General features: G+C 36.8%; 56 protein-coding genes (1 of these 56 running past the window's edge). 21 read left to right on the forward strand and 35 right to left on the reverse strand.

The genetic code is table 11. The annotated features are described in order from the left end of the window. Positions 1-834: 834 nt before the first annotated feature. From ACTJJG_RS10250 to ACTJJG_RS10275, 6 genes are all read left to right on the forward strand, one after another. Positions 835-1,125, forward strand: a complete 291-nt coding sequence (locus tag ACTJJG_RS10250) for a hypothetical protein (protein WP_032057606.1) — start codon at positions 835-837, stop codon at positions 1,123-1,125. A gap of 479 nt (positions 1,126-1,604) precedes the next feature. Then, a complete protein-coding gene (locus ACTJJG_RS10255) occupies positions 1,605-2,138 on the forward strand; it encodes a fimbrial protein (RefSeq protein ID WP_002113678.1) in 534 nt (177 codons plus the stop codon). Positions 2,139-2,225: 87 nt separating this feature from the next. Continuing rightward, the gene (locus ACTJJG_RS10260) at positions 2,226-2,960 is read left to right on the forward strand and encodes a fimbrial biogenesis chaperone (RefSeq protein WP_032070685.1); all 735 of its coding nucleotides are present in this window, start codon (positions 2,226-2,228) and stop codon (positions 2,958-2,960) included. A gap of 55 nt (positions 2,961-3,015) precedes the next feature. Next, positions 3,016-5,577, forward strand: coding sequence for a fimbria/pilus outer membrane usher protein (locus tag ACTJJG_RS10265; protein WP_032070684.1), 2,562 nt, complete (start codon positions 3,016-3,018; stop codon positions 5,575-5,577). Continuing rightward, positions 5,574-6,596 carry a fimbrial protein gene (locus ACTJJG_RS10270; RefSeq protein ID WP_440608937.1) on the forward strand — a complete coding sequence of 341 codons (1,023 nt, stop codon included), beginning with the start codon at positions 5,574-5,576 and terminating at the stop codon, positions 6,594-6,596. Before ACTJJG_RS10265 ends, ACTJJG_RS10270 begins: the two co-directional genes overlap by 4 nt. Positions 6,597-6,700: 104 nt before the next feature. After that, on the forward strand, positions 6,701-7,672 hold the full coding sequence (locus ACTJJG_RS10275; RefSeq protein ID WP_440608938.1) for a DUF4882 family protein: 972 nt from the start codon (positions 6,701-6,703) through the stop codon (positions 7,670-7,672). A gap of 57 nt (positions 7,673-7,729) precedes the next feature. Here ACTJJG_RS10275 and ACTJJG_RS10280 read toward each other — a convergent pair whose 3' ends face one another. Beyond that, positions 7,730-8,839, reverse strand: coding sequence for an S-(hydroxymethyl)glutathione dehydrogenase/class III alcohol dehydrogenase (locus ACTJJG_RS10280; protein WP_002113559.1), 1,110 nt, complete (start codon positions 8,837-8,839; stop codon positions 7,730-7,732). Positions 8,840-9,065: 226 nt separating this feature from the next. Continuing rightward, a complete protein-coding gene (locus ACTJJG_RS10285) occupies positions 9,066-10,937 on the reverse strand; it encodes a non-contractile tail sheath protein (protein ID WP_032057600.1) in 1,872 nt (623 codons plus the stop codon). Between the two features lie 183 nt (positions 10,938-11,120). On the opposite strand from ACTJJG_RS10285, the gene ACTJJG_RS10290 reads away from it, so the two are divergent. Then, positions 11,121-12,278, forward strand: a complete 1,158-nt coding sequence (locus tag ACTJJG_RS10290) for a catalase family protein (protein ID WP_069119743.1) — start codon at positions 11,121-11,123, stop codon at positions 12,276-12,278. Between the two features lie 65 nt (positions 12,279-12,343). On the opposite strand, the gene ACTJJG_RS10295 is transcribed toward ACTJJG_RS10290, so the two are convergent. The 3 genes from ACTJJG_RS10295 to ACTJJG_RS10305 form a co-directional block, all read right to left on the reverse strand. Continuing rightward, complete coding sequence (locus ACTJJG_RS10295; protein WP_069119741.1) at positions 12,344-12,649, reverse strand: hypothetical protein; 306 nt, start codon at positions 12,647-12,649, stop codon at positions 12,344-12,346. Positions 12,650-13,482: 833 nt separating this feature from the next. Further along, positions 13,483-13,938 (reverse strand): hypothetical protein, encoded by a 456-nt coding sequence (locus tag ACTJJG_RS10300; protein ID WP_069119739.1) that lies wholly within the window; start codon positions 13,936-13,938, stop codon positions 13,483-13,485. A 188-nt stretch (positions 13,939-14,126) separates the two neighbouring features. Then, complete coding sequence (locus ACTJJG_RS10305; RefSeq protein WP_080631095.1) at positions 14,127-14,561, reverse strand: GFA family protein; 435 nt, start codon at positions 14,559-14,561, stop codon at positions 14,127-14,129. Between the two features lie 188 nt (positions 14,562-14,749). Between ACTJJG_RS10305 and ACTJJG_RS10310 the strand changes: the two genes are divergently transcribed. Next, positions 14,750-16,339: a phospholipase D family protein gene (locus ACTJJG_RS10310; protein WP_233752335.1), complete on the forward strand. Its 1,590-nt coding sequence runs from the start codon at positions 14,750-14,752 to the stop codon at positions 16,337-16,339. 17 nt (positions 16,340-16,356) lie between these two features. Here the strand turns inward: ACTJJG_RS10310 and ACTJJG_RS10315 are convergent, their stop codons facing one another. The 3 genes from ACTJJG_RS10315 to adeR form a co-directional block, all read right to left on the reverse strand. Next, the gene (locus ACTJJG_RS10315; protein WP_032062255.1) at positions 16,357-16,944 is read right to left on the reverse strand and encodes a uracil-DNA glycosylase family protein; all 588 of its coding nucleotides are present in this window, start codon (positions 16,942-16,944) and stop codon (positions 16,357-16,359) included. Between the two features lie 119 nt (positions 16,945-17,063). After that, the gene (gene adeS / locus ACTJJG_RS10320; protein ID WP_032052128.1) at positions 17,064-18,128 is read right to left on the reverse strand and encodes a two-component sensor histidine kinase AdeS; all 1,065 of its coding nucleotides are present in this window, start codon (positions 18,126-18,128) and stop codon (positions 17,064-17,066) included. Further along, a complete protein-coding gene (adeR, locus tag ACTJJG_RS10325; RefSeq protein ID WP_002113657.1) occupies positions 18,118-18,849 on the reverse strand; it encodes an efflux system response regulator transcription factor AdeR in 732 nt (243 codons plus the stop codon). The genes adeS and adeR overlap by 11 nt, the downstream gene beginning before the upstream one ends. A gap of 143 nt (positions 18,850-18,992) precedes the next feature. Here adeR and ACTJJG_RS10330 point away from each other — a divergent pair, with 143 nt between their 5' ends. Both ACTJJG_RS10330 and ACTJJG_RS10335 read left to right on the forward strand, forming a co-directional pair. Then, the gene (locus ACTJJG_RS10330; RefSeq protein ID WP_032057592.1) at positions 18,993-20,159 is read left to right on the forward strand and encodes an efflux RND transporter periplasmic adaptor subunit; all 1,167 of its coding nucleotides are present in this window, start codon (positions 18,993-18,995) and stop codon (positions 20,157-20,159) included. After that, on the forward strand, positions 20,156-23,263 hold the full coding sequence (locus ACTJJG_RS10335; protein ID WP_372552509.1) for an AdeB/AdeJ family multidrug efflux RND transporter permease subunit: 3,108 nt from the start codon (positions 20,156-20,158) through the stop codon (positions 23,261-23,263). Before ACTJJG_RS10330 ends, ACTJJG_RS10335 begins: the two co-directional genes overlap by 4 nt. Positions 23,264-23,343: 80 nt before the next feature. On the opposite strand, the gene ACTJJG_RS10340 is transcribed toward ACTJJG_RS10335, so the two are convergent. The 8 genes from ACTJJG_RS10340 to pqqA form a co-directional block, all read right to left on the reverse strand. Then, on the reverse strand, positions 23,344-23,580 hold the full coding sequence (locus ACTJJG_RS10340) for a hypothetical protein (RefSeq protein ID WP_016806236.1): 237 nt from the start codon (positions 23,578-23,580) through the stop codon (positions 23,344-23,346). A gap of 252 nt (positions 23,581-23,832) precedes the next feature. Beyond that, positions 23,833-24,009, reverse strand: coding sequence for a hypothetical protein (locus ACTJJG_RS10345; protein WP_002113575.1), 177 nt, complete (start codon positions 24,007-24,009; stop codon positions 23,833-23,835). Between the two features lie 576 nt (positions 24,010-24,585). Beyond that, on the reverse strand, positions 24,586-25,638 hold the full coding sequence (locus ACTJJG_RS10350) for a dipeptidase (RefSeq protein WP_032057589.1): 1,053 nt from the start codon (positions 25,636-25,638) through the stop codon (positions 24,586-24,588). 15 nt (positions 25,639-25,653) lie between these two features. Further along, a complete protein-coding gene (pqqE, locus tag ACTJJG_RS10355; RefSeq protein ID WP_032057588.1) occupies positions 25,654-26,808 on the reverse strand; it encodes a pyrroloquinoline quinone biosynthesis protein PqqE in 1,155 nt (384 codons plus the stop codon). Then, complete coding sequence (pqqD, locus tag ACTJJG_RS10360) at positions 26,805-27,089, reverse strand: pyrroloquinoline quinone biosynthesis peptide chaperone PqqD (RefSeq protein ID WP_005069244.1); 285 nt, start codon at positions 27,087-27,089, stop codon at positions 26,805-26,807. Before pqqD ends, pqqE begins: the two co-directional genes overlap by 4 nt. Next, complete coding sequence (gene pqqC / locus ACTJJG_RS10365; RefSeq protein ID WP_032057587.1) at positions 27,086-27,844, reverse strand: pyrroloquinoline-quinone synthase PqqC; 759 nt, start codon at positions 27,842-27,844, stop codon at positions 27,086-27,088. Before pqqC ends, pqqD begins: the two co-directional genes overlap by 4 nt. An 8-nt stretch (positions 27,845-27,852) precedes the next feature. Beyond that, on the reverse strand, positions 27,853-28,764 hold the full coding sequence (gene pqqB, locus ACTJJG_RS10370; RefSeq protein WP_032057585.1) for a pyrroloquinoline quinone biosynthesis protein PqqB: 912 nt from the start codon (positions 28,762-28,764) through the stop codon (positions 27,853-27,855). 74 nt (positions 28,765-28,838) lie between these two features. Then, complete coding sequence (gene pqqA, locus ACTJJG_RS10375) at positions 28,839-28,913, reverse strand: pyrroloquinoline quinone precursor peptide PqqA (RefSeq protein WP_001982218.1); 75 nt, start codon at positions 28,911-28,913, stop codon at positions 28,839-28,841. A 249-nt stretch (positions 28,914-29,162) separates the two neighbouring features. Between pqqA and ACTJJG_RS10380 the strand changes: the two genes are divergently transcribed. Beyond that, the gene (locus ACTJJG_RS10380; protein ID WP_440608939.1) at positions 29,163-30,953 is read left to right on the forward strand and encodes a bifunctional metallophosphatase/5'-nucleotidase; all 1,791 of its coding nucleotides are present in this window, start codon (positions 29,163-29,165) and stop codon (positions 30,951-30,953) included. 68 nt (positions 30,954-31,021) lie between these two features. Here ACTJJG_RS10380 and ACTJJG_RS10385 read toward each other — a convergent pair whose 3' ends face one another. The 7 genes from ACTJJG_RS10385 to ACTJJG_RS10415 form a co-directional block, all read right to left on the reverse strand. Continuing rightward, positions 31,022-31,423: a transcriptional repressor gene (locus ACTJJG_RS10385; protein ID WP_005069251.1), complete on the reverse strand. Its 402-nt coding sequence runs from the start codon at positions 31,421-31,423 to the stop codon at positions 31,022-31,024. A gap of 471 nt (positions 31,424-31,894) precedes the next feature. Continuing rightward, positions 31,895-32,557, reverse strand: coding sequence for an isochorismatase family protein (locus ACTJJG_RS10390; RefSeq protein ID WP_032003629.1), 663 nt, complete (start codon positions 32,555-32,557; stop codon positions 31,895-31,897). A 68-nt stretch (positions 32,558-32,625) separates the two neighbouring features. After that, on the reverse strand, positions 32,626-33,396 hold the full coding sequence (locus tag ACTJJG_RS10395; RefSeq protein ID WP_002113769.1) for an SDR family oxidoreductase: 771 nt from the start codon (positions 33,394-33,396) through the stop codon (positions 32,626-32,628). A 359-nt stretch (positions 33,397-33,755) separates the two neighbouring features. Further along, entirely contained in the window at positions 33,756-34,376 is a 621-nt protein-coding gene (locus ACTJJG_RS10400; RefSeq protein ID WP_032057581.1) for an ATP-binding cassette domain-containing protein, read from the reverse strand. 4 nt (positions 34,377-34,380) lie between these two features. Next, positions 34,381-35,073, reverse strand: coding sequence for a molybdate ABC transporter permease subunit (modB, locus tag ACTJJG_RS10405; protein WP_032057579.1), 693 nt, complete (start codon positions 35,071-35,073; stop codon positions 34,381-34,383). Next, on the reverse strand, positions 35,070-35,855 hold the full coding sequence (modA, locus tag ACTJJG_RS10410) for a molybdate ABC transporter substrate-binding protein (protein ID WP_032057578.1): 786 nt from the start codon (positions 35,853-35,855) through the stop codon (positions 35,070-35,072). Before modA ends, modB begins: the two co-directional genes overlap by 4 nt. A gap of 187 nt (positions 35,856-36,042) precedes the next feature. Further along, positions 36,043-36,393, reverse strand: a complete 351-nt coding sequence (locus ACTJJG_RS10415; RefSeq protein ID WP_032057577.1) for a winged helix-turn-helix domain-containing protein — start codon at positions 36,391-36,393, stop codon at positions 36,043-36,045. 218 nt (positions 36,394-36,611) lie between these two features. Between ACTJJG_RS10415 and antA the strand changes: the two genes are divergently transcribed. From antA to ACTJJG_RS10435, 4 genes are all read left to right on the forward strand, one after another. Further along, positions 36,612-38,027 carry an anthranilate 1,2-dioxygenase large subunit gene (gene antA / locus ACTJJG_RS10420; RefSeq protein ID WP_019459119.1) on the forward strand — a complete coding sequence of 472 codons (1,416 nt, stop codon included), beginning with the start codon at positions 36,612-36,614 and terminating at the stop codon, positions 38,025-38,027. A 2-nt stretch (positions 38,028-38,029) separates the two neighbouring features. Continuing rightward, complete coding sequence (antB, locus tag ACTJJG_RS10425) at positions 38,030-38,521, forward strand: anthranilate 1,2-dioxygenase small subunit (RefSeq protein WP_032057575.1); 492 nt, start codon at positions 38,030-38,032, stop codon at positions 38,519-38,521. Between the two features lie 12 nt (positions 38,522-38,533). Beyond that, complete coding sequence (gene antC / locus ACTJJG_RS10430; RefSeq protein WP_032057574.1) at positions 38,534-39,562, forward strand: anthranilate 1,2-dioxygenase electron transfer component AntC; 1,029 nt, start codon at positions 38,534-38,536, stop codon at positions 39,560-39,562. A 447-nt stretch (positions 39,563-40,009) separates the two neighbouring features. After that, positions 40,010-41,062, forward strand: coding sequence for an AraC family transcriptional regulator (locus tag ACTJJG_RS10435; protein WP_032057573.1), 1,053 nt, complete (start codon positions 40,010-40,012; stop codon positions 41,060-41,062). A gap of 55 nt (positions 41,063-41,117) precedes the next feature. Here ACTJJG_RS10435 and ACTJJG_RS10440 read toward each other — a convergent pair whose 3' ends face one another. Genes ACTJJG_RS10440 through ACTJJG_RS10460 form a run of 5 tightly spaced genes read right to left on the reverse strand, consistent with a single transcriptional unit; the run spans position 41,118 to position 46,006 of the window. Next, entirely contained in the window at positions 41,118-42,065 is a 948-nt protein-coding gene (locus ACTJJG_RS10440) for a SphA family protein (RefSeq protein ID WP_032057571.1), read from the reverse strand. 52 nt (positions 42,066-42,117) lie between these two features. Next, positions 42,118-42,648: a flavin reductase family protein gene (locus ACTJJG_RS10445; protein WP_032003622.1), complete on the reverse strand. Its 531-nt coding sequence runs from the start codon at positions 42,646-42,648 to the stop codon at positions 42,118-42,120. A gap of 28 nt (positions 42,649-42,676) precedes the next feature. Then, positions 42,677-43,915, reverse strand: coding sequence for a styrene monooxygenase/indole monooxygenase family protein (locus ACTJJG_RS10450; RefSeq protein WP_032057570.1), 1,239 nt, complete (start codon positions 43,913-43,915; stop codon positions 42,677-42,679). Between the two features lie 43 nt (positions 43,916-43,958). Next, positions 43,959-44,744, reverse strand: coding sequence for an SDR family oxidoreductase (locus tag ACTJJG_RS10455; RefSeq protein WP_032057568.1), 786 nt, complete (start codon positions 44,742-44,744; stop codon positions 43,959-43,961). Positions 44,745-44,755: 11 nt separating this feature from the next. Continuing rightward, positions 44,756-46,006 carry a dienelactone hydrolase family protein gene (locus ACTJJG_RS10460; protein ID WP_032070682.1) on the reverse strand — a complete coding sequence of 417 codons (1,251 nt, stop codon included), beginning with the start codon at positions 46,004-46,006 and terminating at the stop codon, positions 44,756-44,758. A gap of 369 nt (positions 46,007-46,375) precedes the next feature. Here ACTJJG_RS10460 and ACTJJG_RS10465 point away from each other — a divergent pair, with 369 nt between their 5' ends. Together ACTJJG_RS10465 and ACTJJG_RS10470 are read left to right on the forward strand one after the other, a co-directional pair. Then, complete coding sequence (locus tag ACTJJG_RS10465; RefSeq protein ID WP_370510456.1) at positions 46,376-47,587, forward strand: OprD family outer membrane porin; 1,212 nt, start codon at positions 46,376-46,378, stop codon at positions 47,585-47,587. A gap of 16 nt (positions 47,588-47,603) precedes the next feature. Continuing rightward, positions 47,604-48,947, forward strand: coding sequence for an MFS transporter (locus ACTJJG_RS10470; protein ID WP_032057563.1), 1,344 nt, complete (start codon positions 47,604-47,606; stop codon positions 48,945-48,947). 69 nt (positions 48,948-49,016) lie between these two features. Here the strand turns inward: ACTJJG_RS10470 and ACTJJG_RS10475 are convergent, their stop codons facing one another. From ACTJJG_RS10475 to ACTJJG_RS10490, 4 genes are all read right to left on the reverse strand, one after another. Next, the gene (locus ACTJJG_RS10475; RefSeq protein WP_005069281.1) at positions 49,017-50,003 is read right to left on the reverse strand and encodes an AraC family transcriptional regulator; all 987 of its coding nucleotides are present in this window, start codon (positions 50,001-50,003) and stop codon (positions 49,017-49,019) included. A gap of 327 nt (positions 50,004-50,330) precedes the next feature. Next, complete coding sequence (locus ACTJJG_RS10480; RefSeq protein WP_032057560.1) at positions 50,331-51,116, reverse strand: 3-hydroxybutyrate dehydrogenase; 786 nt, start codon at positions 51,114-51,116, stop codon at positions 50,331-50,333. A gap of 33 nt (positions 51,117-51,149) precedes the next feature. After that, a complete protein-coding gene (locus ACTJJG_RS10485; protein ID WP_032057558.1) occupies positions 51,150-52,571 on the reverse strand; it encodes a GntP family permease in 1,422 nt (473 codons plus the stop codon). 397 nt (positions 52,572-52,968) lie between these two features. Further along, a complete protein-coding gene (locus tag ACTJJG_RS10490; RefSeq protein ID WP_002113882.1) occupies positions 52,969-53,100 on the reverse strand; it encodes a hypothetical protein in 132 nt (43 codons plus the stop codon). An 81-nt stretch (positions 53,101-53,181) separates the two neighbouring features. Here ACTJJG_RS10490 and ACTJJG_RS10495 point away from each other — a divergent pair, with 81 nt between their 5' ends. Beyond that, positions 53,182-53,610, forward strand: coding sequence for a hypothetical protein (locus tag ACTJJG_RS10495; RefSeq protein WP_032057455.1), 429 nt, complete (start codon positions 53,182-53,184; stop codon positions 53,608-53,610). A 268-nt stretch (positions 53,611-53,878) separates the two neighbouring features. On the opposite strand, the gene ACTJJG_RS10500 is transcribed toward ACTJJG_RS10495, so the two are convergent. The 3 genes from ACTJJG_RS10500 to ACTJJG_RS10510 all read right to left on the reverse strand — a co-directional run bounded on the left by ACTJJG_RS10500 (position 53,879) and on the right by ACTJJG_RS10510 (position 54,901). Continuing rightward, positions 53,879-54,280, reverse strand: coding sequence for a J517_1871 family lipoprotein (locus ACTJJG_RS10500; RefSeq protein ID WP_005069291.1), 402 nt, complete (start codon positions 54,278-54,280; stop codon positions 53,879-53,881). A gap of 56 nt (positions 54,281-54,336) precedes the next feature. Next, positions 54,337-54,450, reverse strand: coding sequence for a hypothetical protein (locus tag ACTJJG_RS10505; RefSeq protein ID WP_128839948.1), 114 nt, complete (start codon positions 54,448-54,450; stop codon positions 54,337-54,339). Positions 54,451-54,547: 97 nt separating this feature from the next. Continuing rightward, positions 54,548-54,901 (reverse strand): hypothetical protein, encoded by a 354-nt coding sequence (locus ACTJJG_RS10510; RefSeq protein ID WP_078225433.1) that lies wholly within the window; start codon positions 54,899-54,901, stop codon positions 54,548-54,550. Between the two features lie 489 nt (positions 54,902-55,390). On the opposite strand from ACTJJG_RS10510, the gene ACTJJG_RS10515 reads away from it, so the two are divergent. The 3 genes from ACTJJG_RS10515 to ACTJJG_RS10525 form a co-directional block, all read left to right on the forward strand. After that, a complete protein-coding gene (locus tag ACTJJG_RS10515) occupies positions 55,391-55,780 on the forward strand; it encodes a hypothetical protein (RefSeq protein WP_025465552.1) in 390 nt (129 codons plus the stop codon). 114 nt (positions 55,781-55,894) lie between these two features. Beyond that, positions 55,895-56,776 (forward strand): LysR family transcriptional regulator, encoded by an 882-nt coding sequence (locus tag ACTJJG_RS10520; protein ID WP_002113536.1) that lies wholly within the window; start codon positions 55,895-55,897, stop codon positions 56,774-56,776. A gap of 245 nt (positions 56,777-57,021) precedes the next feature. Next, a protein-coding gene (locus tag ACTJJG_RS10525; RefSeq protein WP_032057457.1) for a CoA transferase subunit A crosses the window boundary here: on the forward strand, positions 57,022-57,671 show its 5' portion. 55 nt of this gene lie beyond the right edge of the window; only the first 650 of its 705 coding nucleotides appear in the window; the start codon lies at positions 57,022-57,024; its stop codon lies beyond the right edge, outside the window.

The following is a 57,671-nucleotide window of genomic DNA, read 5'->3' on the forward strand; positions in this document are numbered from 1 at the left end:
AGACTGCGTAATCTTCTCACTGGGGCTTAGTAACATAATCTGTGCATCACATTATACGAACAGTTGTATAATTCAATATTGTCCCATAGCTTGGTAGCTATCTTTCATTTGTTTGTAGTGCTTATTTCTTTCTAGCTATTGCGGTACTTTTAGCTATGTGGAATGAATTTTTATTCTAATTAAATTCAGCACTAGCATCTTCTGACGTTGCTATTGATGGATAATAAATAGGATTCATAAAATCTAATTAAATAGAAATTATGATTAGGTTTGGCTAATAATCGCTTGTTTGATTTTTATTGAGCTTTTCTCTACCTAGAGCTCCTAGAAATTAAAACTATATTTCGCCAGACCATTTTCCTAAAATCTTTAAAGTCTATGCTAAATTCTAATTTATTAGCTCTGATATGCTCAAATCCGCAATATAAAGCAAATTACAGATTAGTTTAATAATGTATATTTAGTCACATTTTTATTAAAATCTATATTTTATTTCTCAGTAATAATTTTGAAATATAAATTCTAAATTAAAAAATGAATTATATTTTTATTAAATATTTTAATGTATATCATGCTGTTTTAATTTGCAGTCTGTTTTTTTATTAATCATTATTTTTTAAATTTTTAAAAATAACAATAACTTAATATTGTTTTGGTGGTTTTATTATTAATAAATTTTTAGAAATTATAACTATTGCATTATTTAAAGTATTTAATGTGATTTATATCACGTATAAATTAATAATTTTTTATTATTTAAAGATTAATGATTGTTTTTAAATTAAAAATAAGGTATCAAATATATATAAACTATTTTATAAATAGGTATATAAAATGAAAAATAATATATTTAAACTTCTTGTTTTGATAGTGCTTTCCTCTTACACACTATTTTGTTATGCAAGTAACACAATAATGATAAGAGGAAATATTGTTGAAGATACATGTTCAAGAGAACATAGCGAGATAGAATGTGTTGAGGTAAATAATTTAAATATTAAACTTGATAGTGAATATTTAAATAAAGATAGTCTTTTTAAATTAGCTCAACATACTGAGAAAATGGACACAAGCATTGAGAGCATAAGTTCTAACCACAAAGTCGTGCTTATTAATTACCATTAATATCCAAACTTATTTCTGCAGTAAGTTTGATGAAAGAGTGATTTGTCTAATTCGTCGCATGTTTTGATGAATTGATTGATGAGTCACTCTTTTTTTATAAAAAATGACTATTTGTATATTTTTTCTGTATACATATGCATAATTTATTCTATATAATTGTATTCTATGAATTTAAGCTTATTTTTCACATAATTTGTTTAATTCTTTTTTATTTACATCGTGTTCTTATGTAACTTGCTTCTCTTCATAGCTTTTCTTTTTTATAAAACAAAAAAATGTTCATAAACAATGGTATAGGCTATTGATAGCGGCTATACATCTCAAATAATAAATGTGATTGAATTAAAATTATGAAAAAATAATGTGATCTAGTTTGCATTTTGTTTAATAAGTGTTAAGATCGCCGCATTACTTTTCAAGATGTCAAACACTGGAAAAGTAAGGAAATAAACTTTTATCCAGACTTTTGAGAAAACACTATGAAAAAACTTGCTTTGATCGCTGCTCTTTCGGTTGTAGGGATTGCTAATGCTCAAGCTGCTGATGGTACAATTACAATTAATGGTTTAGTTACAGACAAAACTTGTGACATCGTTACCCCTGCTGGTAAAGACTTCACAGTTACTCTTCCAACTGTTTCTAAACAAACTTTAGCTGTTGCTGGGGATGTTGCTGGTCGTACTCCTTTCCAAATCAACCTAGCTAACTGTTCACAAGGTAAAGTAGCTACTTACTTCGAACCAGGTGCAACTGTTGACTTTAATACTGGTCGTTTACTTAACCAAGACGCTACTGGTGCTAAAAACGTTAACGTTCAACTTTTAGGTAGCAACAACAACTTCATCCCAGTACTTGCTGCGGGTGCAAACGGTGCTCAAGCTAACTCTCAATGGGTTGACGTAGCTGATGGCGCAGGTGCTGACCTTAACTACTACGCTGAATACTATGCAACTGGCGCTTCTACTGCTGGTAAAGTAACTACTTCTGTTCAATACACAATTATCTATCAATAATTAATTGGTAGCGGGGTTTCTATGTCCGCATGGAAACCCTGTTTTGTGTAACGCTTTCCTGAATCTTTCTTGGTTGAGAACTCGAAAATGAAATTGAACAGTTATAATTTTTTGTTAGGTTTAGCATTTGCTTCAGCAGTTATTGCACCTGCTACTCAAGCAGAAATTGTAATTCATGGCACTCGTGTAATTTACCCGTCAGATGCTAGAGAAGTTACGCTACAAGTTAGCAATAACGGTTCAAAGCCAGCACTTGTCCAAGCTTGGATTGATGAAGGTGACCCAAAAAGTACACCGGACCAATCAAAAGTTCCTTTTATGATTGCTCCTCCTATTTCTCGTGTTGAAGCAACGAAAAGTCAGACTCTTCGTATTACAGCTTTACCAAATGCTTCTCAGTTAAATCAGAAGCAAGAAACAGTTCTGTGGTTGAATATTTTAGATATTCCACCAAGACCTACTTCAAAAAGTGAAGATACGACACCTGATAACTTCTTACAACTTGCAATTCGTTCACGGATTAAATTCTTCTATCGTCCTTCATCGATTAAAGAAGACGCGAATTTAGCATCAGATAAGCTTCAATGGGTTAAATCTGGTCAAAGTTTAACGGTAAAAAATCCTACCCCTTTTCATATCACTATGACTTCTGTTTACCAAAAGGCAGGTGATAAAAAAGTTGATTTATTACCTCAAGGGCTAATGATTAAGCCTTTTTCTGAAGCGTCAGTTCAACTTAAGAATGGCAACCTTCAAGATATGAGTTTTATTAATGTTAATGACTACGGTGGTCGCGTTGAGCACCCGATAAAACTCCAGTAATCAGATTTATCTTTTTAATAAATTTAAGCACCTATATGTGTAGGCGGACTTAGCTATGCCAAAAAAAAGGCAAGAATCTTATAAATTATTAAAACGCCATATTTGTTACTACTTGGCTTCTGGTGTTGTCACAATGACAATGCCTGTAGTCGTGCATGCTGAAGAAACAACTACGAGTGCTCCAGTAGAGGCTGAATTTGATTCTGCTTTTTTAATTGGGGATGCTCAAAAAGTTGATATTTCTCGTTTTAAATATGGAAACCCTGTTTTACCAGGCGAATATAACGTTGACGTATATGTAAATGGTCAATGGTTTGGCAAACGTCGTATGGTCTTTAAAGCATTAGACCCTAATAAAAATGCAGTAACCTGTTTCACAGGAACAAACCTACTTGAGTACGGCGTTAAACAAGACATTTTGTCTAAACATACTGCCCTTCAAAAAGAAAATAATAGTTGTTATAAAATTGAAGAGTGGGTTGAAAATGCATTCTATGAGTTTGATACCTCTCGTTTACGTGTAGATATTTCTATTCCGCAAGTTGCTTTGCAAAAAAATGCGCAAGGTTATGTCGATCCAAGCGTATGGGATCGTGGTATCAATGCTGGTTTTCTGTCTTATAGTGGTAGTGCTTATAAAACATTTAATCAGTCGAATGATCAAAGTGAAACAACAAACGCATTTATGGGCGTTACGGCTGGTTTAAATATTGCTGGTTGGCAATTACGTCATAATGGCCAGTGGCAGTGGCAAGATACCCCTGCTGAAAATCAATCTAAATCAGATTATCAAGAAACAAGTACATACTTACAAAGAGCCTTCCCTAAATACCGTGGTGTTTTAACGCTAGGTGATAGTTTTACAAACGGCGAAGTATTTGACTCTATTGGTTATCGTGGTATCGATTTCTCAAGTGATGACCGAATGCTACCAAATAGTATGTTAGGTTACGCCCCGCGTATTCGTGGTAACGCAAAAACCAATGCAAAAGTTGAAGTTCGTCAACAAGGCCAACTTATCTATCAAACAACTGTTGCACCAGGTAATTTTGAGATTAATGACCTTTACCCTACTGGTTTTGGTGGGGAAATTGAAGTTTCTATTATTGAAGCAAATGGTCAAGTACAAAAATTTTCGGTTCCATATGCTTCAGTTGTACAAATGTTGCGTCCAGGTGTAAACCGTTACTCTTTGACTGTAGGTCAGTTCCGAGATCAAGATATTGACCTTAATCCTTGGGTAGTTCAGGGTAAATACCAACAAGGTATTAACAACTACCTAACAGGTTATACAGGCATACAAGCTACAGAAAATTATGCTGCTGTATTGTTAGGTGCTGCTTTTGCTACACCAATTGGTGCTGTTGCGTTAGATGTGACCCACTCTGAAGCCGACTTTGAAAAACAGTCATCACAATCTGGGCAAAGTTTCCGTTTAAGCTATAGTAAGTTAATTTCTCCGACTAACACAAACTTAACTCTTGCTGCATATCGTTACTCGACAGAAAACTTCTATAAATTACGTGATGCTCTACTTATTCGTGATTTAGAAGAAAAAGGTGTAAACACTTATGCGGCTGCGGGCCACCAGCGTAGTGAATTCCAAATTACTTTAAACCAAGGACTTCCTGAAGGTTGGGGTAACTTCTATGTAGTAGGTTCGTGGGTTGACTATTGGAACCGTAGCGAAAGTACTAAACAGTACCAAATTGGTTATAGCAATAACTACCATGGTTTAACTTATGGTTTATCTGCAATTAACCGTAAGGTTGAGTACGGTTCAAATGATGCGACGCATGATACTGAATATCTAATGACGCTTTCATTCCCAATTAACTTTAAAAAGAATTCAGTCAACGTCAACGTTACTGCTTCTGAAGATAGCCGTACTGTTGGCGCAAGCGGAATGGTTGGCGATCGCTTTAGTTATGGTGCCTCTGTTTCACATCAAGACTATGCAAATCCAACATTTAACGCTAATGGTCGTTATCGTACGAACTATGCAACTGTTGGTGGTTCTTATAGTATTGCTGACTCTTACCAACAAGCAATGGTTAGCTTAAGTGGTAGTGTGGTTGCACATTCAGATGGTATTTTATTTGGACCTGAGCAAGGCCAAACAATGGTACTTGTACATGCACCTGATGCAGCTGGAGCAAAAGTTAATAATACCGTTGGTTTAAGCGTAAATAAAGCTGGTTATGCGGTTATCCCGTATGTTACACCTTATCGCCTAAACGATATTACGCTTGACCCACAAGAAATGTCGAGCCAAGTAGAGCTTGAAGAAACAAGTCAACGTATCGCACCTTTTGCTGGCGCAATTGCGAAAGTGGATTTTGCGACTAAGACAGGTTATGCAGTCTACATTAATAGTAAAACTGCTGATGGCAACAGTTTACCATTTGGAGCTCAAGTCTTTAACCAAAAAGATGAAGCTGTAGGTATTGTTGCACAAGGTAGTATGATTTACTTACGTACCCCACTTGCTCAAGATAGTCTCTATGTAAAATGGGGCGACGAAAGCAATGAGCGTTGTTCGGTTGAGTACAACATCAGTAATCAGTTGCAAAATAAGCAACAAAGCATGGTAATGACTGAGGCTGTCTGCAAATGAAAAGAATATTATTAACAGGTTTTTTATTTACGGCCGGCCTTGGTGTATATGGTGAAGCCAATGCTTACTGTACACTCAGTTCTGGATTCAGCACAGTTGATATATCAATGGCTGTTGGACGAGTTGTTGTTCGACCAAGTGATCCTGTTGGAAAGGTTCTAAGAAAAGCAACTTTTCCAATCAACTCAACTGGACAGGCTTCAACAGCCAAATGCACGTCATATAGTGATAGTATTACAGCGGTATTAACTCAAAGTTACCCTTTAAGCTCACTCGGTAACAGTATTTATTCTACGAATATTCCTGGGATTGGTATTCGCTTATATCGTGAAGCTGAAAATGCAACTAACTTTTCAGGGTATTATCCATATAGTCGTAGTGTGACACCAGGTACGAGTTATTTTCTTGCTTCGGGATATTTTGTTGTCGAAATTGTGAAAACAGCTGAACAGACTGGTTCGGGCACATTAGTTCCTGGCTTATATAGTCGATACTATGTAAGTGGTTATATGAACCGCCCTTTTTTAACCAGTACTGTTAATGGTAATGCGATTACCATTGCTTCTTCTTCATGTGAAATCCAGGGTAATATTAATAAAGTTGTACAGCTTCCAACCGTTACAAAAGCTGGGTTCAAAGGCGTTGGTTCTACTCAAGGCGAACTAACCTTTGATATGAACATCTTATGTAATGGTGGTATCAACCCTACTGGCTACGAAGAGAAAAACCTCATTAGTTTAACTTATGACTTTACCCAAGACGGAACAAACACTCAGGTACTCGCAAATACTGCTCCGACATCTGAAAAAGCAAACGGCGTAGGTGTACAGTTACTCTGGAACTATCAAAATAAGAATCAAGTCATCAAAAAAGGTGACAAATTAGCCCTAGGTACATTGTCTTCTAACCAGACAATTCAATATAACGTACCGATGACTGCCCGCTACTATCAAACAGCAACAAATGTGACTGCTGGTAAGGTCCGTGCAATGGCTACTGTAACTATTGAATATGATTAATCATATTCAATAGTTTTTAAACCCAATAATTTTAAATATTAATAATAAATTTTACTTTATCACTACTTTCAAAGAATTTAATACTTAACTTAATAGGAATATTTATGAAAAAAATAGGTATAGTTGCTGTTAGTGCAATTACATTATGTTGGGCAATGTATGAGGTATCTTCTGATAATACCAATACAGTAACGCCTAATCAGGCTAGCCAAAAAGTATCATCTAAAAGCATTTCATCGACTACAAAGAATGAAAAATTAGCGTCTCAAACCCTCTTAGCTCAAACTACCTCCCTTAACTCTTCTGCTCCAGTCTGCAAATACAATTTTGACGCGACTCAAGCAGATTTCGATCTATGGAGTAATGAAAATCCTGGATATGTTCCTCTGAAGATATTCCCATCGATAGCAGGCCAAAAATTTAGTCTTAAAGTAGAACCTAGGCCAGAAAGTGAGTATGGCTACATAGATTATGTAGCTAGAAGTAAAGCTAGTCTTAATTCGTCTAATGACATTGGAGATTTCACACTTCCTCATACTGGTATTATCGCATTAGAAATAGAACTTAAAATACCAACAATAAAACTTGTTAATTCAGGATTTGAAAACAATACGTATATGTCTAGTATTTATTTTACGGGCGTGACAGATAATGGTTATACAGTTAGATCAAGCTATGGGTTTGATATGGGAAGTTATGATCCAGATTTTGGTGAAAACCCTCCTATGTTAATTTATTCTGTAAATTATCGTCTTAGCGATAATAGTGGGCCTGATCATTCCTACTACAAAAGCCAGAACATGACAAATAATACACAGGAATATCAACGATTAGGAATATATATTAACCAGAATAATGGGCAGGTCGGTTTTATTGTAAATGGTGTTGATCAAGGTTATAAATCTACTTTACCTGCTCCACTTGAAAATATAAGTTTTAATGTAGTAAGTGGTTTATCAATATATTCTAATCAGTTATTTGGGCAAGAGTTGTCTAGTGAACTCATTACTGACCGTAATGCATTACAGTTTAACTATCCTCAGGGCACAACAGACATGTGTGGTAATGCTATTTAAGATATAAAACTATAAGTGGTAAAAAAGGGCTGAATCACAGCCCTTTTTTTCTTTTATTTAGAAATGAATGACAGTACGAATTGATTTACCTTCGTGCATTAAATCAAAAGCGGTATTAATGTCTTGTAGAGGCATTGTATGCGTTACAAAAGGTTCAAGTTGAATCTCACCTTTCATAGCATCTTCGACCATTTTAGGAAGTTGTGAGCGGCCTTTTACCCCACCAAAAGCAGTACCTAACCATTTACGGCCTGTCACTAGCTGGAATGGACGAGTCGAAATTTCTTGACCTGCACCAGCAACACCAATAATAACGGATTGTCCCCAACCACGATGTGCACACTCTAGAGCCGAACGCATAACCTTGACGTTACCAATACATTCAAATGAATGATCTACGCCCCAACCTGTCATTTCTACAATCACTTGCTGAATAGGTTGGTCATAATCTTTTGGATTTAAGAAATCGGTAGCACCAAACTGTTTAGCAAGTTCAAATTTATCTGGGTTTGTATCTACGACAATAATGCGTCCTGCTTTCGCTTGGCGTGCACCTTGTACAACAGCTAAACCAATACCGCCTAAACCAAATACGGCAACAGAATCACCTTCTTGTACTTTTGCTGTGTTATGCACGGCGCCAATACCAGTTGTCACACCACATCCAAGTAAACAAACTTGTTCGTGATTCGCTTCAGGATTGATTTTAGCCAAAGAGACTTCTGCAACTACCGTATATTCACTAAAGGTTGAACAACCCATGTAATGGTAAATCGGTTCGCCGTTATATGAAAAACGTGTGGTTCCATCCGGCATTACACCTTTACCTTGAGTAGCACGTACCGCAACACATAAGTTGGTTTTTCCAGATTTACAGAATAAACACTCTTTACATTCAGCCGTATAAAGTGGAATCACATGGTCACCAGGTTTAACGCTTGTTACGCCCTCACCCACTTCAACCACAACACCTGCGCCTTCATGACCTAAGATGGCAGGAAAAACACCCTCTGGGTCATCGCCAGATAATGTAAAAGCATCGGTATGACATACCCCTGTATGGGTAATTTTTATTAAAACTTCACCCGCTTGAGGTGGTGCAACATCAACTTCAACAATTTCTAAAGGTTTTCCTGGGGCAAAGGCGACAGCTGCACGAGATTTCATCTTTGGGTTTCCTTTAAATCATTCGGTATTTATAGTCGAGCAAAATAGATTATATATCTCTAATACAAGAGCTTAATTTTGCTTAAATTAAAATTGGCTTTCATGACAATCCATCACAGCATAGCCAGTCAGATACATCTAAGCAAGCCTACATTTAAAAAAGAAGAAAACCTCTTACTTGAAGAGGTTTCTTATCAAATCATTATCTTATAAGCAGCTTTTTTACTTATAGGTAAATATCTGGTGGATATGGTGTGTTATCACTAATTGGAGAATAAAGCGTATTTTCAATAAAGAAGCCATTTGGAGCTTGAGTGGTATCAATCGTAATTGAATCATACATAACTTGTGGATATGCCCAGATAAATTGCTTCATTAACCCTAAAGAAACATTGTTTTTCATGTCACCAAAAATTCGTTGCCAAATGGGTGTTCGATATGGCTTGGTTTTATCAAAACCATAGATATAAGCAATAGAGGCATCGGGAACAAAACCAGATAAATAAATGACTTTATTGGCAGGATAGCCTAACCCTTGTATAGGTATTTGGGAAACTGCCTGATGTGCCAAGTCTAAGCGAGCTTCTAGCAACCAGTCATAAGCTTCTGTCATCATGTAATCAAAATTAGGATATGAATAATGTTGGCTTGGATAGTTAATATAAGTAGCTAATGTCTGAATTGGGGACTGAATGGAAGGAAAGAAAATAAGAGGACTAACTTTGGCAGTAGAATATTTTGCTTTGATCACGGTACGAATATTTTGACAGGTTTGACCTAATTTATTTCTAAGCCATGTTTTAAACTCATCATATGGCGTTCCTGTTTTATTCATTGCCTCATAAATAGTACCCAAATCTGGTGCATATAATCCTGTATCCGCATTAAAAGCCAATTTTGTTGGGTAGTCATACACACAAGGTAGATTGGTGTCAGTGTTATACCACCACCAAGGTTCACCAATCTGCATATTTACATCGCATCCACCCCCTACCATTGTATCTGCAAACTCAATAAAGACTTTATGTAGATATGCCAAAGCATTCTGATGACTTAAACTAAAAAAATAGCTCGGTGGTTGGTAACCTGTTTTACCTAAATTACTGTTCCAGTCACGCTGTGCCCAATATTCATTTGCGCCCAAGGAATACATTTCAAAGCTTACCCCAAAAATGGGTTGCAAACTGGCGTTATGCAAAGCCTGAGCATATTTCTCATGCCATTTACGAGTGCATGAGTTAACGACCGCCTCGCCTGTCACCAACGTATCAGGTATCTGCCATTTATTAATATCACTTTTCCATGTCATTTCTGGATAATGCGACATCCCACAATAGTGGTTAACAAAACCCTGGTATCCCAAAGCGACCATATTGTTGACTAAGCGCTGAGGATTTAAGTCATAGTGGTCATCATAGCTGGTGCAGATGCCATAGTTGTGCTGTGGCACAACTACACGGCTCAAATTTAACTTTGCATTTGTTCCAGTTACAACGGAGTTAATGAGGCGAATGTAGCCATCTTTTGGTTGACTTAAAGGTATAGCGGTTTGACCATTATAGTCACTGGTAAAGCCAGAAAATGAGATTCGCTGAATATTGGTTACTGGAAAGCTATCTGTAGCAGAGAAGCCTGCTTTTACTGTATCCCAATTAATACGAATATGCGCCGTTCGCGAGGAAGGATTATTTGCGTAATTAAATAGAACAATATATGCAATTTTATTTACGCCATTTTCATTATAGTACACCGTTAAAGTGGGCGTTAAACTTGGATTGTTAAGCATTGGCATCGTGGCAGATAACTCAATATCGAAGTCCCAAACCACCCCTGCATAGCTATATTTGGTTTGATACGCTAAAAATTTATGATCTTTAGTGTCATAAGAATCCCAAGTAATTCCTACCAAATCATTTGTCATACGTGATCTAAAAGATGCTTCAAAACCATTTCCATAGTTCGTAATGGCGAAAGACATCGTTTGCGGGCCGTCTATTCTCCAATAAATAGGGCTAAACCGATCAATAAGTGTATTCTGAGTGATTGGGCGAGGTGATGTATTAGTATTATTTTGTACATTCTGTGAGTTATTTATCATGTCTACATTCTCTTAATGTATTAAGAGATTTTATATTAAATAATAATTCCTATGTTATTGTTCAGATAAGTAACAATGACGTTTAAATTATTTACAGTTTATATTTTTCATAAAGTTCAAAATAAAATTAAACATGAAATCTTAATATTATCCTAAAATATTTTTACACTGAGGAGTTAATAAATGGAAAATTTTATACAGCCTATAAATTTTAAAGGTTTGTTTTTATTTACTCCTCTTGTATTTGCATTATCAGGTTGTACTGAAACTTTATATTCCAACACAACGTCACCCGCAAAGACCTTTTCGGAAAGTAACTCTTATCCAGAGATCGACACAGCATTAGGAGAAAAGATACAGCCTAACGAAGAGTTGCTCGCTCAAAACATAGCTCAAGTCATTGAAAAGTCAATTCGGGAACAGTATACGGCTGGAAATGCTTTACGTGATGCACATCCTAAGGCGCATGGTTGTGTTCGTGCCGATTTTCATGTCTCAAAAAATATACCTGCCCAGTTTGCTAAAGGAATGTTTTTTCCAGATCGAAGTTATCAAGCCTGGATTCGTTTTTCTAATGCTTCAAATGACGCCTCTAATGCCGACATTAAAAAAGATGCACGTGGCATAGCAATAAAAATTTTAGGTGTGTCTGGACAGAAAATTTTAGAAAGTGAAAAGCAAGCAACCACTCAAGATTTTATTATGATTAATCATCCAGTCTTTTTTGCGAATGATGCTAAACGATATCTTTCTTTTATGAATGACGTGAATAGCCATAATATGGTCAGAAAACTTCACATTCCATTTGCGTTAGGTTTTAAGGGAACAATGAATGCTCTTGGAGCACGTAATTCACAAATTGCAAATCCATTATACGTACGTTATTGGTCTATGGTTCCCTATCAGTTAGGACTTGGCAATGATCGACAAGCAGTTAAATATTCAGTACGTGCTTGTTCAATGCAGCCAAACAATCTACCTAAGAATCCTAGTCATGATTTTTTAAGAGAAGCTTTAAAGAAAACTTTGCAAAGTACAGATGCTTGTATGGAATTTCTTATTCAACCACGAACTTCAAATCAAATGTTGGTAGAAGACTCAATGACAGAATGGGATGAAAAAGCAGCTCCTTTCTATCAAGTAGCAACTATTCATATTCCCAAGCAGAACTTTGACACACCCGAGCAAAATAAGTTTTGTGAGAATCTGTCTTTTACACCGTGGCATGCCCTACCTGAGCATAAACCATTAGGCGCAGTAAACCGAATGCGTAAAGTCATTTATGAAAACATCAGCAGAGTTCGACATGATATGAATTCAGCTCTTAGACAAGAACCTTAAATACTTTAGCTATTGTAGTTTGGTGTAAAAATTTTTCTAAAGATGAGAGTTTGCAATTGTTTCTTTTAATGGAGATTTTTGCTTGTATCGATAGTGATTCGATCAATGAAATCTGCCAACCATAAAATGAAGTCATCTTCGCTTTTATGCTTTGGAATCAAACTCATATCTAGCTTAATAGGGAGTTCATTTTTTACACTAATAACAACACCTTCGAAGTTCACAAAGTTATATAAAAACTTTAGTTCAGTGCCTGCAATAGCTTTTTTTATTTCTAAAATAAGATTATTTAAATTTCTAAAATGATTGTTTGAATAAGAACTTTTAATATTTTTATTAATTTTTTCTGCTAATAGTAAGTATTTTGGCATTTCTATCTCCTTATTAATTATTTGTAAAATATAAGTATAAGTTGAAAGCTATAAAAATAAGTTTTTAATTTTTATTAAATTGTTTCTGTATTTTTAATTTTAATTGATAAGTTATGTGCAATATAACTGTTTTATAGATTTAAAATGTGATTTATTTGGGATTTTATTCTGATTAAATTGGTAGGTATTCTTTAATCTCTTTTAAGGGTAATTAATTAAGTTTTATATTAAATAGGCTCAATATTTAAAATGTTGAGCCTATTTAATTTTTAATATTCACTTAAGACTAAAAGTAAAAAATTTACATCTTAAGTCAATTTTGGGAAACTCTTGATTTTATGAATTTTCCCACATTTTCTGCATTCTTTAATTTCGTCATGAGTAATATCAAAGTCATATTCCCAGACATGAATACAGAAAACCTGTCTAAGGTTGTGGAGCATAGACACCTCCTTATAAAAAACCAACTCAGTAGTAAGTTCTTTATGAATACACTTCGCTTATTTTGATGAGTTCTCCTCTTTAGCTTTATCCTCCTTGTGTTTACAGCAGTATCCGAAAACAGCACCAGCACTAAAGAAAAACATAGCCTTGAACATACTTATCTCCAAATGATAGTTAAGTAAGTTTAAAATTAACATTGAAGGTTGTATCTGTTTTTAGGCCAATGAGACTGATTCTGTGCGTTATGCAAACTTTTGTGAAAAGTTATAACAATATATTTTTTATGAATAAGGTGAATAAAATTAAAAAACCGCCCCAGTAGGCGGTTGCTGAATTTACAGCGAGATATAGAAGTGTAGTGGACGATCACTTCTATATTTTTTATGTACTTATTTTTCTTGGCTTATAATTTTATTAAAGGCATCTGATTTGAAATAATTAATGATCATCTCTCCACCATCTTGTGTAGAAGATGATACTTTGGGTGGTTCCTCATAATTAAACTTATAGTCTGGAGGAATAAATTTTGAGATTGGTGGAAGCTTTGCCTCACCTCCTGTTGTAATTCTTTCAATAAAACCTGCAAGCCAGAGTATATATTCGTCTTTATTTTTATATTTAGGCATAAGGCTCATGTCTAACTTAATGGCACATTCCTCTAAGGGCTTGGTTAGGCATTCCTCAAAATCTATAAAATTGTATTTAAGTTTAAATTTGGTGCCTTTAATTTCATTACGAATTACACCAACTAATTGATTTAAGTTTTCTGCCGAGCTTTCTGAAAATAAATTTTTGTCCTCAATCTTTTTATATACATTCTCAGCGATGATTAAATATTGTGGCATCTCTATTTTCTCCCTTTTATTATTAAGCTACTCACTCAGCCCTTTAAGGAAGTATGATAGATATCATGTTTTCTAATGTAATTGTTGTACTGCCAATTGTAATTAGTGTGTTTTTGTGAAACCTGCAAGCATAACCATCCGAAAAAATTAAATTTAATGCCAACTAAGTCTCGTTTTTAAAAAATTCTTTAGTCAAACAATATGTTTAGTTCATTTAAAGTTGGAAGTTCATCGTAAGATTCATCTGCATCTACTGTGTTTACCCAATTTGACTTTGAAACTATACAAAAATTAAGCTTTTTTAGAACAACAATATCTTTGTCTAATAAACCTAATGGAATCCACATAAAATCAGTAGTGCCTACCAAGTTAGGTACTGGTGAGCCACATTGACTGCAAAATGAAGATGTAAAGCCTGTTTCTTTTTTATAGGTACGGACAAGTTCTAAACCTGATAACCATTCAAATTTATCCTTATTTACTAATGTTGCTGCATTTGCCCCCGTTCCAGTTTGTTTACGGCAGAGACTACAGTGGCAGTGATAGACCGTGTTTATTTTCTTAGTAACTGAAAATTTGATTTCATTGCATAGACAAGAACCCACGTGACTCATCTCAAGCATCCTTAAAAAATAATGTTGAATATAGCATTAGGCATAAAAGGGTTAAATTTAACTTTATATTTTTAAATAGATATATCTCTATAAAAATAAAGAATTGCTAGCGTTGAGGCTTGGCAGAATGTATTTATAACGTTTAATATGAATTTTGACATATAAATTGAATATAAAAATGCTGTGATGTGCTTATCTTGGATGCGACTTTAAAAGCTTACATGATTAATCAAATTTATCAGCAGTATAGTAGTATGGCATTAAATGCTTGGGGCTTTACACATACACCTTCGTATAACGGTACATACGACCCTGATGAGAATGATATAGTGACGAATAGCTTTAATTGGTTGAATGATGAGCAAGCTACAAAAAAAACAGAACAAGGACTGACTGCTTTTGTGGCATTAGATGATGCCTTTATCAGTATCGCTTCTCGTATGTATCTAATTAGAAATGCAAAAGAAAAAATCGATTTACAATATTATATTTGGACAAATGATTTTGTTGGAAACTTAATGCTGCACGAGTTACTAACGGCGGCAGATCGTGGCGTAAAAGTTCGGTTACTCATTGACGATCAAAATGGAGTAAAGCTGGATGGAGTTCTTAGAAGCCTTCTCCACCACCCCAATTTTGAAATTCGATTATTCAATCCATACAAGTTTAGATATTTAAGAATTTTAGACTATATTTTTCGGTTCAAAAAAGTAAACCATCGCATGCATAATAAGTTAATTATTGCGGATGGCGTGATTGCGGTAACAGGCGGTCGAAATATTAGTAGTGAGTATTTTGACGCAAGTAGTAAATTTCAGTTTACAGATCTAGATATTTTATTTTATGGACATACCGTACAACATGCACAGTCTGTCTTTAATGATTTTTGGCAAAGTGATTTAAGTCAAAATGCTACTGAGCTAGTGGGAACATGTGCTGTTCACCATTTGCAAACACTAAGGCAGCACTACCATGATTTAATTCATGAAAGTGAGAATCATACTCAAACTGAAGATAAGCTTTACGATGCTCAAAGCTATTTAAAAGAACTTTTAGAGCACTATCCAATCCAATGGTCAAAAGCATATTTTGTTGCTGATTCACCTAAAAAAATCTTAGGACTGGCCGCTAAAGAAGAAATGCTTTATGGGCAAGTCCTAAAGATTATGGGTGAACCAAAGCAGCATATCGAATTAGCTTCTGCTTATTTTGTTCCTACCCAACAAGGCACTTATTATTTAAAACAACTCAAGGTGCAAGGTGTTAAAGTCAGGGTTTTAACCAACTCTTTTGCTGCAAATGATGTGGCAATTGTGCATGCCTTTTATAGTCAATATCGAGTCGAAATGCTCAAAAGTGGTGTAGAACTATTTGAGTTTAAGCCCTTTTTAGAACGCAGACGCAGAACTTGGTATGAAGTGGTGACTGGAAGTGTGATCCCTGCAAAAGGTAAAAATAAATCGAGCTTACATGCCAAGTTTTTTGATGTAGACGGTAAAGTATTTATTGGTTCTTTTAACTTTGATCCGCGTTCGACCTACTTAAATACAGAGGTCGGTCTTGTTATCGAGTCGAGTCAATTACAAGCGCAAATTTCAGTCATGCTCGATCAGCATTTACCTCAAGTTGCTTACCAGCTTAAGTTAAATAGTGAAGGCAAAATTGTTTGGTTAGATTATCAGTCGAATGGAAAGATTGTTGAATATGAAAAAGACCCAGATACGAGCCTTTTCCAACGTACCATGATTAAAGCTGTTTCATATTTGCCAGTTGAATGGATGATGTAACAGCATTTCAAGTTTACTTATAAAATGCCTATCTCTTTAAAGAATTTTTGATAAACCTCTGCTTTCTTCTCTAGCGCTAATGGATATGCTCTAGAAGAAGATGGTAGGCGGTATAAATTGATGTTACGTCCTGCAAAGTAAGTCGAGGTAGACATTCCTATAAGCGGTTTTTCGGTGTGCTCTGGTAAAACTGATATTAAAGTATCAGTTGCTTTATCGCCTGTGGTCATAATGGTTTGACATAGAGGAATATGCTGAAGTAAAACTGCAAGATCTGTTGGTGTTACTATTTCAAGAAATTTATCTGCGGCATTCCCTTTCAACCGCTTAATTTGATAAGCGGTATCAAAGATTGCAATACCAGTTTCAATCAAGAAGTTTCGAATACGTTCTTCATTAAAATTTTTTTGGCTTTCACTTAAAAAGTAAGTTTTGTCTTGGAAAAAAATCAAACCGAAAATACGCCACATATCATTTTGGAAATTGGGATAGTAAAAATCCATCTTCCATTTATTACGTGGCGGTGGAAAACTGCCTAACATTAATAAACGGGCATTTTCAGGTAAAAATGGCTCAAGTGGATGGGTTTCTATCTCAATTATCATAAAAAATCAGTATTTACTTAAAAATTTTATATACAAATTATCCTATTTTTTAGTTAATCACGAGTCATGAAATGCAATTTCTCTTAATTAAAGCGTTAAAGGTTGTACAAAAGCGATCATTATTGAGGAATGCTTATTCTAAAAATGCTATGTGAGTGTTGATTTAAATAATCGACTTGACCTTTATGGGCAATGACAAGGGCTTGTACAACCGAAAGACCTAACCCAGTGCCGCCTAACTCTTTATTTCTTGATTGTTCTAACCTGAAAAAAGGGTTAAATAAATCTTTACGATGCTCAGCTGAAATGCCTGGTCCTTCATCTTCTATTTCAAGAATCCAGTTAGTTTGTTCTTGTCTCGTTGAAACAATTAACTTTCCCGGATTTGCATAACGTGTAGCATTATCCAGTAAAGCAATTAAAATCTGTTCAATTCGCCGTTGATCACACTCAACTTTTGGCGCTTCAATATCGAAAATGACTTTAAGCTGAGCTTTTTCTAATTTTTCTTCAAACATGTGCACGACTTTGTGAGCAGTTTCATTAAAACAAATCGTTTCGAAGTTAAGTCTAAGCTGTTGGTTTTCAAAAAGACTCAATGTACGTAAATCTTCGACTAGGTTTGAAAGACCTTCTACTTGATTCAGTAAGTTTTTAAATAAAATAGGGTCAGCTTCAAAAACACCATCAATAATCCCCTGCAACCTACCTTGCAAAATGGTGACTGGCGTTCTTAACTCATGTGCAATTGCGGCATTCCAGACATGAGCATTTTCAACTGAGGCTTCCAGTTTTTGAGCCATATCATTAAAATTATCCATGAGCTCACCAATTTCAGAAGAATGATGCGTCGGTTTTTCAACTCGTGCGCTTAAATCCCCATGACTAATTTTCTTAGCTGCATCGGCTAATAGATTAATAGGCACGATAAAGCGTTGAGCAAGCTTGATGCCTAAAATAATTGATAATGCTGTGCCAAATAGAAGCACGGCGAATAACCATATACCATCTAGATAGTGAAAAAACTCATCACTTTCTTTCAGCTTTTCGAGAGAAATAAGCCCTACTTCAATTGCAACATAGTAGGTGCCATAACCTAAAATTAGCGAACTCAGCGTAACACTTAGACTGGTAAAGCTCAGTGCAATAATCAGTTGTTTACTAATGCCCGTTTTATTTTTCATGTGGATGATCCAACCTGTAGCCTACACCGCGAACATTGATGAGCATATTTCGTAAACCCAGATCTTCTATTTTCTTTCGTAGCTTACTGACATGACTATCGACCGTACGTTCTAATGCATCTCGATCTGGTAGACACTGATTCATGAGCTCTGAACGAGTAAAGACTTTATGAGGATGCGGTAACATCAGTAATAAAATTTTGTACTCAGTTAGAGTTAAATTGAGTGTTTGTTTTTGATCGCCCGAATGGATGTAAGCAGTATGAATTTCGGTATTCACCTCAATATTTTTATAAATCAGATTTCGGTTAGGAGTTTGCTGGTTTTGTTGAGTACGTCTTAGTACTGCTTGTACACGTGCGACCACTTCATTTGGGTTAAAGGGTTTTACGACAAAGTCGTCTGCTCCAATTCTTAAAGCCATGACTTTATCAATTTCTTGATCTAAAGCCGTAAGCATAATGACTGGTGTTGCTGCTTTTTGCCGAATTTTATTCAGTACTTCCCACCCGCTCAGTTCCGGCATTTTTATATCGAGAATCACCAGATCAATAGGCTGCGCTGCGTGTATTTCAATTGCCTGCTTACCATTCATAGCCCGTACAACACGCATACCCTCACGCTTAAGATAATGTTCAATAATATCGCCAATATCATATTCATCTTCTACAACAAGAATAAGCTTATCCTGACAATTAAACGTAAAGGTTGACTCGAACATAGCAATAAGACGTGGGAAAAATTTGATTTATCATACGCGTATTTTTTGATAGATCTCCACACTTTTTCCACATATTCGTGATTTTGGTTACACACACATCAAAAATAATGCCAGCATCTAGAAGTCCATTAGGTGTTATAAAAGTGCAAAAGCATTTTTTAGTTCCATTCGTTTTATCTTTCGTTTTTGTGTTAAACGGCTGTGGCAATGAACAAGTAAGTGATCAAACACATGTATCTACGGCTAAGGTTACCGTTATTTCAATTCAACCGCAGTCTATTAACTTTAGTGAAAATCTACCGGCGCGCGTTCACGCTTTCAGAACTGCCGAAATTCGTCCTCAAGTTGGCGGTATTATCGAAAAAGTTTTATTCGCTCAAGGTAGTGAAGTTAAAGCTGGACAACCTCTATACAAAATAAACTCAGAAACATTTGAGGCTGATGTAAATAGTAATCGAGCGGGTTTAAATAAAGCTGAAGCAGAAGTAAACCGCTTAAAAATACAACTTGAGCGTTATCAGCAACTTTTACCAAGTAATGCGATTAGCAAGCAAGAAGTAAGTAATGTCGAAGCGCAATATCGACAAGCGATTGCAGATGTTGCTCAAATGAAAGCATTATTAGCTCGACAAAATCTTAATTTACAGTATGCGACAGTGCGAGCACCGATTTCCGGACGTATTGGTAAATCATTCGTAACAGAAGGCGCTTTGGTTAGTCAGGCTGATAGCAATACTATGGCGACCATTCAACAAATTGACCGCGTTTATGTCGATGTAAAGCAGTCTATTGGAGAATATGAGCGCCTACAGGCGGCTCTACAAAGTGGTGAGTTGTCTGCCAACAATCAAAAAGCTGTACAGATTTTGAATAGTTTGGGACAGCCCTATAATGTTACAGCAAAAATGCTGTTTGAAGATATTAATGTGGACCCTGAAACTGGGGATGTCACCATTCGTATTGAAGTGACCAATCCTGAAAGAAAATTACTGCCGGGTATGTATGTCCGCGTTAATATTGAGCGTGCTTCGGTTCCTCAGGCCTTACTCGTGCCAGAACAAGCTATTCAGCGCAATATGAATGGCGATCCTCAAGTTTATGTAGTGAATGCCAAAGGTGGCGCAGATGTTCGCTCAGTAGAGTTAGGGCAACAATATGAGCAGTTTTATCTCATCAATAAAGGGCTGAAAGCAGGCGAAAAAGTTGTCGTTGAAGGTATAGAGCGTATCCAGCCCAACCAAAAACTAGCAATTTCAGCATGGAAAGCGGCCTCAACAGAAAATACGGTGAAGCAAGGAGATGCTAAATGATGTCTCAATTCTTTATTCACCGTCCTGTTTTTGCATGGGTAATTGCAATTTTTATCATTCTATTTGGTGTGCTGAGTATTCCAAAGTTACCCATTGCACGCTTTCCGAGTGTCGCTCCACCCGAAGTGAACATTACAGCAAGTTATCCTGGCGCTACTCCCAAAACGATTAATGATAGTGTGATTACCCTCATTGAACGGGAAATGTCAGGAGTAAAAAACTTACTCTACTATAGTGCTACAACGGATTCTTCAGGAACCGCTGAAATTACCGCGACATTTAAACCCGGTACCGATGTGGATATGGCACAAGTCGACGTACAAAACAAAATTAAAGCGGTTGAAGCACGCTTACCCCAAGTCGTCCGCCAACAAGGCTTAGCTGTAGAGGCATCGTCCTCAGGCTTTTTAATGCTTGTCGGTTTAAACTCACCTAACCATCGTTATTCAGAAGTCGATTTAAGCGATTATCTGGTTCGTAATGTGGTCGAAGAGCTTAAACGTGTTGACGGTGTCGGAAAAATTCAGTCCTTTGGTGCTGAAAAAGCGATGCGAATTTGGGTAGACCCAAATAAATTAGTTTCTTATGGTCTATCGATTAGTGATGTAAATAATGCGATTCGTAACAATAATATCGATATTGCACCAGGTAGACTTGGTGATCGTCCTCTAGTTAATGGTCAATTAATTACCATACCTTTATCCGCTCAAGGACAGCTTGAAAATGTAGAGCAGTTCAAAAATATTAGTCTAAAGAGCAATATTAGCGGCGCCAATATTAAGTTGTCGGATGTCGCCGATGTAGAAATGGGAGCTCAGTCATATAATTTTGCGATTTTAGAAAATGGTAAACCTGCAACAGCTGCGGCCATTCAGTTGAGCCCTGGTGCAAATGCAGTAAAAACAGCAGATGCGGTAAAACAGAAACTTGAAGAACTAAAAGTAAATTTACCTGAAGGCATGCAATTTAGCGTTCCTTACGATACTGCACCTTTTGTTAAAATTTCGATAGAAAAGGTCGTTCATACATTAATTGAAGCCATGGTTTTGGTCTTCATTGTGATGTATCTATTTCTTCATAATGTTCGCTATACCTTAATTCCTGCGATTGTCGCTCCAATTGCCCTGCTTGGCACCTTTACCATCATGCTTTTAACCGGTTACTCAATTAATGTGTTAACTATGTTCGGTATGGTGCTTGCGATCGGGATTATTGTCGATGACGCGATTGTAGTCGTTGAGAATGTAGAACGAATTATGGCAACCGAAGGTCTATCTCCTAAAGAAGCGACTTCTAAAGCCATGACAGAGATTACCAGTCCGATTATTGGTATTACCTTGGTGTTGGCAGCCGTATTTTTACCAATGGCTTTAGCAAGTGGTTCGGTCGGTATTATTTACCGCCAATTTACCATTACGATGTCAGTCTCAATTTTATTCTCGGCATTTTTAGCTTTAACACTCACCCCTGCACTTTGTGCAACCTTATTAAAACCTGTTGATGCAAATCATCAAAAGAAAGGTTTTTATGCATGGTTTGATCGTAGCTTTGATAAAGTCACAAAAAAATATGAAGCGATTTTACTTAAAGTCGTTAAACATACTATTCCGACTTTAATTATTTTTGTGGTGATTACAGGTTTAACTTTTGCAGGCATGAAATATTGGCCAACTGCTTTTATGCCAGAGGAAGATCAAGGCTGGTTTTTAACGTCGTTCCAATTACCTTCAGATGCGACTGCTGAACGTACAACAAAAATTGTGAAAGATTTTGAAAACCATTTAAATGAGCAGTCGGATGTTAAAAGCAATATTTCAATTATGGGTTGGGGATTTAGTGGCGCTGGCCAAAACGTTGCACTCGCTTTTACAACCTTAAAAGATTTTGGCGAGCGTGATAAATCTACTACTGACTATACCAACTTCATAAATGCAGAAATGGCAAACAGTAAAGAAGGTACAACTATGTCTGTACTTCCCCCTGCCATTGATGAATTGGGTACATCTTCAGGCTTTAGTTTGCGTTTACAAGACAAAGCAAATTTAGGAATGCCTGCTTTAATTTCGGCCCAAGAAAAGCTTATGGAAATGGCGGCCCAAAACAAAAAATTTTACATGGTTTACCCAGAAGGTTTACCTCAAGGTGACAATATTAGCTTGAAGATCGACCGCGAGAAATTAAACACTCTAGGAGTAAGCTTTGCTTCTGTTTCGGATATTATTTCGACCTCAATGGGATCGATGTATATCAATGATTTTCCAAATCAAGGCAGAATGCAGCAAGTTATTGTTCAAGCCAATGCAAAATCACGAATGCATTTAAAAGATATCTTGAGTTTAAAGGTTGCAGGCGCAAACGGACAACTGGTGTCTTTATCCGAGGTCGTGATTCCTCAGTGGAATAAGTTGCCGCAGCAATATAATCGCTACAATGGCCGACCATCATTAAGTATCGCTGGAGTGCCTAACATAGGGGTATCTTCAGGTGATGCGATGCGAGAAATGGAAAAGTTAATTGCTAAACTTCCTCAAGGTATTGGTTATGAGTGGACAGGCATTTCACTACAAGAAAAGCAATCTGAATCTCAAATGGTATTTCTTATTGCTTTATCAATGTTAGTCGTGTTTTTAGTTTTAGCTGCACTTTATGAAAGTTGGTCAATTCCGTTATCTGTCATGCTTGTTGTTCCTTTAGGAATCTTTGGTGCAATATTAGCCATTATGTTAAGAGGAATGCCAAACGATATTTTCTTCAAAATTGGTCTTATCACTATTATTGGTTTATCTGCCAAAAATGCGATCTTAATTGTTGAGTTTGCAAAGATGCTCAAAGAAGAAGGCATGACTTTAATTGAAGCAGCCGTTGCAGCAGCAAAGTTACGCCTACGCCCAATTTTGATGACTTCCCTTGACTTTACCTGTGGTGTTATCCCATTGGTCATTGCAACTGGAGCAAGTTCGGAAACTCAGCATGCATTAGGTACAGGGGTATTTGGAGGTATGATATCTGCCACCATCTTGGCCATCTTTTTTGTTCCCGTGTTCTTTATTTTTGTGTTGGGAGCCGCAGAGAAACTATTTTCCAAAAAGAAAATTAATTCTTAGTTAAGTGGGTTGAGGCGAAACGTATCTATGTTTCGCCTCAATGACTTAGAAATATGAAAAGTCTACTGACAGGAAAACGATTAAGAATTAAGGACTTTAAAGACTTTACCTGTTCTAGGATGAGCAAAGCTATTATCTGGATCTAAATTGATGACTTTATCCGAAATCACAATTTTAGAAAGTGGTAACCAGCTCTGTTCCAATTCAACGTCTATAAAGTTTTTTTCATTGATATTTTCATAAATTTGTTCGACAACGATTTCCATACCACACATACTTTTAGCATTCACTTCTTTTAAGATATGGCGTTTTGACATACTAGTCTCCATTTTTTTATTATCCGCATCGACAATAATAAAGATTGCACTGATACAATATGTAAATTTTAATAATGAAAGTGTTTTCTTTGTTCTAATCATATTTTTGTAATAATTAAATGAATAGTTGAGTGATTATTTAATTTAAATATTATTTTTAAGTTAATCTATTCAATGTAAATATTACTTATTAAAAAATTTACTTTTAATCAAAATTAAAGGGTTCATTAACTGAACCCTTTTTATTTAATTCTAAACTTGTACTGCGTTATCCAGCGAACCATCATCTTTATTTTTAGCAGTGTCTTTACTAATCAATGAGTCTGTATCACTATCCGTGGTAAAGCTTTTGCTATTTTTTTGCTTTTTCTTGTACATACACATCCCAATCGCGATACCTGTTCCCAATACTATAATTGACTTTAACATTTTGCACCTCTTCGATTAACGGAGTAACTTTTGAGAAATTAGCTTAAATTAATAGCATAAAATTTGTTATTTAACGGCTTTGATTTGCTCCGCTTTTGTAAGGTGTTTATTTTTTATGTTAATTGAAGAGAAAAATAATCCCGAAAAATAAATTTTGATACAAAGCAAAAAGCCTATTCTAAAAAGAATAGGCTTTTCACTGTATTTCAGGATTAAGCAGTATTATGAATCGCTTTATGCAATCTTATTATCTTTAAAAATATATTACAAATGTATTTAATGCTGAACTTTTAGTCAAGATGGGATTGAGGGTTTTTACCAATAATTAGTGATTATTGTGATGACTGTCACGTTTATATAATTAGGATAAAAAAACCCATTTCTACTTCTCATAAAGAAATGGGTGATGTGAAAACCACAAAAGACCTGAAATACCAAATGTTCTTACATTCAGTAAGATTGAGTGTAGTGAATATACCGAATGGTTGACAATTAAACTGTTTGTATTTTTTTTAGTCATTTCGGCCAATAAAAAAATAGTTATGATTCTGTAGATTAACTCTGTTTAGACATTCATTATTGACCAAAAATTCTATTAAGCACCCTCACCCAATTATTAAGACATATATTTTCAATCAGTGTTTTAGAATAACCACGCTGTTGCATACGTTCAATTAAGCGATGTAGGCCTGTCACATCTTCAAGTTCAGTACCTATAAGTGCACCATCGAAGTCTGAACCAAAGCCCACATGTTCTTCGCCCAAATGATCCATTAAATATTCTAAATGTTCCAAAATTACATCAATCGATGTATCTGCATTTCGTTGTCCATCTGACCGTAAAAAAGCGACATCGAAATTTACGCCTACCATCCCTTTACTTTCCCTTATTGCTTTGAGTTGTGGGTCAGTTAAGTTGCGAGCTTGAGGACATAAAGCATGTGAATTAGAGTGTGTTGCTACAATTGGCTGCTGCAATATATCTACAGTATTCCAAAAAGCTTTCTCATTCATATGTGAAACATCAATCACCATCTTTTTATTGGCACAGCGTCTTATAAAATCTTTGCCATCGCTAGTAAGACCTGCTCCAGTGTCAGGTGAGTGAGGAAACTTAGCATTTAAACCATGTCCAAAACGACTAGGTCTATTCCAGAGGGGGCCAATACTACGTAAGCCTCTTTCATAAAATACATCGAGTAAATCAGGATTTTGTTGTAAAGCTTCTGCACCTTCCATATGCAATACAATTGCTAGCTTTTTCTCTGCTCTGCAATCTTGAATATCTTGAACCGAGGTGCAAATTTTAATATTTTTAGAATACTGAGCAAGTTGGTGAGCTAAATCGAGTTGTTCCAAGCAAATTTGTTCAATTTGCTGTTGCGTAAAATCAGAAGCATTCTGATCAAATAATTTATTGGAATGATGCTGTTGCACATAGCTATATGGTGGTAAAAAAATCGCAAACATTCCACCAATAAAACCAGCCTCTTGACAGCGTTTTAAATCAAGATGGCCTACTAAACGTTCATGAATAAAAGCATGTACAGGATCTGGATAGTCACTTAGCCATAAACGTGTTAATGCGTCATTATGTCCATCAAAAACTGGAATATGGCGAGGCTTCATGAGTATTCCTACTTGCTATATATCTGTAATAGTGTGGACTGGAATATTTTGGGTGGTGCTTAAAGATTTAGAGTTTCTACTATTACGAAATACTAAATTTTGCAAAGGTGCAGCCAACTGACTTTCTGCCCGTGCTTGTTCAATCATTTGATGATACGGCGATTTCCCACATACAGGATCGGCATTAGCCGCATCTCCAGTCAACATATAGGCCTGACAACGACATCCGCCAAAGTCACGGTCTTTATCGGGACAGCTACGGCACCCTTCTGGCATCCATGCATCGCCACGGAAATGATTAAATCCAGTTGACTTGTACCATATATCTGACAATTTATGTTCGCGGACATTTGGAAACGAAATTGGCAATTGTCGTGCTGCATGGCAAGGTAGCGCCATACCGTCTGGAGCAACTGTAAAGAAGATTTTACCCCAACCATTCATACAGGCTTTTGGTCGCTCTTCATAATAATCAGGCACTACAAAAATGAGTTTGCAAGGATGATTTTGCGCTTTTAATTTTTCTCGATATTCATTGGTAATCCGTTCAGCTCGTGTCAGTTGTTCTTGGGTGGGTAATAAACCTTGGCGGTTTAGAAAAGCCCATCCATAAAACTGACAAATTGCCAACTCGACTGTATCTGCATTGAGCTCAAGGCAAAGTTCAATGATTTGTTCAATCTGGTCAATGTTATGTCGATGAATAACAAAGTTAAGCACCATTGGATAATTGTATTTCTTAACCAATCGGCACATTTCATACTTTTGTTCAAAAGCATGCTTTGAACCTGCCAAGGCATCGTTTACAACAGGATCACTCGCTTGGAAGCTCACTTGAATGTGGTCTAAACCCGCTTGTTTTAAATCAGCAATACGTTGTTCGGTAAGGCCCATGCCTGAGGTAATGAGGTTGGTATAAAACCCTTGTTGATGAGCATGTGCAACGAGTTGTTCTAAATCCTGACGTACTAGAGGTTCACCGCCAGAAAAACCAAGTTGAACAGCACCCATTTGACGTGCTTGATCAAAAACATCAAACCATTCTTGAGTGGTTAGCTCATTTTTATGCTGAGCGTAGTCCAAGGGGTTTGAGCAATATGGGCATTGTAGCGGACAACGATAAGTTAACTCCGCTAATAACCATAAAGGCAGGCCAACACCTTCTGTCATACTAAATCAATCCAGTGTTGCTGCTGTGCGACCAGCATGTAATCCACTACATCTTGATCTATCTCAGCAATATCACCAAATTTTTGCTTTAACTGAGCAATAATTGCAGAAACATTTTGCTGCCCATCAATATATTGTCCAATTGCCCCTGCACTTTCATTTAATTTGATCATGCCTTCAGGATATAAAATCACAAAACCATTTTGAGCTGGCTCGAACTGAAAACGGTAACCTTGTCGCCATGTTGGCACAAGGTTTAAATCAAACTGCTCTTTATTCATTTAAATAGTCCTTTGTGCCAAACTCGGTTGCTTGTCACGCTGTGATACGGTGCTTCATTGTGAACATGTGCAAGTGTTAAAGCATCTAAAATGCTCCATAAAATATCCAGCTTAAACTGCAATATTTCAAGCATTCGTTCTTGTTGCTCAAAAGTTGTAAATGAATCAAGCGTAATCGTTAGACCATGTTCAACGTCACGGCGTGCCTGACTCAAACGAGAACGAAAATACTCATAGCCTTTATCATCAATCCATGGGTAATGTTGTGGCCATGAATCAAGTCTTGATTGATGAATTTGTGGAGCAAAAAGTTCAGTTAAAGAGCTGCTTGCTGCTTCACGCCATGAAGCACGGCGTGCAAAGTTTACATAAGCATCTACCGCGAAGCGAACGCCCGGTAAAACTAACTCTTCAGAAATAACTTGTTCACGACTCAAGCCCACAGCTTCAGCTAACCGTAGCCATGCTTCCCGACCACCGCCATCTGGATATTCACCATCTTGATCGATCATGCGTTGAATCCATTCTTGACGGACTCGTTGATCGGGGCAATTTGCCATAATCGCCGCATCTTTAAGCGGAATATTAATTTGATAGTAATATCGGTTTGCAACCCAAGCCTGAATTTGTTGCTGGGTCGCTTTACCTTCATACATCATCACATGAAATGGATGATAGATATGATAATACTGGCCTTTATCGATAATGGCTTGTTTGAATTGTTCAGTCGTTAAAGCTTCAGGTGTTTGAGTCATGTTTCACCTTAGAGTTCAATCTGCATGCCGTCATAGGCAACTTCTACGCCATTTGCTTTAAGCTCAGCAAACTGACTAGAGTTTTCATTTAAAATTGGATTGGTATTGTTAATATGAATCAGCACTTTTTTAGGTGTACTCAGCTTGTTTAAATAAGACAGTGAACCACCTTCGCCACTAATATATAAATGCCCCATTTCGCGGCCAGTTTTAGTTCCAACCCCTGTTTGTTGCATTTCATCGTCTGTCCAAAGCGTACCATCAATCATGACACAGTCTGAACTCTGCATAATCTGCATGATTTGATCGTCAATTTTTCCAAGACCCGGAGCATAGAACAACTGTTTTTGTGTCTTATGATCTTTGATAATTAAAGCGATATTGTCGCCATCATGTGGGTCATTTCGATGCGGTGAATATGGTGGAGCTGCACTTTTAATAATTAAGGGTAAAAATTCTAAATTTTCGAAACCATTAATTTTAAAAGCTTGTTTAGGGTTAATCTCATGATATTGAAGACCACCATTCCAGTGTTTGAGCATATTAAATACTGGAAAGCCGTTCGTTAAATCTTGGTGGACCATTTCTGTACACCATACATTCATTGGGCAACCTTCACGTAAGGTTAAAAGCCCAGTGGTATGGTCTAACTGACTGTCCATTAAAATAACGCTTGTTATTCCTGTATCACGTAATTTACGCGCTGGTTGCGCTGCTTTAAATTCGAAGAGTTGCTGACGGATATCAGGTGACGCGTTTAATAAAACCCAGTCTGTTCCATTTTCAGAAACAGCAATCGATGATTGAGTACGGGCTTTGGCTTGGATTGTACCTGTGCGCACACCATGACAATTCGGGCAATTACAATTCCACTGCGGAAACCCGCCTCCGGCAGCTGAACCTAAAACATAAATATACATAAAATTAATATCTTATTAGAAAGAGATAAGCCCTAGAACAAGACTAGGGCTTATGACATATTTGATGAAACTGATTAACGTGCTTCAAAGTACATTGTAACTTCAAAACCAATGCGTAAATCAGTAAAAGCTGGTTTAGTCCATTGCATAAATTATCTCCGGTTCATATTAATCTTATGAAATGAATCACTTGATTAAGATTTATAAGGCAATTAAAAATTTATTCTAAATAAAAAAATTGGGTTTGTAGACCACCCTTAGCTAAGATATTGTTCGATAATTGTGTTTTTTGTCCAAATTTTAATATTTCGAACATATTTACTTATTGGGTCTTTCATCAAACATTCATACTAAAAGCGTATTTTTTTATCCGTCTTAATTGATCAAATGATAAAAAAATGAAAAATTTAACAATACTTTTTAAAGTAACAACACTTTCTCTGGCTGTAGCATTATTGGTGGGATGTAATGACGATGATGATAATGACACAGCATCACCTGCCCAAAGAAGCAATCAAACCGTAAATATTTTAGCTTTTAATGACTTTCATGGAAATCTTGAGCCACCTAAGCGTTATGTCGAGGCACCAAATCCAAATGATGCTGCTCAATCTGTTCGTATTCCTGTGGGAGGAGTGAGTTACTTTGCCGATGCAATTAAAAAACTTAAAGCAGAAAATCCAAATAATGCTGTGGTTTCGGCAGGCGATTTAATTAGCGCCTCTCCTCTCACCTCTTCTTTATTTTTAGATGAACCAACCATTGAAGTCATGAATGATATTCAAATTGACTTTAATGCTGTAGGTAACCATGAATTTGATCGGGGTACAGACGAATTACGCCGTTTAAAAAATGGTGGATGTCAGCAATATACCAGCACTGCACCTTGTCAAATTAATAAAAATTTTAGTGGTGCAAAATTTGATTTCCTTGCGGCTAACGTCGCAATGAAAAATGACACCAGTAAAACGATCTTCCCAGCCTATAAAGTTAAAACTTATGGTGGAATTCCAGTTGCATTTATTGGTTTAACTCTTAAAGCGACGCCAAGTATTGTTTCTGCGGCAGGTATTAAAGACGTTGAGTTCCGTGATGAAGCAGATACAGTAAATGCGTTGATTCCTGAATTAAAAAAACAAGGAATTGAAGCCATTGTAGTCGTTGTCCATGAAGGTGCGGCGCCAAGTACGAAGCTCAATCAAAAAACATGTGATGGTTTAAGTGGTCCGATTTTAGGAATTTTGGATAAGCTTAATCCAGCAGTTGATATTGTTGTTTCAGGTCACACACATCAATCTTATATTTGTGACTATGCAACAAAAAATCCAGCTAAACCATTCTTACTTACTTCAGCTGGACAATATGGCACGCTCATTACTGACATCAAGATTGAATTAGATGGTAAAACTGGTGATGTCATTAAAAAAGATGCTAAACAAGTTCCTATACAAAGTGAGGCCTATACGTCTGGCACAACCACGGTAAGCCTGACAGACCTCTATCAAAAATTTAACAAAACCCCAAGCATTGAAGCGATTTTAGATAAATACCGCCAAGCTGTGACCACCATTTCAAGTCGTGTGGTTGGTACATCTACTGCCGTTGTGAGCCGTACTCAAGTCGAAAGTGGTGAAAGTCCGCTAGGTATTATGATTGCCGATGCTCAGCAAGCGGCTGCCTTAAAAGCAAGTAATCAAGGCTCAGACTTTACACTAATGAATCCAGGCGGTGTGCGTGCGGATCTGCTCATTAATAGTAATAACCAGATTACCTTTGGCGATGTTTTTGCAGTTCAACCTTTCGGTAACTCTATTGTGACTTTGAGCTTAACCGGTAAACAGATTAGAGATGTGCTTGAACAGCAATGGTCTGGTGCAAATGCAAATTCACCTAGAATTTTACAGCCATCTAAAGAGTTGAGTTACCAATATGCGGCAAATACATCTGTTTCACCACGAGCAAGTAATATTATGATTGCAGGTTCACCGTTGGTTGACACTAAAGTGTATCGCGTGACGGTAAATAGCTTCTTGGCAGATGGTGGTGACAACTTTACGGTATTAAAAGAAGGCCAAAACCGTGTCGGTGGTGGTCAAGATATTGAGGCGCTTGAAAACTATGTTGCTGAAAACTCTAAAGATTCACCTTTAACTATTCCAGCTACGACTCGAATTAAAGTTATCAAGTAACTGATTTAATGAGAATCAAAGGACAGTATGATGCTGTCCTTTATTTTTTATGGCACTTTAAAAGATTTTTATTCAGTATATAGATTGAGTTCAACACTACTGATATCGACTCCGGTATTTGCAAAAATAATATCAGTAACCTCATGAAGTAATTCTTTAACTTTGTCATGTTCAAAGTTCAAGGCTTCAGAGGTTTTGAGCGAAATGAGGTTACAACTCATCTTGTCTTTTCTAAGCTTATAAATACTTTTGCTTTTTCCTAAAAACACCCTTTTGATGAGTTTACGGTTTTCAAATTCCGACAAGATTCGATAAATCGTTCCTAGCGTTATTTTATGTTCATTTTTAATTTGCGTATAAATACTCACAGCACTTAAGCCTTGTGGATTTTGATTTAAAATTTCAAAAACCTGTATTCTCGATTTTTTTATGGGTAGTCCATTTAATAATGATTTTGAAGTTGCTGTCATGATTAATTAACCTTAATGTTGAAAAAATATAGAAATTTTTTAAAATTATTTTGTCTATACTTACTTGAAAATTATGGAAATGATTTGATGTATAAATCAGAGCTTATTACCCTATAAATAAGCTTTGAGCTGATTATAAGTTTCTGAATAATTTAATATTATTCCTACCTCACTATCTACATGTACGCGCTTGGTGAATAAAAGAATTCTTGAGCTGAACCATATGGCGACCCTCTTCATTAAGTCATTTTCCGACCTTATTCTATATAATGATTAACATATGATAAATATTATCATTTGTGTTTAGCGGTGTATCATATACATATAAGTTTTGATATTCAATATTAAGTAATTATCAAATACATAATGATAACCATTATATATTACTAAATAAGTATTCATTTCCACCCATATAAAAAGCAGATCGATGATCTGCTTTTTATATTTTAAATAGAATAAGTTAAATGACTATTATGCTAAAGATAGTACATCTTGTTCTTGCATCCATGCATGAATCACTTGTTGTGTTGTCATGACTTGAGCGCATCGTGTACTAGCATATTTTAACGCCATATCGTGCTCTTCTCGGCTAAAGTCAGCTAGTGCATCACCACATAAGAATGGCTGTATGTTTAGCATAAATGCTTCCGCAGCACTCATTAAACAACCAATATGTGCATATACACCACAGATAATGAGTTGATCGCGACCAGACTCCCGCATGAGTTGTTCGAGAGGTGAAAATTTAAAAACACTATATCTCCACTTGGTAAGAACCGTATCATTTTTTTGAGGTGAAATTTTTGGCAAAATCTGCGTAAAGCTCGGCTCGTTCTTTAAACCAGGTCCCCAAAAATCAGTTAATAATTGTCGATGTTCAGGTGATTGATTGCCGGGTTGTGCTGTATAAACAACGGGAATATTAGATTGATGAGCGGCGTCAATTAATGCTTTGGTGTTTTTAATGAGTTCTGGAATAGGTTCCTGAGTCAAGTCATAGAAATCTAAAAAATATTGCTGCATATCATGAACCAATAAAACAGCTCGATTGGTATGCAATGGCCAATTTGTTTTGTTGGGAGTAAATTCATGGGCTTGGGGCATACTATAACTTGCAATCTTTGGAATACTCATTAGTATTTTCCTTTTCTATTTTTCAAAATATTTTTTAATTTCAGATGGTTGTTGTGCTGAAGTAATCTTTAAACCCCAAGTGTCGCTCCCCCATCTACCACTATTTCTTGCATCGTAATTTGGGCAGCTTGGTCCGAAAGTAAAAAGATCACGGTATTGGCAATATCATCTGGTTGCGCGAGTTTTCTTAAGGGAATACCTGTTCGGTACTGACTCAAATCACCATCAATTACTGCAGGTGGAGGTGTATTATCAGTCCAGAGTTGTTGCTGCATTTGAGTGAGAGTAGATCCTGGTGAAACAATATTTAGCCTGACTTGATAAGGTGCAATTTCAAGTGCTAGATTGCGACAAAAATGACTCAGTGCGGCCTTAGTGGTGGCGTACATACCAAGTTGCATACGCGGCATGCGTGCACTATTTGAACTAATAGTGACAATACTGCCCTGCCTTTTTGCACAAAAATGTTTAGCAACTTGTTGGCTAATCGCAATAGGTGCCATGACATTGACCGCAAAAAGTGTTTCCCAATCTTCCGTTTTGGCTTCAAGCATGGAGCGCATAATTAATACTCCTGCTGCATTTACTAACCCCGTAATTTCGTATCTTTCTAAAAGCTCTGAAATTAAAGTTTGTGTTTCTTGTTGATGGGTAATGTCTTGTGAGATGCCTTGCCATTGTGAAGTTTGATCTGGCGTTATTGTTTTGCTGATATCCCATTGTTTAGGATTTTCTTGTCGGTCAATACCAATAACGTGATAGCCCTGATCTAGTAGTTGCTTGGCAATAGCCGCTCCTATCCCTCTTGCAGCACCTGTGACCACGATGGTAGAGCGCATGTGGATACTCCAATTTATATTATAAAGAAATCTATAAATATAATTGCAAATAATTATCATTCTTATCAATAGCAAATTAAGATAAAAGATTAATTTATGATCTCAGGTAAATGAGCTTTAGCTTAAAATTTTAAATTAAATTGTTGTTTTATATTAGTTTTATTAAATTAGAAGGTCAGAAATATTTTATTGTTAATAATCATTTTCAATAAAGCAGGTTTTGATTTATTCGGCTAAAATCAGATTTATGGTTTATCAAACCTAGTAACTTTTTAGGGTTCAATCTCCAGCAGGCTAAGAATGAGTTCTCTATAACTCCGACTCTCGTAAGTTTGGAAATGCATATAAAAAATGAAAAATTATAAAATCCACATAGTTTCGGTCAGATGTTTAATCTCTTGAATATCATGACTCACATAAATCATTGGAATTTTTATTTCCTCTTTTACTTTCTGAAAAAAAGGAATAATTTCGGCTTTATGATTCGCATCTAATGCTGATAAAGGCTCATCAAGCAGTAACAGCTTAGGTGAATATAACAATGCTCGACCCAGTGCTACGCGCTGTTTTTCCCCTCCTGAGAGTTTAATGGGCATGCGTTGTAATAAGTGCCCTAATTTTAATAACTCAATAATGTAATCTGTTTCGAAGTGACGTTCTTGTTGGGATAGACGCTTAAGACCAAATAATAAGTTTTGCTTTACCGTTTTATGCGGAAAAAGCTGAGCATCTTGAAAAACCAATCCAACATGCCGCTTTTGGGTACTCAAGTTAATTTTTTGATCTGAATCAAACCATGTTTGTTCCTGTATTTTAATGAGCCCACTACGCGGAGTGTTCAGGCCAGCAATGGCATGTAAAATCGATGTTTTACCTGAACCCGATGCACCGAATAAGCCAATAACAGAAGCATCTGACTGGAAACTAGGTTCAATATGAAATTGACCCATGTGTAGCTGAAAACGGCAATCAATTAACATATTTCTACCGCCCTAAGCGTTTCTTTTGATAACGATGAAACCACTGTGCAAACCATAGCGCTAAAAATGCCACGCTTAGCGATAAAACAATAAGTCGTTGAATAGCGGCCTCTGTATCGGGTTGTTGCATTAAGCTATACATGGCTAGAGGCAAAGTTCGTGTTTCATTAGAAATATTACCTACAAAGGTAATGGTGGCCCCAAACTCACCTAAACTACGGCAAAAACATAAAATAGCACCAATTAAAATGCCACTGCTGGCAAGAGGTAAAGTGACATGAAAAAATGCCCCTAAAGATGAAGCACCTAATGTCTTTGCTGCCATTTCTAAACGCTGATCGACCAGTTCAATCGCTAGACGAATAGATTGAACCAATAGCGGGAAACCCATCACTGCCGAGGCAAGAACGGCGCCTTTCCAGTTAAATGCAAAATCAATTCCAAGCGGTGCCAAATATTGCCCAATAACGCCGCGGCTACCAAAAACTTGTAAAAGCAAATAACCAGGTACAACAGGAGGTAACACCAAAGGTAAAAACACTAACGTTTCAATAAATGACTTACCCCAGAACTCTTTACGTGCCAAAAACCATCCCACACAAATTGCAGGAATAATACTGACCACAAGACAACTTGCTGCAACCTTACAAGAAAGTTGCAGAACGCTGAGCTCTTCTGGGGTTAAAGAGAACATCATGGTTTAACTGGGGTGAGCACACTAAAGCCATACTTTTTAAAGACAGCTTTGGCTTGGGTGCTTTGTAAAAATTGATAGAACTTTGCTGAGTTTGAGTTCTTTTTAATCATCCCTACAGGATAAATAATTGGCGAATGTGTATTTTCCGGAAATACACCCACTACTTTTACATCTTTACTAATTGCAGCATCAGTTGCATAGACAATACCGACTTGACATTCACCACGCGCAACAAAGTTTAGCGCTGCTCGAACATCTTCTGTTTCGACTAACTTTGGCTCAACACGACTCCACCAACCTAAGTTAGTAAAAGCTTGTTTAGCATATTTGCCTACAGGCACACTTTTAGTATCCCCTGTACAAATCTTGCCTGTAAACACTTTATTAGGATCGGTGGCTTTATCTAGTTTTATATTTAGTGAATGCCTTTTAGGGGTAATTAGAACCAAACGGTTACCTAGTAAATTTATACGGTCATTTGCTGCAACTCGTTTTTTGTTTTGCAGATAATCCATCCACTGGGTATCTGCTGAAATAAATACATCGGCTGGTGCTCCAGCTTCAATTTGTTTAGCTAATGTCGATGAGCCTGCATATGAAGTTTTGACTTCTACTTTATTCTGTTTTTCGTAAATTTTTTCTAAATCATTAATCGCATTCGTTAAGCTCGCTGCTGCATAAACGGTAACCGATTCAGCCTTGGCTGAGATATTAAAGAGCAATCCTATGCTGAGGACTGAACAGGCTAAAGCCAATTTTTTTATCTTCGTATCACTTACCATTATTTTTACCTTTTTGTCGTTTTAGCAGCGATATATACCCAAGAATATAGCGCTACACGAAGATTATGAAAAGTATAATTCGTTAAATATAGATGACTGTAATGCAGCAGTGCTTTTTCAGCATGTACTTTGGATTAAGCAAAAGCTATACCACATTAAAAAATTCAGTCGCTATGAAAGTTTTTATTTAGCCTTTTAAATAGCTACTCATGATTTGATAATCATGTTCTAAGGCTTGTCGAGCATTGATTTCCATTTGGCGGTAATGCTGTAAGACTTTCTGACCCAAAGCTGTAACGGCTGCCCCACCACCATGTGTTCCGCCTGTTTGAGTTTCAACTAAAGCTATTTCAAAGCACTGGTTCATCGTATCGACCAACTGCCATGCACGGCGGTAGCTCATATTCATAGATTTTGCAGCTTGTGAGATTGAACCAGTTCTCTCAATTGCTTCAAGTAAGTCTGCCTTACCCGGACCAAATGCAATGTTTTGCTCTAAAAGAATTCTAATTTGTAATTTTAAGTTTTGTTCTTTCATAGACTTAGTTCACAAAATTTCATTTTATGCTCTTTAACATTATAAGGAACTTTAATAGGTTAAAACACATACAAATTTAAGTCTCTACTCTTTCTTAAAAAGAGTTCAATTAAAAAAAATCAAAACTGCACAAAGTGGATAAAGATCTGGAAAAAACGGATAGAGGCTCAGGCTTAATCGCGGTTCAATCAGTTAAAAGCTGATTGGAGGATTGAGCAATGACCTCATCTAATTTAAAACAATGGAATGATTTTGTAGATGGATGTATCGACTTCCGTCCTAACGATGGCGTGTTTCGTATTGCACGTAATATGTTTACCGAGCCTGAACTATTTGACTTGGAAATGGAGCTTATTTTTGAAAAGGTTTGGATTTATGCATGTCACGAAAGTGAGATTCCAAACAATCATGATTTCCTAACAGTTCAAATTGGTCGTCAACCGATTATTGTGAGCCGTGATGGTAAAGGCGAATTACACGCGATGGTCAATGCTTGTGAACACCGCGGTGCGACCTTAACACGCGTTGCTAAAGGCAACCAGTCAACCTTTACATGTCCGTTCCACGCATGGTGCTATAAGTCAGATGGCCGTTTGGTTAAGGTAAAAGCGCCTGGTGAATATTGTGAAGATTTTGATAAATCAAGCCGTGGCTTAAAACAAGGCCGTATTGCCAGCTACCGTGGTTTCGTATTTGTAAGTCTTGATACTCAAGCAACAGATTCTTTAGAAGACTTTTTAGGCGATGCAAAACTGTTCCTTGATTTAATGGTTAACCAGTCGCCAACAGGTGAACTCGAAGTATTACAGGGCAAGTCATCTTATACCTTTGCAGGTAACTGGAAGCTACAAAATGAAAATGGCTTAGATGGTTACCATGTCAGTACCGTTCACTATAACTATGTCTCTACAGTCCAACACCGTCAACAAGTCAATGCATCAAAAGGTGAAGAACTCGATACGCTTGACTACAGCAAGTTAGGTGCCGGTGACTCAGAAACTGACGATGGTTGGTTTAGTTTTAAAAATGGCCATAGCGTATTGTTTAGTGACATGCCGAACCCAACAGTTCGTCCGGGTTACAGCACAGTTATGCCATATATGGTCGAAAAATATGGCGACAAATATGCTGAGTGGGCAATGCACCGTTTAAGAAACTTGAACTTGTACCCTAGCCTATTCTTTATGGACCAAATTAGTTCTCAGCTTCGTATTGTTCGCCCTGTGGCATGGAATAAAACTGAAGTCATTAGCCAATGTATTGGTGTTAAAGGTGAATCTGCTGAAGCACGCCGTAACCGTATTCGCCAGTTTGAAGATTTCTTTAACGTATCAGGCCTTGGTACACCAGACGATTTAGTTGAATTCCGTGAACAGCAAAAAGGTTTCCAAGCACGACTTGAACGTTGGAGCGATATTTCGCGTGGTTGTCAGTCTTGGGAATATGGTGCAACTAAAAACTCACAAGATTTAGGCATTCAACCTGTCATTACTGGCCGTGAGTTTACCCACGAGGGACTCTATGTAAATCAACATGGACACTGGCAACGCCTAATGCTCGACGGCTTAAATAAAAAAGCGCTGAAAATGCAGGATATTACTTTTGAAAACAATGCCGTAATGGATGAGGTGTAACCATGTCACAAGAACTACATTTTGCTGTATCTCAGTTTTTGTACAAAAAGGCAGAGCTTTGTGATGCTTATGACTGGGATGCCTATCTAGAGCTTTACGATGAAGATAGTGAATATCATATTCCACAGTGGATTGATGACCATAACTATGTTCAAGATCCAAATCAGGGCTTGTCTTATATTTATTATGCGGACCGTACTGGACTCGAAGACCGTGTATTCCGTATTCGTACAGGTAAAGCAGCATCTGCAACTCCGTTACCACGTACTTTGCATAGCATAAACAACATCCGAGTTAAAACATTGGATGATGGATTAATTGAAGCAAAAGTTGCATGGCAAACGCTTTATAACCGTCAAGGATTAGAAGGTTGTTTTTACGGACATGCCACTTATCTTTTACATCAAACAGCAGATGGTTTCCGCATTCGTCGTCAGCACAGCATTTTGTTGAATGACAAAATTGATTCCGTTTTAGACTTCTATCACGTTTAAGGGGAATGAAAAATGGGACATTCAGTTGCACTTAACTTTGCCGATGGCAAAACCTTTTTCATTTCGGTAAATAACGATGAATTGCTGCTTGATGCAGCAGTTCGCCAAGGAATTAACCTCCCGCTAGACTGCCGTGAAGGTGTTTGTGGTACCTGTCAGGGACAGTGTGAAACCGGTATTTATGAACAAGAATATGTTGATGAAGATGCATTAAGTGAACGTGATTTGGCTGAGCGTAAAATGTTAGCTTGCCAGACGCGTGTGAAATCAGATGCAGCTTTTTATTTCGATCATGATTCTGCTATTTGCAATGCTGGCGACACCTTAAAAATTGAAACCCAAGTGACTGCGGTTGAGCTTGTTTCTGAAACGACAGCAATCTTACATCTTGATGCAAGCAATCATGCTGAACAGCTTCAGTTTTTACCGGGTCAATATGCTCGTTTGCAAATTCCAGATACTGAAGACTGGCGCTCTTATTCTTTTGCAAATAGACCAAACGCAACCAATCAATTGCAATTCTTAATTCGTCTCTTGCCTGATGGTGTGATGAGTAATTATTTGCGTGATCGTTGTCAGGTTGGACAAACCCTACTTATTGAAGCACCACTTGGTAGTTTCTATTTACGTGAAGTACAGCGTCCACTGGTTTTTGTGGCAGGTGGAACAGGATTATCTGCTTTCTTGGGAATGCTTGATAACTTGGTTGAGCAGCCTAACTCACCTGCCGTTCAGTTGTACTACGGCGTAAATAATGAAACCGACTTGTGTGAACAACAGCGTTTACATGCCTACGCGGAGCAGCTACCAAACTTTAGTTATCACCCGATTGTGACTAAAGCAACCGAAGCTTGGCAAGGTAAAGCGGGCTATATTCATGAGCACTTGAATAAAGATCAATTGGCCGAGCAGGCTTTTGATATGTATTTATGTGGCCCACCACCGATGATTGAAGCCGTTAAAAATTGGTTAGATGAACAATCTTTGCAAAACTATCGTATTTATAGCGAGAAGTTTTTACAGAGCAATACATCACGTTGAAGTATAAATAATTTAAAAACCACTAAAACCTGAAATGATTCAATATACTCTTATAAGGGGTATATTGAATTTTTGCATTCAAATTAAAAGTTTTTATATATCAATAATATAAAACAATAAATTCCGACAAAATAAATTGACCAGCTCACTCGGATTTGCTATAAATTTTGATAGATCTTAAGGAATAAGATCATGATGAGATTAACTTATAGCACCTTTTATATCCCCCTATTCTATTTCTCGAATTTACTAAATTGATGGATAAAATCCGATGTAAAAATTTGAGAAAATCACATTAACTAGCGGTTAAATTGGTCTGTATTTTGCTTATATCTCATTGTAATTTACGAGTAACTTAATTTTTTAAGTGCCGTATTTACGTGTTGCAAAGCTAAGGTTTCACATATTTTGCACAGTAAATACAGGAGTGAGCCAAAAGGGATAAATATGAACCAAGCCAACTCCCCCGAACTCAGTGGACGTCATTTTCAAAATGAGTCGATCTTTACTGATCATAATTTGGTGTTTGATCACCACGATTTAAGTGAAACCTGCCGAAATGTAGGTCAAATTTTTAAACCACATGATCTTAAAATCTCTCATCAGAAGCGAGATTTCAGTGCAACCATGCACCATGTTAAAACAGGCGCATTGTCTATTAGTCGCTTGGAATATGGCGCGGATGTCATTATTGAACCAGATCACCTTGATAACTTTTACCTAATTCAAATTCCAACTCAAGGCTACGCAGAAATCGAGTTTGGTTCACAAAAGTTTATTTCTTATTCTCAAGTTGCATCTCTTATTTCACCTCAGCAATCTTTACGTATGCGCTGGCATGCGAACTCACCGCAGCTCATTCTAAAAGTTTCAAAGGATGATTTTACGTATCATTGCCGTCAGCATATTGCTGATTCAGAAAATAACTTACTCGTTTTCGACCCAAAATTAGACTTTTCTACACAAAGTGGAGCCTATTTTTTACAGCTCGTTAGAACCTTGATGGATGCTTTAGCCTGTGATCAACACCCGCTTCATCATCCTTTAGCCTTTAAACAATTTGAGTCAAATTTGTTTAATGCACTTATTTATGGTCAACCCAATAATGCGTTGCATAAAATAGACCAGCATAAAGAAAAAACAGTCTCTCCTTATTTCGTAAAGCGCACAGAAGCCTATATTAAAGAACATTTACATGAGCCGCTTAATGTCGAAATTTTGGCTGAACATGCAGGCGTGAGTGTGAGAACGCTATTTACCGGTTTTAAAAATTATTTGGGGACAACCCCAATGTCTTATTTAAAAGAGTTACGCTTTGAGCAAGCCCATTTAGAGCTGATGCACAATGAAAATCTATCGGTCACAGACGTTGCATTTAAATGGGGATTTAGCCATTTAGGCCGTTTTTCTCAAGAATATAAACGCCGTTATGGTGAGTTACCTTCGTCTACTCGCCGATCTGGTCACAGTGAAGGCTTAATTACTTCAACTTTTTCTTAAACTAAAATAGATAAAAGCCTTTTATATTTTTGATATAAAAGGCTTTTTTTATGAATTAAAAATGATGGACATAACGAACTTGTAGTCGTGTTCCCTCTGGTCGATTTTCAGCATCTTGCTCAAAATAAGCATTTGCAACCAAGTGATCATTTTTAGAAAAACTATACATCGCACCCAGACCAATCGCCCAGACTTGTTCACGTCGGCCTTTGACTTTTTCACCATCAACTTCGGTGTCCGTGACTTGTTTTAGCCAATAACCATTTAGTCCTAAGCGGAACTGTTCAGTAATGGCATAGTCTGTTGCGAAGTTTGCATGAATTGCTTGCCCTGCCTGCATATCATTTGCTCCAGCAAAAGCATAGCTTGGGTCATTATTCTTAAAGTTATAGAGATAATGAATACGTGTGGAAGCGGTCCATTTGGGATTAAACCAATATGTGGCAGCCCAATAAGGATCAAATGAAACAGCATTATTACTTGGGTTAATATCTTTTTGTTGATCGTATTCGCCCGTAGGTAAATTCACCTGAAATTCAAAACGATGTACAAATTTTGGCCCTTGTGCACGCATGACTGGATCAAACTGAATAAAAGGTCCAATCATAATGTCCCCAAAGCCACTTTGGGCTTTAATGGCAGCATTATTCAAGCCATCATCCATGTCCATTTTGCTGACAAAAGGAATTAAAAAATTTATACCTAAACTGGCTTTATCTTTTACTCGGACATTTGATAAATAACTAATCTGTTCAACCAGGACTTGATAATTTAAATCTGTTTTAGGTAAACCGAGTTTTTGTCCATTGGAATCGACCAGTTTATTGCTATCGTAATTTTGAAAATAGGTTTGAGCATACCAACCGGGCCCTGCGGGTAAACCACCATCGAGAAAGCTGGTCATACCTAAGTTTACGGTCGGTAAATCATAGGCATGCGTAATCAATGGCAAACCCAACAATATCCCTGCGAAAAATCCATGTTTAATTAAAGTGCTTTTCATCTTCTTATTTCCTATAAAAAATCACGACCGGATTGATCGTGATTATGGTGAATTAACCTGCTAATTCTGGATGCTCAGCGGCAATCCGATACTTTCCTGCGTGAAATACCAATGGTTCACCTTGGCGCTGTTGGTATTGTTCAATTTGACCAATAAAAATCAGGTGATCTCCGCCTTCATATTGATTTACATTGCGGCAAACCAAGGTTGCGAGTGCATCGGATAAAATTGGAACGCCAGCATTGCATTGTTGATGGGCAATGCCTGCAAATTTGTCTTCGGCACCTCGAGCAAAATGCCCCGAAAGCTGATGATGCTCTTGCGCCAACATGTGGATGGCAAAATATTCAGCTTCTACAAAATCAGACAAACTTGGCGCTGTTTTTGATAGACTCCACAAAATTAATGGCGGATCTAAAGACAGAGATGAAAACGAATTGGCTGTCATACCTATTTTCCGGCCATCTTTACCACGAGTGGTAATCACGGTAACGCCAGTTGCAAACTGACCAAGCAAATTACGAATTTCTCTTGGGTTTTCAGCATTAATCGCTTGTAAAGCTAAAGTTTCAATTGTGTCCATTTTTAATTCTCCCTTTGCTGTTTTGCCCTTAAGCCACTTTTGCTGTGGTTTTTGAGGCCAAGAATGCTTGAGCTTGATCTGCATCAAACCACCAAGGAGCAAATGCGCGTGGGTCATCAAAGTTATTGGCCATAATTGAAGCAATGCTCTGGTTTTGACTTGCAGCTGCTAGGAGTTCAACGACATGAGGCTCAGGTGGTAATAACAAGCTATTGGTCCAAGCCACGACTTTTTCTGCATAAGCCCAATAACGCTCAAAAGTTTGAACCATCCATTGTTCGCTAAAGCTTTGATTATCATTGGCTAAAATGGCATCGAAATAGATCTTGCTACACTTAGCCGCATTGTTTGAGCCTTGACCAGTAATTGGATCATTGACCACTAAGGCATCTGCCATGCCAAAAATCTTTTTGCCAGAGGGTAAGGTTAAAACGGGTTTGCGTACGGTCGGCGGGAAGCGCCCTGCCAAATATCCGCCTGCATCAGTCAACTCAACATTTGTGCAGCGTTCATATTCCCAAGGCACAAATTTCTTGAGTAAGTCCAAACTACATTGCAGATGTTGTTCAGGTGTTTTCACATCTTGCCAGCAATCCATCGGTCCATTTGGAATTCCTTCAAACACCATAATGTCGCAAGGACCATTGATGGTCAGTGCCGGAAATGAAAAGTATTCGCCGACTTCAGGAATAATGTTAAAAGTCACACGTGAATAAGGTGAAATTGGCTTCATGTTTTTGACGTAGGTCAAAGCCAAAGCGCGTTGAGGCTTATCAAAAACACTGCGCACATCATCACGTTCAAACTGTTTAACAACCTCACCTTTACCAGCAGCGAGTAATACAAGCTCATAGTCGTTTGCAAGTTGTTCTAACTCTTCTATTCCCACATCCTGAATCACCAATCGACCGCCACGGCGTTCAAATTCTTCCATCCAATATGGCATTTTGACGCGTTGATCGACCGATTGAGCGTAGCGCTCAAGACGAGCGCTCCATTCAAATGCTTTACTACCATTTTCAGGATTAACTAAAGCTAGCCCAATGCCTTCTACTGCTGGACATTGTTCTTCCCAGAAATTTAGTCCCAAGTCACGTTCAGTTTGTAAAGCGGTATGAAACATACACTGGCTTGACATGACTTTACCTTGACGGATTTCATCAGCAGTTCGGTTGGTAATCATGGTTACGTCGTAACCTGTATCTAATAACCCCAAACCAAGCTGTAAACCAGACTGTCCTGCTCCAACAATTGCAATACGGCGCATAATATTCTCCATAATTTTCTAAATGTGCTTTTAAAACGTTGTGCTATTCGGCTAAACGTGGAATAGCGGGCTGTGATCCTTCAGGGCCCATTACTGAATATCCACCGTCGACCGCATAATCTGCTCCGGTGACAAAACTCGCAGCGGGTGACAATAAAAACAAAACAACATTGGCAACTTCTTCGGGATGACCCAATCGGCCTAGCAAGTGATAATCGGCTGCCACGCTATCGGCTTTTTCACGGTTATTACCGCTGACTTCTGCAATGACTCGAGACCATGTCCAACCCGGAGAAACTGAATTGACGCGAATACCATCGGTAGCAAAATCCATTGCCATGCTTTGTGTGAGTTGACGTATTGCGGCTTTAGACACCGGGTATAACCAGCGCCCTGTTTGTGCCACTTTGGCCGAGATTGAAGTAAAATTAACGATTGAACCTTGCTGCTTTTTTAGGTCATGGTATAAAGCACGGCTCAGCTCAACTGTTGAGACCAAATTAATATCGAGTGCTTGTAACCAGTCCTGACGTGAAGATTTAAAACCATCATCTAAGTAAGTACATGCCAAATTCACCAAGTAACTCACTTCACCTAAATGTTGGTGAATATCTGCCACAGCTTGTTGAATAGCCACATCGCTGGTTAAATCGGTTTGAATAAACATCACATCATGGTTAAAGCTTTCTGCAATTGCCTTGCCTTTGGCATCAATATCTAAAATAGCGACATGAGCACCCGCACTCACCAAAGCTTGCACAACAGCTTTACCAATGAGTGTTGCGCCACCACTCACCACAGCGACTTTTCCTTTTAAATCTATATGCATTGCAATACTCCTTAATTGACTGGCTTGCCTTCACTACTTGACCAAGATGGCATCAAAGTATTGGAAGGAAGATCTTCATCAAGAAGTTTTCGCGCTGTCTCGACACCTGCAACTGGTAAGCCCGTTGGATCTAATAAACCAATTTGAACGAGTACCGACGCTTGATCCCAGTAAATATGCTCATGGCACAGTTTTGAGCCTCTGAACTGAATTACACCTAACATTGGAATTTCGACATATTTGCCAGTTGGCTTTACACCCGGTAATAACCAGTCAATTTCAGCATCGTGGGTAAAGCTCATAATGAACTCATCTACCACTTGCGTTGAGCCAACCGTACGAGAGATCGAAGTGATCTTCATATCTTTTGGATTTTGATGAACAAAGTGATATTGATAAAAACGGGCAAGCTGGCTTTGGCCTACACCACCAGTTAAGGTTGGAATATGGTTGACATAAGGTTCTGCAACCATTGTTGCCATGGTTGCGGGCACGTCACGCGTATCGAACTCATGACGAATATGCTCTTCCCATAGTGCAACTAAGTCATATTTCGGCCCAATCGTTTCATGTAGTGCTGTCACTGTACGCTCGTGGGCAAAACGAGCTGAAGGTTTGTGATAATGATTGCTTTTGGGGCGTGCAAAAGCATGATCAACACCTTCATAAATATAAGCTTGTACATTTGAATATTGGTTGGCTGCATCGACAATCGTTTGTCTCGCATCTGGCGGTGTAAATTGGTCCAGTTCTGCAATATGTAAAACCAAACGCCCCTTTACGTTGGCTAACTCATCTAAGGCTTTTTCAATGCCTACACCGTAATAACCTACGGCACATGCCACTTCAGAAAGTCGACAGCCTGAAAGATACGCAAGCTTTCCACCTAAACAATAGCCCACTACGCCGAGACCTGTAGAGGTATCACATTCTGGTTGTGTCTTTAAAAAAGCTAAGCTGTCCTGAATATCTTCAACACCGAGGTTTTCATCATATTGCTGATAAAGTTCAAAAGCTTTTTGAAAGTCATCTGGTGTATAACCGAGTTCAATATTAGGTGCTACACGCCAAAATAAATCAGGAACTAAAACGGTATAGCCTTCTTCTGCAAGAAATTCTGCTTTTTCTCGCATGGCTGCATTCACCCCAAAGATTTCCTGACAAAGCACAACTCCAGGTCCTTTTCCTGTTTTTGGTGTTGCTAGATATGCACTGAACTGCTTTCCAGATGCTGTTTTAATTTGAACGGTTTGACCAGCCATAGTGTCAACTCCTGACATTGTTATGGTTTTATCTTCTATCCGAATATTTTTTTAGGCTGTCCAAAAGCTGCAAGCACTATCCAATCTCTGCGCAATTATCAAAATCAATAAAAATGGATAAAACACAAAAAACAAGAAAACTAATAAATTTCATAACTTTAAATTAAAAAATTAAATTAATACTTTTTATCTAATTTGGAAAAAATGGATGAAGATTAGGACTTATTGGATAGTGACGATTGGCTAAAAATAGTTCAATCAAGTCATGTAATTCGTTTGATTACATAAAAAAAGCCCAGTCATTTTCTAAATTAAGGCGTTTTATTTATGCATCGACCATGGCCAATTTATGGACAACAAAAAACGTTAATGCTCATCAATATTTTATGTTGCAGTGCATTTTCTACTCAGGCTTATTCAGCGGATGAAGAATGGAAATTTACATCAAAAAATGCATATATAGACAGAAACTATGACAATCCAGATGTAAAAGATACAGGTAGCTGGTCACAATCCCTCTCTCTATTTTACAACTCAAATATGCATGATACGCCGTTAGAAATTGGTGGAACCCCGATTCAAATTGGCGCAAATGCTTCAGCACAATATGCGGTTCGATTAAGCCAAGATAAACATGTTGCAGATACGGTATTACCTTTTGATAAAGCCACGCAGTCACAAGCACCCGATTATCTAAAATATGGCGCGACCTTAAAGTTAGGCTATAACAAAACGCTACTCAGCATTGGCGAATTATGGCTGGATTTACCCGTAACCACTGTAGATGCAAGTCGGCAACTCCTGACATCTTATTGGGGAACTAACCTTAAGAGCCAACTAAACGATAAGCTTTTTGCAGAAATTGGCCGTATTGAAAAAGTATCACCGCGAAACGAAGAAGATTTCCATCGATTTTCTTTTACTTCAAAAGGTCTGACTGGCTACTCTGATGGCCTTAACTATATAGATCTTCGCTATCAATTTACGCCTACATTGAAGGGTGAATATTACTTTGGGAATATGGAGGATTTATATAACAAACATTATGTCGGCGTTGACCACCTATGGAAAAATTCTAATTTTTCAGTTAATTCAAAATTCAAATATTTCAATGCTAAAGATAATGGAAATCTATTTGACATCGACGCACAAAATATAGGGTTACTAGAAACGCTTAAAGTAAAAAATCACAGCTTTGGTGTGGGTTATCAGCAAATTATTGGTGAGTCTGCGTACCCGTTACCAGATGGTTTCTTGCCTGAAACTTATTTCATTAACTGGAACACGACTGGTTTCTTCAAACAAGATGAAAAGTCTTATCACTTCATCTATGGCTATGACTTTAAAGATTATGTGCCTGGTTTAAATACCACTTTCAAATATGTATATGGCGATCACTTCAAAACAGCAGATGGCTTAAAAAACAAAGAAAGTGAAGCAAACGTTATTGTCAATTATGCCCTTCAACAGCCACTCCTCAAAGGTTTAGCTCTTCAATACATCTTCATCAATTACGACGTTAAGCATGGAAACGATTTCTCTGAAAACCGTTTCTTCGTCAATTACAGCAAAAAATTTTAATGAATAAGGAATACATATGAAAACGATAGATGCAAACACGATTATCAATCGCGAAAAACTGTCTCCATTACAATGGATGGTTTTTATCCTAGGCTTTTTTGTCTTCTTCTGTGATGGTCTAGATACAGGGATTATCGGTTTTATTGCTCCAGCATTGCTCGATGATTGGGGAATTACCAAGCCTCAGCTTGCTCCAGTTTTAAGTGCTGCTTTAGTGGGCATGTCGATCGGTGCAATTATTTCTGGCCCTTTAGCCGATAAGTTTGGACGTAAAGGTGTCATTGTTTTTACAAGTCTTTTATTTTCCATATTTACGATTTTGTGTGGCTTTGCCAATTCAACCCAAGACTTAATGATTTATCGCTTTATTACAGGTGTTGGTTTAGGCGCAGCCATGCCAAACATCAGTACTATTGTCTCTGAATACATGCCTGTAAAACGTAAAGCATTCCTTACAGGTCTTGCTGGCTGTGGTTTTATGCTGGGTATTTCTTGTGGCGGTGTGTTGTCAGCTTATCTATTAGAAAGCTATGGCTGGGCTAAGGTTATTATTATTGGTGGAAGCATTCCCCTAATTTTAGTGGTTGCTTTATTGCTTAAATTACCTGAATCAACTCAATACTTAATTACACGTCATCAACAAGACAAAGCTCAGCGTATATTAGAAAATATTCAAGGCCATTCTTTTCAAGAGCCGGTAAAACTTGTTTTAACTCAAGCAGAAACTGTATCAGATGAAAATCCGGTTAAAGTAGTTTTAGGAAAATATCTTTGGGGTTCAAGCATGCTTTGGCTCTGCTGTTTTACTAGTCTTTTGGTGTTCTATCTTTTAACAAGCTGGATGCCAACGATTTTAAAAACAGCAGGTTTCAGTACCCAACAGTTTAGTTTAATTGCCGCGATTTTCCCTTTTGGTGGTGTAATTGGCGCAACCATTATGGGATGGTACATGGATAAGCTGAACCCAACCACAGTCATTAAATATTCATATCTAATTGCCTTCGCCCTATTCATTGTCGCAGGTCTAGTAAGCTCAAATATTTTCTTGTTAGGTCTTACTATTTTCTTAATTGGTGCCTTACTCGCTGGTGCTCAGTCCTCATTACTGCCACTTGCAGCTATGTTCTATCCAGCAGTGTGTCGCGCGGTTGGTGTTTCATGGATGCATGGTATTGGTCGTATCGGTGCAATTTTAGGTGCTTTCTTTGGCTCGCTCATTTTTACTTTTAACCTAAGCTTAAGCGGTATTTTCTTTATTCTAGCAATACCAACTTTCATCTCATTTATTGCACTTAGTCTCAAAGTGATTTATGAGAAATCTAAAAACAAACAAGTGTTAAAGCTCGAAGAAAGTTTATAAATATTAGGCAATAAATAAAAAACTGATTTAGTTGCCTAAATCAGTTTTTTTATTTGGAAAAATTAAACATTAGAAAATTTTGCCTTTAGTCTCACTTGGATTTTCTCCAAACTCTTCACGATATTCTTGAGAAAAACGGCTTAAATGGTTAAAGCCCCAGTCATACGCAAGCTTTGAAATAGAAACCTTTTTATCTGCTCCTGTAGTGCTCAAGATTTTGTAAATTTGTTGAAGACGATATTTTTTCAAATACGACATTGGGCTGGTGCCGTAGTATTGTTGAAATTCATCATACAATTTTGATTTTGAAACCCCAGCCAAACGCTGCAAGTCTTCTGCACAGATTTCTTCGTGAGCATGTTCAATAATAAAATTACGAACCTTTCGAATATAAGCTGGCTCATCTTGATGTGAGAGTGACTTTAAAGCTTCAGAGTAGTTGTTTTCTTGAGATAATAGTAAGGCTTTAATTACAAAATTTTCATAGTCTTCAGATAACATCTGTAAACCATAAAAATTACTATATTGCGATTTTAGCTGTAAAAAATTCTGAATATTCTTCCACCACGCTCCAATCAGTTGCTCAGAGTCTAAGTGCATTTCAGGGTTAAAAATGATAGGCGTTTCTATAGGTTTATTCAGTAGATCTGCAAGGACAATCTGCATACTCCGCTCAGGAATAACGACCTGAAATTTTCTACAGTCTTTATCGATAATCAAATCTTGCTGATCGTTATTTGAAACAATGAGGCCTCTGTTTTCATCAGATTGATAATGGGCACCACGAATGTTGAGAGCTTGTCGACCTTGTATAGGCAAACTAATGCTATACGCTTTTAAATTTGAGATGTTGATGGCAACATTTGCACCATAACTGATTGTTCCGATCGCCATTTTTTTATTGGGCAAACGCATTCCGTCATAGTGAAAATCGAGAGTGTCTTTGTAAATTGTATCTAGACGGTGTTCACCACAAATTGTGGACATCAAATTCTGCGCAAATTCAGCTTTGCGTGAATAATGATTGAGTTCCATCTGTTGGCTGAGTGATATCATATCCTTTTCACCTAGCTAAATAACTTATTGCTTAAAAAGCAACTTGTATGCCAATTAATATCCTTTAATTGACGAGTTTTCCTGAAAAATATCGAATCAAGAAAGAGAGTAAAGATTACTTTCTCATACTCTATTAAATTTTAAAAATGGAAATAAGTTAAATACCTTTAAAGTATAATTTCATACCTTAAAAAATTTATTTTATTAGATTTTTATAAGCAAATAGAGTAGAGATAAATCATTATTTTGAACAGCAGACTATCGTAAATTTTTAACGAATAAAAAAGCCGCCTATTTTAAATAAGCGGCTTTTATAAAATATTTAAATTATTGAGCGGTGTAACCACCATCCATAACAACAGCTTGGCCTGTTACCCCACCTGCTTTGCTACTCGCAAGGAAAATCGCATAGTCAGCAATTTCTTCAACAGATAGCAAACGCTTTTGAGGAACCATTGCCAAAATTACATCTTCAAGTGCGCTGTCTAAACTCACATTACGGGTTTTAGCCAAATCTGCAATTTGACCACGAACCAACGGTGTATCTACATAACCCGGGCATAGAGCATTTACCGTAATACCATCGCGTGCACATTCTAATGCCGCAACTTTTGTTAGGCCAATTACGCCGTGTTTAGCACTGTTATAACCTGCTTTTCCAGCGAAACCAATCAAGCCATTAATTGAGGCCATATTAATAATACGACCATATTTTTGAGCTTTCATAATTGGAAAAACATGTTTAATGCCAATAAACGCCCCAGTTAACATGACCTGAACCAACTTTTGAAAAACAGCCGTTGGAAACTCTTCAATAGATGAAACGTGTTGGAAACCAGCATTATTAATTAAGATATCAACCGTACCAAAAGTCTTTTGAGTAAGCTCAATGGCTTGTTTATAAGCATCTTCATCAGTCACATCGCATGGTGCAGATAATGCATCAAAACCTTGCTCTTTAAGTGAGTTCGCCGTTTCTTGACACTTTTCAGCATTCATATCAGAAATAGCAACTTTGGCACCTTCTTGAGCAAATTTCTTAGCAATCTCTAGACCGATACCACTTGCAGAACCTGTAATAAAAGCGACCTTACCTTCTAAAAGTTTCGTCATCTATTTACTCCTTAATACTTATAACGCGCTGATTTAAACAATACCCGTTACGGTAAAGACCGTAATGACCACAAATACCGCTAATGTTTTAATTACCGTAACTGCAAAAATATCTTTATACGATTGTTTATGGGTTAACCCAGTAACAGCCAGTAAAGTAATAACAGCACCATTATGCGGAAGTGTATCCATACCGCCTGACGCCATCGCAACCACACGGTGCATGACTTCTGGTGGAATACCCGCAGCTAAAATCGCGGCGTTATATTGTTCAGCCATCGCACTTAAAGCGATACTCATACCACCTGAAGCTGAACCGGTAATACCCGCTAAAACGGTTGTGGTCACAGCCCCATTGACTAATGGATTTGTAAAGGTACTGCTCATTGCATGGCTAATCAGAGCAAAACCCGGTAATGACGCAATAATTGCACCGAAACCATACTCAGAAGCCGTATTCATCACTGCTAAAAGTGAGCCACCAATACTGGCATTAATGCCCTCTTTAAAATTCGTCACTACACGCTGATAATCAAACAAAATTGCAGAAATAATCCCAACAATCAGCGCAAGGCCCACCGCCCAGATCGCACCAGTTTTCGCAACATCCACGGTGTAATCCGCTAGACCGACAGTGGCAAAATCAAAACCATTTGGATACCACTCTTTGATTGCTTTAGACAAATATTTGTTCATTACAGCAACAAGAATAAGAGGTACAAAAGCTAAAAACTGACGCGCCGTACTTCCGTTATTTTGTAAGTTCATATCGGCTTCAATTTCTTGAGACGGCGTATCGTCTACACCAAAACCAGAGTATCCCTCACCAGCTTTTACAGCTGCACGGCGACGCCATTCTAAGTAAGCCAAACCCATGCATAGAACAAAGATAGCACCGATAATTCCTAGAAATGGTGCAGCATAAATATTGGTGCCAAAGAATGTAGTTGGAATTACGTTTTGAATTTGTGGCGTACCTGGTAATGCATCCATGGTAAATGTAAATGCACCGAGCGCGATGGTTCCCGGAATTAAACGTTTTGGAATATTCGCTTGTCTAAAAAGCTGGTTTGCAAAAGGATAAATGGCAAATACAGCAACAAATAAACTTACACCGCTATATGTTAAAATTGCACCTAACAATACAACGGTTAAAATTGCTTTTTTTGCTCCAATCCATCTCACAATAGTTCGTGCAATAGACTCAGCAATTCCTGACATCTCAACGACTTTACCGAAAATTGCCCCGAGTAAAAATACAAGAAAGTAATCTTTAATAAAGTTCACCATTTTGGGCATAAATACACCCGAATAAAACGGTAAGACATTGGCAGGGTTAATGAGTAGAACAGCAAGTAAGGCACAAATTGGTGCCATGAGAATGACTGAAAAGCCCTTGTAAGCTGTATACATTAACAGCCCAAGCGAAAGTAGAATTACAAATAATTCCCACATATATTCTTTCTCCATAAAGAATAGATATTAGGTTCAATAAAATTACCAAAAGATATTTAGGTTATCCCAAACCTAAAATGATAAAATCACAGTATCTATAAGTGGTAATAGGTAAATGAGCTTAAAAATAAAATATCACTAAAATATTTAAAAACAATGTAATTTATTTAAATTTTAAAATATACATACAATACAAACATTTAAGTTAATTTGTTAGTAAAATTTTATTATTTAAAAGCTATTATTATTTGATAAAACTTATTAATTGTTGAGTAAATTAAATTAATACCAAACATATTATTTAATAAAGATAATTAAATAATATATTTTTTAAAATAATTTGATAAATATAATTCATCTTATTCTTTTGAAATATTGCGCAGATAATTTTTTATCTTTATTTGAATAAAGCAATTTGAAGCTTAATCATCAAAAGATTAGAACAGGAATATAGAGTCGTGTTTTTAATATTCTCATCTTTACTCGAAAACGGCGCTTGTTTATTAAAGATAACTTCTACTTCTGTCACTAGAGTTAGACAATGTAATGAATACTATTACATGTCTACTGATAGAATTTATAATTTAGACTTTTCACTAGTATATAAGTTATGAATAAAAGAAATATTTTGTTCACTCTTCAAACTGGATTGATCATCCTACTTAATGGATGTACCGATACTTCTCTGGCTCAAAATAAGGTTATTGTTCCAAAAATTGGTTACTCTGGTAATGCTGATAATGCAAGCTATAGTGAGGCACAAATCAAGATTGAAGGCTCTTGTGTTTATTTAATGAATACAAATGATCGAGTGATTCCTATTTTTGCAACTAAAGATGCTCATTGGAATAGCAATAAGTATCTTTTAATTGTTGACTCAAAAGAATATAAAGATGGTGACACGATTGCTTATGGCAGCGGAGAAGCTTATCCCGTTAATTTGAACAACTACAAATGGATAATTAAACCTGATACTACATGTGATTTAAGTAAAGGCGTTATTATCAATCAATTTATAGAACCTCTTACTAAAAACTAAAGAAAAAAGCCCCTATATGAAAATTCAAATCTTAGCCTCTTTAACTGCTTTTAGCCTAACATCTTGCATGGTAAAGCCTACTATAACTAACCATGAAGAGGTTTCTATTCAACCGATACTTATTACAAGCAATACGAAAAGTAATATTTCAATGATGGCTTCAGCACATGGAAAGCTTATAGCAGATAAAAATGGATGTATCAGACTGGGCGATGAAAAAGGTCCGTTGATTATTTGGCCTTATGGCAGCAAATTTATAAAGTGGTATCTATATTTCTTTAACACATTTTAGTGAAGCTGCCTTTAAGTCGTTATCAGCTTTATAAATCATATTTGAAGTAGAGGCACTTAAAATTGTTCTAGCTTCGAGTATATCTTTGTTAAGAAACTTAACTTCTAAAACCATACCATTTTGAAGATAAATTATATTATTAAAATACTTAACTTTATTGAATACTACATGTCCACTAGTATCGTCGCAAAGTATTCCATTACCATCTGCGTCAAGTTTTATGGTTGATATGCTTGGGCCGATTGAAATCGTCCATACCCCTGACACTAGAGGTATAGAAGGCTGTATTTCGCTAAATTTATTATTAGTCATTTGGGTAGTTGGGCTTACACATCCACTTAATGAAAAAATTAAGCTTAATGAAATTATCTTTTTCATGAAATTACTCCTTTTAATTATGACTAAAACTTAACAGTTCAGAAAATAAAAAACTATCAGTTCATATAGCGCCCTACCCCATACACACTAGACCTGATTGAACCAATATGAGATGTTTGATATGCATCAATACCTACAATAGAGACCACAAAAGATTTCACGACCCCCATAGTGATTTTCTTTACCTTATCTTCTACTTATTTAGCCACACCAAGACTAGAACTAATCGGCTTATCCTTTTCAAGCCCATATACATCTCTGCAAACTTTAATATTTAATTGATATCCATATTCCGGAAACAAAACTAAAAATTAGATAAATAAATGCAGCAATAATTATGGAAAAAAGGACTATGATGACTCCGTTAGTGATATGGTCTCCATTGGTACCATTCTCAGTGTTTTCCTTGGGATTAATTATCATTGGGGTATTTAAAGATTTTTTTGCCTCATAGAATCCCCAGCCTATACCCAGCAAAACAATTAGTACCGCAAAACCAACTCCAATATCATAAATAACTTCCTCAGCAGCATATTTATCATTTGAAGCTGAAACACACTTTTCAAAGTATTTTTTTTCAATTTCAGACAGTGTGGAGATTGATTTTTGATCTTTAAACATATCTTTAAAACGGATATTGCATGTCTCAATAAATTCTTCTTTATCGTCAGTTCCATCTCCCTCGTAATTACTTGGACGTGAAATATATATTGAACTATGTGTAGTTGTAGCCATCTAATTACAGTAATTTATATACAAAATGATAGTTTAATTGATAGTAAAAAATATTCAATTTAGGCCTTACTCAAATGAATCAAAAACCAATGACAATGACATGTTCAAACCTTTCATATGATTTTTATAAAGCCTTATCTCAAAATAGTAAAAATTAATATATTCTTTTGGATACTTACTAACTAAATTATAAAAGTGCCGTTCACTCATTAAGGATGCGCATTTAATTTTTTGACGTCTAATTTTTAGCTTTATTCATCTTTTTATCTTTATGGGGGTGGACAAATTTATACTCTTTATTTTTAAAAATAGCATTTATTTAATTTAGATTATTCAATAGAATAACAATATAAAATCTTGATAAGAAAACAAAATATGATATGGATTAAATTTATAATATACCCTTTGGGGATGTTTGTACTGTGGCAAATTATTTTCATAATTACGCAACTCTCTTTAACATACCTAAATACGCCACAAGTCATTGTAGCTATACTTTCATTGATCATAAATTGCGGTATGCAAATTTTGATTGGTTATAAAATCCCTCAATTAGCACCAAAATATAAATTTGTAGCGAGTGCTACATACATTATTCTCTTCACCTTTTTGTTAGCAATCTATTCAACAACTATTTTATTAGAAGGCTTAAAAGTTGCTCCTCAAGCAATTTGGCTAGGTTATTTGTTTTTCCATGTAGTTGGAATGGCTCTATACTTTGCTAATAACACAGATGAGTTTTGTTGGGAAAATTTACTGAAGTAGCTCAGCCTATTGTCCCCTGCTTTATTTTTATTTTTTTGTCAAAAAAACATCATATTAGACAAATTTTCGTATAAATTACCCTTCTAGATGAGTTGGGCAATCTAAAGGATAGAAATGACGCTTAAACAATTAAAAGCTTTTTTAGCCCTTGCGCGTACACTCAACTATGCTAATGCATCATTAGAGCTACATCTCAGCCAGTCTGCTTTAAGTCTTACTATCAAAAGCTTAGAAGAAGAATTAGGCGGAAAACTATTTAACCGTAATACTCGCCGTGTTGAGCTTACCCAAGAAGGTAAATCCCTTATTCCCTACGCTAAAAAATTACTCGCCAATTGGGATGAAATGGAAAACGATGTTAAACAACGTTTTAAGCTCAATCGTGGAACTTTAAGTATCGCTTCAATGCCCTTCGTGACTCATGCGATTCTGCCTGAAGTAATTCATCAATTTTTAGAACTTCATCCCAACTTGAACTTTTCAATTCAAGATATTCCAAATGAGACCATTATAGAAAAAGTACAAGACGGTATTTTTGAGCTTGGTATCTGCTTTGAACCTGATCTCACCGAAGGCCTAGAGTTCAAACCACTATTTGAAGAAGATTTCTTAGCTCTATTACCAAAGACTCACCCACTTGCTCAATCATCTTCTATTACATGGCAAGAGCTTTGTTCAAATCCATTCGTGACATTGCAAAAACCTTCAATTGTTCGATATTTGGTTGAGCAGAATTGTTTGCGAAATAATATAACGCTCGATTTGAAAGTTGAATGTCATCAAATTTCATCACTCTCAAGCTTTGTGGCTTATGGAATTGGGGTGAGTGCAATTCCAAGGCATTTTGCTAAACACATTGATAAAGAACATAACGTACTCATTGAGTTAAAGGATGAATCTATTCATAAGACTGTAGGAATTGTTTATAAAAAGAACTTTGAAATTTCAAATATTTCGACTCAATTTATTGAAGCTTTGATTCAATATAAATTTTAAAAAATTAAAGACTGCTTTTTAGGATGAGCTAAGCATACGCTTAAGCTAAAATTATTAATTATTATAATTTTCAATGATATGAGGTGATTTTTTAAAGTATTTTTCTTTATGTTCGTCTGATCTTTTGTAGACGATTTGAAACCATTCATTGATTATACTTATTAATCATTTAAAAAAATTAACTTCTATAACGCAAAATGTGATGCTAAAACTAAGATTACTAAGGGATATAGGATAACAATAGAATGAATAAAGTTTATGCCAATGCAGAGGCAGCACTAAAAGACGTTATTGCAGATAATCAAACACTTGCCGTAGGTGGTTTTGGTTTATGTGGAATTCCGGAAAAACTGATTGTTGCAGTTAAGCAAAGTGGTGTGACTGGTCTCACATGTATTTCAAATAACGCAGGTGTAGATGATTTCGGCTTAGGTATATTGCTTCAAACCAAACAGATCAAAAAAATGATCTCTTCTTATGTTGGTGAAAACAAAGAATTTGAGCGCCAATATTTAAATGGTGAACTTGATGTAGAACTTACTCCACAAGGTACTTTAGCTGAAAAGTTACGTGCTGGCGGTGCTGGAATTCCGGCGTTTTATACACAAACCGGCGTTGGTACACTCATTGCAGAAGGTAAAGAAGAACGTATCTTTAATGGCAAAAACTACATTTTAGAAGAATCTTTAACAGCAGATGTTGCCCTCGTTAAGGCCTATAAGGCAGACAAGGCTGGTAACTTAGTGTTCCGTAAAACTGCTCAGAATTTTAACCCTGAATGTGCGATGGCTGGAAAAATTACAATTGCCGAAGTTGAACAGGTTGTTGAAATTGGTGAATTAGATCCGGATGAGATCCATTTAGCGGGTATCTATGTAAACCGCATTGTACTTAA

Origin of the sequence: Acinetobacter sp. 22512 (assembly GCF_052044755.1) — a bacterium.
GTDB classification, from domain to species: domain Bacteria; phylum Pseudomonadota; class Gammaproteobacteria; order Pseudomonadales; family Moraxellaceae; genus Acinetobacter; species Acinetobacter pittii.

What these genes read in the sequence shown, in the direction of transcription:
- ACTJJG_RS10250 (WP_032057606.1), top strand. Translation starts at nt 835, where the DNA reads ATGAAAAATAATATATTTAAACTTCTTGTTTTGATAGTGCTTTCCTCT.
- ACTJJG_RS10255 (WP_002113678.1), top strand. Translation starts at nt 1,605, where the DNA reads ATGAAAAAACTTGCTTTGATCGCTGCTCTTTCGGTTGTAGGGATTGCT.
- ACTJJG_RS10260 (WP_032070685.1), top strand. Translation starts at nt 2,226, where the DNA reads ATGAAATTGAACAGTTATAATTTTTTGTTAGGTTTAGCATTTGCTTCA.
- ACTJJG_RS10265 (WP_032070684.1), top strand. Translation starts at nt 3,016, where the DNA reads ATGCCAAAAAAAAGGCAAGAATCTTATAAATTATTAAAACGCCATATT.
- ACTJJG_RS10270 (WP_440608937.1), top strand. Translation starts at nt 5,574, where the DNA reads ATGAAAAGAATATTATTAACAGGTTTTTTATTTACGGCCGGCCTTGGT.
- ACTJJG_RS10275 (WP_440608938.1), top strand. Translation starts at nt 6,701, where the DNA reads ATGAAAAAAATAGGTATAGTTGCTGTTAGTGCAATTACATTATGTTGG.
- ACTJJG_RS10280 (WP_002113559.1), bottom strand. Translation starts at nt 8,839, where the DNA reads ATGAAATCTCGTGCAGCTGTCGCCTTTGCCCCAGGAAAACCTTTAGAA.
- ACTJJG_RS10285 (WP_032057600.1), bottom strand. Translation starts at nt 10,937, where the DNA reads ATGATAAATAACTCACAGAATGTACAAAATAATACTAATACATCACCT.
- ACTJJG_RS10290 (WP_069119743.1), top strand. Translation starts at nt 11,121, where the DNA reads ATGGAAAATTTTATACAGCCTATAAATTTTAAAGGTTTGTTTTTATTT.
- ACTJJG_RS10295 (WP_069119741.1), bottom strand. Translation starts at nt 12,649, where the DNA reads ATGCCAAAATACTTACTATTAGCAGAAAAAATTAATAAAAATATTAAA.
- ACTJJG_RS10300 (WP_069119739.1), bottom strand. Translation starts at nt 13,938, where the DNA reads ATGCCACAATATTTAATCATCGCTGAGAATGTATATAAAAAGATTGAG.
- ACTJJG_RS10305 (WP_080631095.1), bottom strand. Translation starts at nt 14,561, where the DNA reads ATGCTTGAGATGAGTCACGTGGGTTCTTGTCTATGCAATGAAATCAAA.
- ACTJJG_RS10315 (WP_032062255.1), bottom strand. Translation starts at nt 16,944, where the DNA reads ATGATAATTGAGATAGAAACCCATCCACTTGAGCCATTTTTACCTGAA.
- adeS (WP_032052128.1), bottom strand. Translation starts at nt 18,128, where the DNA reads ATGAAAAATAAAACGGGCATTAGTAAACAACTGATTATTGCACTGAGC.
- adeR (WP_002113657.1), bottom strand. Translation starts at nt 18,849, where the DNA reads ATGTTCGAGTCAACCTTTACGTTTAATTGTCAGGATAAGCTTATTCTT.
- ACTJJG_RS10335 (WP_372552509.1), top strand. Translation starts at nt 20,156, where the DNA reads ATGATGTCTCAATTCTTTATTCACCGTCCTGTTTTTGCATGGGTAATT.
- ACTJJG_RS10340 (WP_016806236.1), bottom strand. Translation starts at nt 23,580, where the DNA reads ATGTCAAAACGCCATATCTTAAAAGAAGTGAATGCTAAAAGTATGTGT.
- ACTJJG_RS10345 (WP_002113575.1), bottom strand. Translation starts at nt 24,009, where the DNA reads ATGTTAAAGTCAATTATAGTATTGGGAACAGGTATCGCGATTGGGATG.
- ACTJJG_RS10350 (WP_032057589.1), bottom strand. Translation starts at nt 25,638, where the DNA reads ATGAAGCCTCGCCATATTCCAGTTTTTGATGGACATAATGACGCATTA.
- pqqE (WP_032057588.1), bottom strand. Translation starts at nt 26,808, where the DNA reads ATGACAGAAGGTGTTGGCCTGCCTTTATGGTTATTAGCGGAGTTAACT.
- pqqD (WP_005069244.1), bottom strand. Translation starts at nt 27,089, where the DNA reads ATGAATAAAGAGCAGTTTGATTTAAACCTTGTGCCAACATGGCGACAA.
- pqqC (WP_032057587.1), bottom strand. Translation starts at nt 27,844, where the DNA reads ATGACTCAAACACCTGAAGCTTTAACGACTGAACAATTCAAACAAGCC.
- pqqB (WP_032057585.1), bottom strand. Translation starts at nt 28,764, where the DNA reads ATGTATATTTATGTTTTAGGTTCAGCTGCCGGAGGCGGGTTTCCGCAG.
- ACTJJG_RS10380 (WP_440608939.1), top strand. Translation starts at nt 29,163, where the DNA reads ATGAAAAATTTAACAATACTTTTTAAAGTAACAACACTTTCTCTGGCT.
- ACTJJG_RS10385 (WP_005069251.1), bottom strand. Translation starts at nt 31,423, where the DNA reads ATGACAGCAACTTCAAAATCATTATTAAATGGACTACCCATAAAAAAA.
- ACTJJG_RS10390 (WP_032003629.1), bottom strand. Translation starts at nt 32,557, where the DNA reads ATGAGTATTCCAAAGATTGCAAGTTATAGTATGCCCCAAGCCCATGAA.
- ACTJJG_RS10395 (WP_002113769.1), bottom strand. Translation starts at nt 33,396, where the DNA reads ATGCGCTCTACCATCGTGGTCACAGGTGCTGCAAGAGGGATAGGAGCG.
- ACTJJG_RS10400 (WP_032057581.1), bottom strand. Translation starts at nt 34,376, where the DNA reads ATGTTAATTGATTGCCGTTTTCAGCTACACATGGGTCAATTTCATATT.
- modB (WP_032057579.1), bottom strand. Translation starts at nt 35,073, where the DNA reads ATGATGTTCTCTTTAACCCCAGAAGAGCTCAGCGTTCTGCAACTTTCT.
- modA (WP_032057578.1), bottom strand. Translation starts at nt 35,855, where the DNA reads ATGGTAAGTGATACGAAGATAAAAAAATTGGCTTTAGCCTGTTCAGTC.
- ACTJJG_RS10415 (WP_032057577.1), bottom strand. Translation starts at nt 36,393, where the DNA reads ATGAAAGAACAAAACTTAAAATTACAAATTAGAATTCTTTTAGAGCAA.
- antA (WP_019459119.1), top strand. Translation starts at nt 36,612, where the DNA reads ATGACCTCATCTAATTTAAAACAATGGAATGATTTTGTAGATGGATGT.
- antB (WP_032057575.1), top strand. Translation starts at nt 38,030, where the DNA reads ATGTCACAAGAACTACATTTTGCTGTATCTCAGTTTTTGTACAAAAAG.
- antC (WP_032057574.1), top strand. Translation starts at nt 38,534, where the DNA reads ATGGGACATTCAGTTGCACTTAACTTTGCCGATGGCAAAACCTTTTTC.
- ACTJJG_RS10435 (WP_032057573.1), top strand. Translation starts at nt 40,010, where the DNA reads ATGAACCAAGCCAACTCCCCCGAACTCAGTGGACGTCATTTTCAAAAT.
- ACTJJG_RS10440 (WP_032057571.1), bottom strand. Translation starts at nt 42,065, where the DNA reads ATGAAAAGCACTTTAATTAAACATGGATTTTTCGCAGGGATATTGTTG.
- ACTJJG_RS10445 (WP_032003622.1), bottom strand. Translation starts at nt 42,648, where the DNA reads ATGGACACAATTGAAACTTTAGCTTTACAAGCGATTAATGCTGAAAAC.
- ACTJJG_RS10450 (WP_032057570.1), bottom strand. Translation starts at nt 43,915, where the DNA reads ATGCGCCGTATTGCAATTGTTGGAGCAGGACAGTCTGGTTTACAGCTT.
- ACTJJG_RS10455 (WP_032057568.1), bottom strand. Translation starts at nt 44,744, where the DNA reads ATGCATATAGATTTAAAAGGAAAAGTCGCTGTGGTGAGTGGTGGCGCA.
- ACTJJG_RS10460 (WP_032070682.1), bottom strand. Translation starts at nt 46,006, where the DNA reads ATGGCTGGTCAAACCGTTCAAATTAAAACAGCATCTGGAAAGCAGTTC.
- ACTJJG_RS10465 (WP_370510456.1), top strand. Translation starts at nt 46,376, where the DNA reads ATGCTCATCAATATTTTATGTTGCAGTGCATTTTCTACTCAGGCTTAT.
- ACTJJG_RS10470 (WP_032057563.1), top strand. Translation starts at nt 47,604, where the DNA reads ATGAAAACGATAGATGCAAACACGATTATCAATCGCGAAAAACTGTCT.
- ACTJJG_RS10475 (WP_005069281.1), bottom strand. Translation starts at nt 50,003, where the DNA reads ATGATATCACTCAGCCAACAGATGGAACTCAATCATTATTCACGCAAA.
- ACTJJG_RS10480 (WP_032057560.1), bottom strand. Translation starts at nt 51,116, where the DNA reads ATGACGAAACTTTTAGAAGGTAAGGTCGCTTTTATTACAGGTTCTGCA.
- ACTJJG_RS10485 (WP_032057558.1), bottom strand. Translation starts at nt 52,571, where the DNA reads ATGTGGGAATTATTTGTAATTCTACTTTCGCTTGGGCTGTTAATGTAT.
- ACTJJG_RS10495 (WP_032057455.1), top strand. Translation starts at nt 53,182, where the DNA reads ATGAATAAAAGAAATATTTTGTTCACTCTTCAAACTGGATTGATCATC.
- ACTJJG_RS10500 (WP_005069291.1), bottom strand. Translation starts at nt 54,280, where the DNA reads ATGAAAAAGATAATTTCATTAAGCTTAATTTTTTCATTAAGTGGATGT.
- ACTJJG_RS10505 (WP_128839948.1), bottom strand. Translation starts at nt 54,450, where the DNA reads ATGGGGGTCGTGAAATCTTTTGTGGTCTCTATTGTAGGTATTGATGCA.
- ACTJJG_RS10510 (WP_078225433.1), bottom strand. Translation starts at nt 54,901, where the DNA reads ATGTTTAAAGATCAAAAATCAATCTCCACACTGTCTGAAATTGAAAAA.
- ACTJJG_RS10515 (WP_025465552.1), top strand. Translation starts at nt 55,391, where the DNA reads ATGATATGGATTAAATTTATAATATACCCTTTGGGGATGTTTGTACTG.
- ACTJJG_RS10520 (WP_002113536.1), top strand. Translation starts at nt 55,895, where the DNA reads ATGACGCTTAAACAATTAAAAGCTTTTTTAGCCCTTGCGCGTACACTC.